The sequence below is a fragment of the Ruegeria sp. BHSA162 genome, assembly GCF_059613385.1.
In genome coordinates, this window is the sequence record NZ_JBXWSK010000020.1 from 1 (window position 1) to 49,010 (window position 49,010).

Genomic DNA, 49,010 nt, shown 5'->3' on the forward strand with positions numbered 1-49,010 from the left:
GGTGCGGGTCGATATCAAACTCGATCACGACGCCGTCAGAGGTGACGATCTGCTGATCTTCCAGATGCACGGTCATACGTGCGTTCTCGCCCTTGTGGGCATCCTCCATCAGAATGACGTGGTGGTGTTCTTCGACGACGATGGGCAGGATGCCGTTCTTGAAGCAGTTGTTGAAGAAGATGTCGGCGAAGCTGGTCGAGATGACCACCTTGATACCGAAATCCTTGATCGCCCAGGGCGCGTGTTCCCGAGATGAGCCGCACCCGAAGTTGTCGCCGGCCACCAGAATCTCGGCGTTGCGATAAGCGGGTTTGTTCAGGACGAATTCTTCGTTCTCGCGTCCGTCATCGTGATAGCGCATCTCGTCGAACAGGACGACGCCGAGGCCGGACCGTTTGATCGTTTTCAGATGCACCTTGGGAATGATCATATCGGTATCGATATTGATCAGGGGCATGGGGGCTGCCACACCGTGGACTTTTTCAAACTTTTCCATGTTCACACTCCTGCGGGAGAGGTCAGGCCCCATGCCCCGCGTTTCAAGCTTGTTGAGCTTCTGTTGTTTCGTCTTTGGGCGCGTTCTTGACGAAGAACGCCATGAAGACCAATCCGAACCCGTTGAACAGCATCTCGATGCCCAGCAGGATGCCCAGCAACTGGAACAGCACCGCCGGTTCCGAGCTTGCATAAGACCAGATGATGCCTGCCAGGATGATCGACAAGATGCCCGAGATCAGGGTTGGCCAGAAAAATGACGTGCCTCGCATCTGAAACGAGAGAATGATCCGTGCGATCCCGCCTGCCATGAACAAGATAAGCACCACTGTTGCCAGCGTCAGAGTGCCTGCCAGCGGATGGTCCAGAAACGACCAGCCCAGGAACAGCATGACCGCACCCATGATGAAGGCCAGGATCTTGTTTCCGGTTCCTTCGACGGTGAAACCGCCGACAACCTGCAGAACACCGGACACCAGCAAAAGGACGCCGGTGACCACGGTCACTGCCACGGATGCCACAACCGGTGCGCCCAGCACGAATATGCCGAACACGATCGATAGAAGCCCCATCAGGAGCCATTTGACCCATTCACTCATTTCAGTCTCTCCCTCAAATATCTAGATATGAGGGGACCTTACATCAATTCACGCACATCTGTCAGCTTTCCCGTGATTGCCGCAGCGGCAGCCATCGCGGGGCTCAGCAGATGGGTGCGTCCGCCGCGGCCCTGACGACCCTCGAAATTGCGGTTCGAGGTGGCGGCGCAACGCTCGCCCGGGGTCAGCTGGTCGGGGTTCATCGCCAGGCACATCGAACAACCCGCAAGGCGCCATTCGAACCCGGCCTGCTTGAAGATCTCGGCAATGCCTTCCTCTTCGGCCTGCGCGCGCACGAGGCCCGAGCCGGGCACGACCATGGCGCGGATGCCGTCCTTGATCTTTTTGCCCTTCAGGATCTCGGCAGCGGCGCGCAGATCCTCGATCCGGCCGTTGGTGCAGGAGCCGATGAAGACCGTGTCGATCTCGATGTCGCTCAGCTTCTGCCCCGGCTTCAGGCCCATGTATTCGATCGAACGGCGCGCGGCCTCGACCTTGCCGCCCTCGAAATCCTCGGGGTTGGGCACGGTCGCGGTGATCGGCAGAACGTCTTCGGGGCTGGTGCCCCAGGTAACCACGGGGGCGATTTCTTCGCCGCGGATGGTGACGACCTTGTCCCAATGGGCGTCGTCATCGGAATAGAGCGTCTTCCACCAGGCCAGGGCGGCCTCCCACTGCGCGCCCTTGGGAGCGTGCGGGCGGCCCTTGACGTATTCGAACGTCTTTTCGTCCGGCGCGATCAGGCCGGCGCGGGCGCCGCCCTCGATGGCCATGTTGCAGACGGTCATGCGGCCTTCCATCGACAGGTCGCGGATCGCTTCGCCGCAATATTCGATCACATAGCCGGTGCCGCCGGCGGTGCCAGTTTCGCCGATCACGGCCAGAGTGATGTCCTTGGCGGTCACGCCCGGCTGCAGTTTGCCGGTGATCTCGACCTTCATGTTCTTGGACTTTTTCTGGATCAGAGTCTGGGTGGCCAGAACATGCTCGACCTCGGAGGTGCCGATGCCGTGGGCCAGCGCGCCGAACGCGCCGTGGGTGGCGGTGTGGCTGTCGCCGCAGACCACGGTCATGCCCGGCAGGGTCCAGCCCTGTTCGGGGCCGACGATGTGGACGATGCCCTGACGGATATCATTCACCGGGTAGTAGTGAATGCCGAATTCGCGGGCGTTCTTGTCCAGTGCTTCGACCTGGATGCGCGATTCGGGGTTCTCGATTCCGTTCACGCGGTCGGGCGTGGTGGGCACGTTGTGGTCCGGCACGGCGATGGTCTTTTCCGGCGCGCGCACCTTGCGGCCCGCCATGCGCAGGCCTTCGAAGGCCTGCGGGCTGGTCACTTCGTGCACCAGGTGGCGGTCGATATAAAGCAGGCAGGTGCCATCGTCGGCTTCGTGCACGACATGGGCATCCCAGATCTTGTCGTAGAGTGTTTTGGGGGACATCGGTCCTCTCCCGTCTGTATTGAGAAATGCTGGCGAGTGGCTGGGCGCCGATTATAGGCGGGCCAGAACCGTGCGGGCGGCCCCGAAGAACCGTTCACGCAGGCGCGCGCGGTCTTGCAGGTTGGGAGCAGGGGCCTGATGGAATCTCATGCGATCCAGATATATCGCGCCCCCTCGTCAATCAAGGCTCAATCCGCGTCCCACGACAGGTCGGTGGGCCTTGCAAGCCGCCACATTGCTGTTCAATCTGGCGGCAGGAGACGCGCATGGACAATGATTTGATCCCAAGTTCGATTTCAGAACTGTTCGACAACATGGCCGAGGCCTTTCTGTTGCAGCTTGGGAACCTGGTCGAGTTGATCGTGACTCCGGGGTGGCGGCAGTATCAGATCGCCATCATCCTGGGGCTGGTGGCGCTGTCCTTCCTTTTGACTCTGCTGACAAAAGGCCGGTGGGAAGCCTGGGCGCGGGCGCGCAGTGGATGGCCCAAATGGCGGTTGCGGGTTCTGGTTCAGCTGATGCAGCGGTTGACGCTGGTCTACTTTGTCGTTCTGGCCTGGGGCGTCTATCTGGTGATGCAGCAGGTCACCTGGCCATCGCGCAGTTACATCATCGGTGTTCTGGCAACGCTGGCAACCGCGTGGCTTGCGATCGCGCTGATTTCGCGACTGGTCCGCAACCGGACGATTCGGCGCATCTTCCGCTGGTCGATGTGGATCTACGCCACGCTGGTCGCGCTGAGTCTGACCGATGACGTCGCCGAGTTCCTGGACGGCGTGGCGATTTCGATCGGCAGCCTTCACATCTCGGTATTGGGGATTCTCAAGGCCATTCTGCTGATCGGCACGTTGTTGGTGCTTGCGCGGCTCGGCACCCGGGCGGCGGAACGCGGGCTGAAAAGCAATGACGACATCTCGCCCTCGATGCAGGTGTTGCTGGCCAAGGGGATCCAGGTGGCGCTGTACGGGCTGGTCTTTCTGGTCGGGATCCGGACGCTGGGATTCGACCTGACCGGGATCGCGCTGTTGTCCGGTGCGGTTGGCGTGGGCATCGGCTTCGGCCTGCAGAAGGTCGTGTCGAACCTGATCTCGGGGATCATCATCCTGATGGACCGGTCGATCAAGCCGGGCGACGTGATCTCGCTGGGCGACACGTTCGGTTGGATCAACGCGCTGGGCGCCCGCTACGTCTCGGTCGTTACCCGCGACGGGCGCGAGTACCTGATCCCGAACGAGGATCTGATTACCGGGCAGGTGGTGAACTGGTCCCATTCCGACGAGTTCGTCCGCCTCGATCTGACCTTCGGCACCAGCTACGGCGACGACCCGCACAAGGTGCGCGAGTCCGCCGTGCGAACGGTGAAATCAGTCAAACGCGTTCTGAGCGGCGGCAAGCACGAACCGGTCTGCCACATCACCGGGTTCGGCGACAGCAGCGTCGATTACGTGCTGCGGTTCTGGATCCGCGATCCGACGGCCGGCCTGACCAACATTCGCGGCAATGTCTATCTGGCGCTGTGGGATGCATTCCAGGCCGAGGGCATCTCGATCCCCTTCCCGCAGCGCGAAGTGCGCCTGCTGGGGCAGGGTGCCACCGACACCGCTGTGCCACATCTGGACACGGATTGATCAACCCCGTGCCATCAACGGTTGCCGTTCATTGAAATGTTGCAATTGCCTTGCTACCTTAATAGTACCCCGGCGCCGGGGTTACACGGCGCTTTAGCAAGGAGGACCATGTCCTGTCTCTACACACACAGGCGGGTTTGCCCGCCGATGAAGGGGCCGCTGTGATGGCCCGCTCTCAGTCAATCAGCGACAAGCTGCTTGAACGCATCCTTTCCTCACTTTCCGATGACAAGGCCGAAGATGTTGTGCAGATCAACCTGCAGGGCAAGTCTTCGGTGGCCGACTACATGGTCATCGCTTCGGGCCGGTCGACGCGTCAGGTGTCGGCGATGGCGGAAAAGCTGACGGATCGCATCAAGCAGGAATTCGGTTTCACCTCGAAGGTCGAAGGCAAGGATGCCGGCGACTGGGTGCTGATCGATACGGGCGATGTGATCGTCCATATCTTCCGCCCCGAAGTGCGCGAATTCTACCAGCTGGAAAAGATGTGGCTGCCTCAGGGCGGCAGCGCCTCGGCGAACTGAGGCGCCATCCCGGCCCGTATTGAAGGGCCGGCGGCGAGAGCGACATGCGTATCAGCATTTGTGCGGTCGGGCGATTGCGTGCCGGACCGGAGAAGACCCTGCTTGACGACTATCTGACCCGTTTCGACCGGACCGGCCGCGGCCTGGGCTTGGGGCCTGCGCGCGTGATCGAGGTCGAAGACAAGAAAAACGCCGGTATGGGCGCCGAGGCCGCGTTGCTGCGCAAGGCGCTGCCCGCTGGCGCGGTGATCTGCACATTGGACGAGCGGGGAAAGGTGATGTCTTCCCCCGATTTCGCGCGGAAGCTGGCCGGGTGGCGTGACATGGGCCGGCAGGATCTGGCCTTTGTCATCGGCGGCGCCGACGGTATCGACCCGGCGCTGCGGGCCGAGGCCGATTTTTCGATTTCTTTCGGCGCCATGGTCTGGCCGCATATGCTTGTCCGGGTGATGCTGTCGGAACAACTCTATCGTGCCGCGACGATCCTGTCGGGCGGCCCGTATCATCGGGCCTGACCACTGTGGCCCGTCTACTGATCGTCTATCATTCGCGCACCGGCGGCAGCCGGCAGATGGCCGATGCGGCCGCACAGGCGGCCAGCGCCGAGGCCGAGGTCAGCCTGAAACCCGCCGAGCAGGCGGGACCCGACGATTTGCTGGCGGCCGACGGATACATCTTTTGCGCGCCCGAGAACCTCGCGGCGCTGTCAGGCGTCATAAAGGACTTTTTCGACCGCTGCTACTATCCGGTTCTGGGCCGGATCGAGGGGCGGCCCTATGCGCAGATGATCTGCGCCGGGTCCGACGGTCAGAACGCGGCGCGGCAACTGGCGCGCATCGCCACCGGTTGGCGCCTGAAAGAGGTGCAGCCGCCCCGCATCGTCTGCACTCACGCCCAGACGCCCGAGGCGATACTGGCGGAAAAGACCATCCCCGAGGATGAACTGGACAAATGCCGCGAGATCGGCGCGGCACTGGGTGCCGGGCTGTCGCTTGGCGTGTTCTGACGATCAGTCCAGCGTCACAAGCGTGGTGTCTGCGTTCCAGCCGTCGACACTGCAACGGGCCTGGACCTGGACCTGGTTCGCGCCTTCGGGGATCGCGACCCCGCCCAGCGACCGGGTAAAGGGCTGCTCGGTCTCGTGCGGGTGGTGCAGCACCCGCATCCCCAGCTCGGTCCCGTCCATCGCCAGAACGCGCCAGCCATCAGCATAGTGGTCCCACCCGGTATCGGGATGGCGGATGGTCACGTCGAATCGCCAGGTTTCGCCCGTGCGCGTCGCGGTGACATTTTCGACCGTCGGCGGGTCGGCGAGGGCCGGGGCTGCCAGAAACAGGCAGGGGATCAGGTGTCGCATTGCGCCAGTCTAGGATCTGATCGGGCGGGGCGCGATCACGTCTGCGTGTCCGGCGGCAGGCTCAGCAGGATCGCGCGGGAATGCGAGGCAAACTCGCGCCGATAAAGAACCCCCAATGTCAGAAGCGTGCCGATGATCAAAGTGATCGGGCCCAGGATCCAGGCCAGCGAGGCCAGCGCGAAATAGGTGGCGCGCAGGGCACGGTTGAAGCTGCGCGCGGCGGTCACGCAGATCTCGGCCGCCTGCGCCGCGCGGGGATAGGCCTGCGGATCCTCGGGCTCGTTGGGCACCGCCGCCATCAGCACCGCGCAGTAGCCGAACAGCCGGTGCGCCCAAACGTATTTCAGAAAGGCATTCGACAGAAACAACAGCACGATCAGGATCTTGACCTCCCACACCATGGCCGGTGCGCTGCCGATGGCCAGATCCTTGGCGACGCCCGACAGCCGCTCGGTATTGCCCAGAAGGGCCAGCCCGCCCCCGATGGCGATCATCGTGGTCGAGGCAAAAAACGTACTGCCCTGACGCATCGTGCCCACGACCTGGGCGTCGAACATGCGGGGCTGACGGGTCACCATTTCGCGCATCCAGCAGCGGCGGAATTCGTCCATCATCACCGCGACCGAGCGCTTGCCGGGCGCGGGGTTCTCGATCCGCCATCCGATCCATTGCCAGGCGATCAGCAACAGCAGGACGGCGGCGTAGTCCAGGGGCGAAAACAGCAGGGCGCGTTCGGTCAATGTCATGGCGCGACAGTACGTCCGACGAAGGCAACTTGCCAGATGCAGAAATTGGTAATATTATTTTACCAAACTGGAGGATCCGCCATGGACATGCCACAGCCCAACCCCGACGTTTTGGCCCGCAAGGCCAGCGTTCTTGCCCGTCTGCGGCAGGTTCTTCCCGAAGATGCCGTCATTGCCGATCCGTCCGAAACCCGCGCCTATGAGTGCGACGCCCTGACCGCCTACAAATGCGCGCCGATGATCGCGGTTCTGCCGTCTTCGACGCAGGAGGTCTCGGACATTCTGCGAATCTGCCACGACGAAGGCGTGCCGGTCGTGCCGCGCGGGGCCGGGACCTCGCTGGCTGGTGGGGCGCTGCCCACCGCCGATTGCGTGATCCTGGGCGTGGCCCGCATGAACGAGGTGCTCGAGGTTGACTATGACAACCGCTTCATCCGTGTGCAGACCGGCCGCACCAATTTGAGCGTCACCGGCGCGGTCGAAGAGCAGGATTTCTTCTATGCGCCCGATCCGTCGTCGCAGCTGGCCTGCGCCATCGCGGGCAATATCGCGATGAACTCGGGCGGCGCGCATTGCCTGAAATACGGCGTGACCACCAACAACCTGCTGGGCGTGACGATGGTGCTGATGGATGGCCGCGTGGTCGAGATCGGCGGCGCGCATCTGGATTCCGGCGGGCTGGACCTGTTGGGCGTGGTCTGCGGCTCGGAAGGGCAGCTGGGGGTCGTCACCGAGGCGACGCTGCGCATCCTGCGCAAGCCCGAGGGCGCGCGCCCGGTCCTGATGGGTTTTGATGACAATGCGGTGGCGGGCGAATGCGTCTCGGACATCATCAAATCCGGCATCCTGCCCGTGGCGATCGAGTTCATGGACCGGCTGTGCATCGAGGCCTGCGAGAATTTTGCCCATGCCGGCTATCCGAATTGCGAGGCGCTGCTGATTGTCGAGGTCGAAGGCTCGGACGCCGAGATCGACAGCCAGTTGGCCAAGATCGTCGAGATCGCCAAACGACACAACCCGGTCGAGCTGCGCGAAAGCCAGTCGGCCGAGGAAAGCGCCCGCATCTGGCTGGGCCGGAAATCGGCCTTTGGCGCGATGGGGCAGATCAACGACTATATGTGTCTGGACGGCACGATTCCGGTGTCGGCCCTGCCGGACGTGCTGCGCCGCATCGGTGAATTGAGCAAGGAATTCGGCCTGCCCGTGGGCAACGTGTTCCACGCCGGCGACGGCAACATGCACCCGCTGATCCTGTTCGATGCGAACAAGCCCGGCGATCTGGAAAAGTGCGAGGCCTTCGGGGCCGAGATCCTGAAACTGTGCGTCGATGCCGGCGGCTGCCTGACCGGCGAGCATGGGGTGGGCATCGAAAAACGCGACCTGATGCATCATCAATACGCGCCTCAGGACCTTGAGGCGCAGATGGCCGTCAAGGACGTGTTCGACCCGAAATGGCTGCTGAACCCCGCCAAGGTGTTCCCGCTGGACGCCAGTGCGGCCCGGCGCGTCGTGCCGATGGCGGCGGAATGACTCCCAAGACAGAACGGACCCCGCAATGAGACCTGAATCAGAGTCTGAACTGGCCGAAATCGTGGCCGGCCTGAATGAACCGGTACGCGTTGTCGGTGGCGGCACGCGCGGTGTGACCGGCCCCGACCGGATGCTGAGCACCGAGGGGCTGCGCGGGATCACCCTGTACGAGCCGGGGGCGTTGACGCTTGTGGCGCAGGCCGGAACCCCGCTGGCTGAGATCGAGGCCGCTTTGGAGGCCGAAGGTCAGCAGCTGGCGTTCGAGCCGATGGACCATCGCGCCCTGCTGGGATCCTCGGGCGCGCCCACGATCGGCGGTGTCGTGGCGGCCAACGTCTCGGGGCCGCGCCGGATTCAGGCCGGGGCCTGCCGTGATTTCCTGCTGGGCGTGCGCTTTGTCGACGGGCAGGGGCAGATCATCAAGAATGGCGGGCGGGTGATGAAGAACGTCACCGGCTATGATCTGGTCAAGCTGATGGCCGGGTCCTGGGGCACGCTGGGCGTGCTGACCGAGGTGTCGCTAAAAGTGCTGCCCAAACCCGAGGCCAGCGCGACGCTGGCCGTACCCGCCAAGGACGCCGCGACTGCGGTTCGCATCCTGTCCGAGGCCCTGAAATCACCCTTTGAGGTCACCGGCGCAGCCTATGATCCGCAGCAGCAGCGCGCCTTGATCCGGATCGAGGGGTTTGCTGAATCGGTCTCGTATCGCACCGGGCGTCTGCAGGAGTTGCTTGCCCAGTTCGGCGCAGTTGATCCGGTCGAGCCATCGGACGCCCTGTGGCAGGCGATCCGCGATGCGGCCGATTTAGCCGACACGCCCGGCGAAGTCTGGCGGATTTCGGTCAAACCCGGCGACGCGCCCGAAATCGCCGCGCGGGCCGAGGCTGATCGGACCCTGTTCGACTGGGGCGGCGGGTTGATCTGGGCGCTGGTGCCCGCAGGCACCGACCTGCACGCGCGCATCGGCGCGTTTTCCGGCCACGCCACGCTGGTGCGGGCCGGGGCCGATACCCTTGCCCGGCTGGGCCGGTTCCAGCCGGAACCGCAGGGAATTGCGTCTCTGACACAGGGGATTCGACAGAAATTCGACCCGCGCGGCGTGTTCAACCCCGGGCTGATGGGATAGGGCGATGCAGACCACATTCACCGAAGACCAGTTGAAAGACCCCGGCACCCGCCGCGCAAACGAGATTTTGCGCAACTGCGTGCATTGCGGGTTCTGCACCGCCACCTGCCCGACCTACCAGGTGTTGGGCGACGAATTGGACAGCCCCCGTGGGCGCATCTACCTGATCAAGGACATGCTGGAAAACGAGCGTGTGCCGGATGAAAAGACCGTCAAGCATATCGACCGCTGCCTGTCCTGCCTGGCCTGCATGACGACCTGCCCGTCGGGCGTGCATTACATGCATCTGGTCGATCACGCCCGCGAATATATCGAAAACCGCTACAAGCGCCCCTTCTCGGACCGGGCGCTGCGGTGGGTTCTGGCACGGATCCTGCCCTATCCGATGCGGTTCCGCTGGGCGCTGATCGGGGCCAAGCTGGGGCGGCCGTTCCGCTTTCTGATGCCCGACGCGCGCCTGCGGGCGATGCTGGACATGGCTCCGAAACACATCCCGCCGGTCAGCCGCAATGACGACCCCCAAAGCTTTGCGCCCAAGGGGCAGGCGATCAAACGCGTGGCCCTGATGACGGGCTGTGCGCAAAAGGCGCTGAACACCGACATCAACGATGCCACGATCCGCCTGCTGACCCGGCTGGGCTGCGAGGTCGTTGTGGCCGAGGGCGCCGGCTGCTGCGGGGCGTTGACCCATCACATGGGCAAAACCCGCGAAAGCCATGCCACCGCCGCCGCCAATATCCGCGCCTGGACCCGCGAGATGGACGGCAAGGGGCTGGATGCAATCGTCATCAACACCTCGGGCTGCGGCACCACGATCAAGGATTACGGGCACATGTTCCGCGACGATCCGCTGGCCGAGGACGCGGCGCGGGTGTCGGGCATTGCCATGGATGTCAGCGAGATCCTGATGCAGCTGGACTTGCCGCAGGGTGACGACAAGGGGTTGACGGTTGCCTATCACGCGGCCTGCTCGCTGCAACACGGGCAGCAGATCAAGACCTATCCCAAGGACCTGCTGAAAAAGGCGGGGTTCACCGTGGTCGAACCCGCCGACAGCCACCTGTGCTGTGGCAGCGCGGGCACCTACAACCTGATGCAGCCCGAGATCTCGGCCAAGCTGAAACAGCGCAAGGTGCGCACGTTGGAGGCCAAGAACCCCGATTTTATCGCGGCCGGGAACATCGGCTGCATGATGCAGATCGGGTCGGGTACCCAACTGCCCATCGTGCATACGGTCGAGCTGTTGGATTGGGCCACGGGCGGGCCTCGGCCCCCTGCGCTGGATCGGGCCGGACAGCCTGCGGATGCGGTGCCGATCCTGCGGTGATCGGGCCTGATGCGCCGACGCATCAGTCTGGTGCGGATTAGGCGCGGTCCGGCTCTGCCCTATTTTCGCCAAACGCCACGCGTAAGTAGATTGGCCGATACCTCATGCCGGAGAACCGCGTGCGTACATGGATCAGGGCGATAGCGTTATGTGTTCTGCCATTGGCAGCCACGGCGCAGGATACTGGGCTGCAAAGCCTTGAAACCTCGGATTCCGGGCGCGAATGGATGGCGGTTGGACGGCTGAACATCGACGGCACCGGCTTCTGCACTGGTGCGTTGATCTCACCCACGCTTGTTCTGACCGCAGCGCATTGTCTGTTCGACCAAGCGACCCGCCAACGAATTGATCCGGGCCAAATCGAGTTTCTGGCGGGGTGGCGACACGGCCGCGCATCGGCCTATCGCACAGCGCGCCAGGCGGTCATTCATCCGGAGTACGAGTATGACCGCGCCGCATCCGTCAGTCGTGTGCGCCACGACGTCGCGCTGATCGAGTTGTGGCAGCCGATCCGAAATACGACCGTGATCCCGTTTGAAACCGGCTACAGGCCGACGCGAGGCGAGGATGTCGGAGTGGTTTCGTACGCCCACAACCGCGCAGAAGCCCCTTCGCTGCAACAGGTCTGCTCGGTCATGGCGCAGCAATCGGGGGTGCTGGTCATGTCCTGTGACGTGGATTTGGGTGCGTCCGGCGCGCCGATCTTCTCGTTCTCAGGGGATCACCCCCGGATCGTATCGGTCGTGTCCGCAAAGGCCGAATTGGAAGGCCGGCGGGTATCGTTGGGAACAGCGCTGGAAGAGTCGCTGGAGGTGCTGCGTACCGAGCTGTCCGCAGGGAATGGATTTGGCGCTTCCGGCAATACGCTCGAGCCTGGAAAGAACGTCGGCGCAAGGTTTGTCCGGCCATGACCTGCCGTATCGTGACATTGGCCCTGATTTTGGCCGGGATTGCTGCGTCGGCGGTGGCCCAGGACAGTGGCAAGCGCCGGCTGACCGATCGGGACGACCTGTATGGTTGGGAGGCGATCGGGCGGTTGGACATCGGAGACCGCTCGTTCTGCACCGGCACGCTGATCGCGCAGGATCTTGTCCTGACCGCAGCCCATTGTGCGACGGACAAGGCCACCGGTCGGACCTACGCACCCGGCGAAGTCACCTTTCGCGCAGGTCTGAGCGATGGACATGCGCTTGCCGAAGGCACGGTCGTGCAGATCGCCGTCCTTCCCGACTATGACCCCCGGGTTGGCCTGTCACCCGAGATGGTCCGGGTCGATGTCGCCCTGATGCGACTGGATCAACCGATCCCGTATACCGTCGCCAACCCATTTGCATTGCACAGTGGCCGGGTCGCCGGGGATGAGATCAGCATCGCTTCGTACGGGCGCGGCCGATCCGAGGCAATCACGCGCCAGCGGTCCTGCCGGATTCTCGAGCGGCGCCAAGGTCTGATTACCTTCAATTGCGATGTCACGTTCGGATCCTCCGGTTCAGCCATTCTGGCCCGCAACGGGCCGCGTTGGCAGATCCTTTCTGTGGTATCTGCGGTTGGTACCGACGGCCGTCGCAAGGTCGGGTTCGGCATGGAACTTGAGGGGGTCGTCTCGGACCTCAAGGCCATCATGCGGCGGGATGCGCCGCAGCCAAAGGCCAAGATTCGGCGGCTGCAGGTCGGCTCGGGCAAGTCCAGCTCGGGCGCGAAATTCATCAGCTCCGGCGGGTCTTGAACTCAGCCAGTTTCTTTCCCATCTCATGTGTGTCGGGCAGCCAAACCGGGGTCCGACGATCACCAACGCCCGTCCAATCGGAGGGCAAAACTCGTAAATCGCTCTGAACATGAGGATAACGAACATGCGTAGCTTTGATTTTGCACCACTGCACCGCGCAACCGTCGGCTTTGACCAGATTGCCGACATCATGGATCGGGTTATGACCAGCGAAGTGTCACAACCCAGCTATCCCCCGTACAACATCGAAAAAACCGATGCCGATGCGTATCGTATTTCGATCGCAGTCGCCGGCTTTGCCGAAGATGACCTGACGATCGAAGTCAAGGAAAACGCGCTGGTCGTGGCCGGCAAGAAAGCCACCGAAGACACCAAGCCCACCTATCTGCATCGCGGCATCGCCACCCGCGCCTTCGAGCGTCGTTTTGCTCTGGCCGACCACGTCCGCGTGACCGGCGCCAGCCTGGAAAACGGCATGCTGCACATCGACCTGAAGCGCGAGGTGCCCGAAGCGCTGAAACCGCGCCGGATCGAGATCACCTCGACCAAGGCGATCGAACAGGACGTGGTTGACGCCAAGCCCGTGAACTGAGGCCAAGACTGCCCAAGCGGCGATGATAGTCTCCTCCCTCGGTTGTCGCACAACCCCGCGTTCCTCCGGACGCGGGGTTTTTCATGACGGTTGCAAAGAAAAAGGGCGCCCAGAGGCGCCCTTGTCTCATGGTCCGTCCGATCAGACCGCCATGCAGATGTATTTCATCTCGAGATAGTCTTCCATGCCGTGGTGGCTGCCTTCACGGCCAAGGCCGGATTGCTTGACACCACCAAACGGGCCCAGTTCCGAGCTGATGATGCCGGTGTTGATGCCGACGATGCCGTATTCCAGCGCCTCGGCCACCTTGTACACGCGGCTCAAATCCTTGGCGTAGAAATACGAGGCGAGGCCGAAGATCGTGTCATTGGCCATGGCGATGACCTCGTTCTCGTCCTCGAACTTGAACAGAGGCGCCAGCGGGCCAAAGGTCTCTTCCTGCGCGACCTTCATGTCCTGGGTCACGTCGGTGATGATCGTCGGCTGGAAGAAGGTGCCGCCCAGATCGTGCGGCAGGCCACCGGTCAGGATCGCGCCGCCATTGGCCGTGGCATCGGCGATATGTTCCTGCACCTTGGCCACCGCCTCGTCGCTGATCAGCGGGCCGGTCGTTGTGCCATCGGACAGGCCGTCGCCGATTTTCAATGCCTCGACCGCGGCCTTGAGCTTGGCGGCAAAGGCGTCATAGACACCGGCCTGCACATAGATGCGGTTGGCACAGACGCAGGTCTGGCCGTTGTTGCGGAATTTGCACAGCATCGCGCCTTCGACGGCGGCATCCAGATCGGCGTCGTCGAACACGATGAACGGCGCGTTGCCGCCCAGCTCCATCGAGCATTTCATGACCTGGTCCGCGGCCTGACGCAGCAAGATCCGGCCCACCTCGGTCGAGCCGGTAAAGGTCAGCTTGCGCACGCCGGGGTTCTCGCAGAACTCCTTGCCGATCTCGCTGGCCTGTGACGAAGGCACCACGTTGAACACGCCCGCCGGAACGCCGGCCTGTTCGGCCAGCAGCGCCAGCACCAGCGCCGACAGGGGCGTTTCGGTGGCCGGGCGCGCGACAAAGGCGCAGCCAGCGGCCAGTGCCGGGCCTGCCTTGCGCGTGATCATCGCGTTGGGGAAGTTCCACGGCGTGATCGAGGCCGCCACCCCGATCGGCTGTTTCAGCACCATGATCCGCTTGTCGCGCTGATGGCCGGGGATGGTCTCGCCATAGACCCGCTTGGCCTCTTCGCCGAAGAATTCGATGAAGGACGCGCCATAGGCGATCTCGCCCACCGCCTCGGCCAGGGGCTTGCCTTGCTCGGCGGTCAGGATCTTGCCCAGATCCTCGGCGTTTTCCATCATCAGGTCGAACCACCGGCGCAGGATCGCGGCGCGCTCCTTGCCGGTCAGCTTGGCCCATTCCTTCTGTGCGGCCTCGGCCTGCGCGATGGCACCGGCCACCTGGGCGCGGCTGACATCCGCGACCTCGGCGATCACGTCGCCGCGGGCCGGATTGGTGACGGCAAAGGTGCCGTTGTCACCATCGACCCATTGCCCGCCGATATAGGCCTTGGTGACCAGAAGGTCGGGGTTCTTCAAAAGCGATTTCAGGTCGGTCGTGGTATCCAGCATGGGTCGGCCTCCGGGCAGGGAAAGAATTTGCGCGTACCCAATCAGGTGGCGCAGAACATGTCTAGGGCCACCCGGGGGCGTCAATCAATCCAGATTTGATCAAAAAATAGATCGGCGTGCGATGCAAGGGCCGGAAAGCATCAAAAGCCAGCCAGCTGTTGGTTTTGACGCCTATCTTTTTCGATAGGGTTTTGCCAAAGTTCCGGTGATTTGAGAGACCCAGGGGGATGTAAATCGTTATAACATTTCCTATCTTGTTGGGTAGATAAGAAAAACAAGGATTGGACAGATGTCGAACCAGCAATTCGAAGCATTGATCGAGGAAACCCAGGCCAAGGTGCGTGAAAGCCAGTCGCAGATCGAAGGGCTGACCTCGCGGATCGAGGCCGCACGCGCCAAGATCGGAACGGCCGAAGCGGATATCGACATCGAAAATGCCACGCTTGAAGACGTGCACGCCCATACCGAGGTGATGAACGCAAACATCGCCGAACTGATCATGGGGCTGGACGACGTCACCAGCGCGTTTTCCAAGGATTTCGACGAGATGCGCTCGAAGACCGGGTGGGAATCGTTCGTGGGCATCTTCTCGAAGGGTAAATCCGAGTCCATGCGCCAAGAACGGATGCGCTCAGCCAATATCGACGACAAGCTGCAGGACCTGATCGCCAAATCCGACGTGATCGTGAAGCTGCTGGAAGGACAACTGGCCGTGCTTGAAGAGCAGCGCGTGAAGGTGGAGAACAACCTGACCGTCACGCTGGATGACCGTGAGGCCACCGTGGCCGAATTGGAGGCTCTGCGTACCGAGATTCAAGGTATGGACCCGGCGATCATCACGCTGGAAAACAAGATCAGTGTCGAGCAGGACGCCGCCGCGCGCACCAAGCTCGAAACCGAACTGGCCGAGCTGAACAAGCAGTACAACGCGAAGGTTCAGGAAGAGCAGGTCAAGCTGGCCAAGTCCCAGACGCTGGAGCGCTATATCGAAAAGGGCAAGACCTGGGTCGATTCACTGCAGAACCAGGCGGCGACGCAGATGGTGCTGATCAACAAGCTGCAGACAGACACGCAACAGCGCGTGGTTCTGTATGACGCCCTGACCAAATCGCTGAAAACCGCGCAGCAGCAGGACGTGGCCCACCGCATCAACGAGATCGGCGTGCAGACCGATCAAGAGGCGCAAACCGCCATGGCCGCCATCGGCACAGCGACCAACCAGAAAATGGCCGACATGCTTGAGGCGCATGAGGACCACATGGTCTTTGCCCGCGACGTGCTGGAGAAAAAGGCCAAGGCGGACGAGCGCTTTGCCCGCAGGTTTGCCTCGATTGTCGAGAAGCATGATAAGAATTTGTATGGGGGGTGAGGACGCGATCCGTTCGCCGCTAAAGATGCTAAGTTCAGCAGTGGGCGTTGCGCTCTTCGGGGCGCTTCTCATCCTGTTCGGGTACCTGACCCAATTGATTCCAGCATACCTTGGTCCCGATCTGAGGTTGATGATGTTCTTCGTACCATTGGTCTTCGCGCTCGGCTCATTTGGAGTTTCAGCCGTGTTCGCAGTCTGGGGCGCACTTTGGTTGGCATTCGAGGTATTCCTTCTATTGGTCGATAAGCTAAATGAGTAACCCAACCCAAGACCATGTCGGCCTGACCGATACCTTTGCCTCGCGCCGCTATTTCCGCAAATTCGAGGTGATCACCGTCCACCTCCTGCGCGTGGCCGCGACGATGGAGGCCGAGGGCGCGATCAGCAAGCAAGAGGTGCGGATCGTGTCGCGCTACCTTTCGGGGCTGCTCTACACCTTCCGCGCGCTCAGCATGAAATACCTGCTGGTCGGGCGTGATACGGGGCGGTTCTTTGGTAGTCTCGCCATGGACAAGCGTGACAGCGGATTTCCGGTGGCGGCCGAACTGCTGACCATGGCCAATGACGCGCAGCAGGCGCAGGTACATCTGGCGAATATGCCCTCGGAAGAGGACCTGAAAACCGAGATGGTGCGGACGATCATTGGCGACCGGGAAATCCCCACCAAGCTGCAGTTCGCACTGTCCCAAAGGCTCTATTACGAGGAATTGTTGAAAGGTCAGCTGTTCTGGGCTCGCAATGACCCGGAATGCCATTGGATCGAGACCGAGGGCGAGCGGCGGAAATTCCTGATTCATTGGGCGGTCTATGACAGCCAGATCAACCTGCCGGTCATCTACCTGATGCAGTTGGAGGACAGCGGCAAAACGGCCCTGCCCAAGGACCAGCGTCGCTGGCCCGAAGTGCAGGCGCATCTGATGGCGCAGTCGCTGGGTGGCTTGAAACTGGTGACCATCGCCAAGGGGTTCGATCAGGATTTCGACGACCTGCACCCCAAACATCTGCGCCGCATTCATGTGGGTCCGATGTATTCCTCGGCCTATACCGAGCAATCCGGCCCCCTGCGGCAGGTGTTGGAGGACGCGCAAGCCCCCGAGGGGCAGGATTGGGCTCTGGCCTGGACCACCGAAGAGCTGCACAGCGAAGAGGTCATCGAAGAACGCGCCGGATGGTTCTCGACCGTCGAGCGCGAGGTCTTTGCGTTGGACCCCTTCGGCGGACAGGGGGCCGAGACCGGGGCCACACGCACCCAGCGCTCGATCATTCTTCCCCAGCGTCCGTTCCAGGTTCTGGCCGAACGCAATCCGCCAGGCTTTGCGGATGTGCGCAAGTTTGTGGTCAGCAAGTCCGGGCAGGTGTTGCGATATTGATAATAAAAAGGCGATTTTGAAATGAGTTTGACGTCAGACCAGATGGAATTGCGCGAAGACGATATTCGCAAGCACTATCCTGCCGCCACCGCGTTGCTGAACGGGTTCGAGCATGCGCCGCGCATAGCCAAACCCGCCGAGGCCGCCGTCGAACGGTCACCGGGTGTGTCGACGGGACGGCGGTTCCGGTCGACCACGCCGGGGTTGGTAACCCGCCGCACTGCGCGGGCCGATGGGGTGCATCTGGTCGAACGGATAGAGGCCGCGGATGACGGCGACGCGCTGGTGTCCCCGCAGCAGGCGACCACACAGCAGGCGATCCGCCGGGCGATTGCCATCGCTTTGGCGGTGGCCGAAACCTATGCGGACCAGACCCCGCTGGCCGATCTGAAACGCGCCAATCTGGCCGGAGATCTTGCCGCCGCGCGCAAGACCGAATTCTCGGATCTGCTGACCGCCGAAGCGTTGATCACCTTGCACACCTTCGGCAATGCGTTGGCCTATTTGATGTCCTCGCATCTGGGTGAGACCACGGTCGAAATCGGTGAAATCGATGAGGTCCTGACAGACAACGGCCAACTCGCCCTGCACGGTGCCCTTTGGGAGCTGGATCAGGTTCTGGCCAAGCACGCGCCCGATGATGCCCATCTGATCGCGGCCACCAGTGCCTATGCAGAGCAACTGATGGAAAAAGCTGCTCTGCGCGCGCAAACGGCTGGCCATCTGGCCCCGTTCCAGAACGCCGCCTGGCATATCGAGGCCGACGATCTGACGATCCGGGGATTTGAGCCCGCGTCGAAGGCCAAATCCACCACGCTCACCATGACGTTCAAGAAACCGAACGAGGTGGTGGGCAACCATATCGCCAAATATCAGGCCATGAAGCTGGCCAAAATGCTGATGGCTTATGATTTTGACCGTCGCCTGAACCCGTTCGCGGAGCTTGGCGGGTTTATCTTTACCTTCATGGGCGACGGCAAACCGGGCACCGGCAAGACCACTCTGATCCAGATGATGGCCGGGCTGATCAATGATTATTGCCAGAATGCAGGCTATCCGTTCCGCTATCAGAACCTGAGCACCGACAATATCGACAGCTATCAGGGCAAATCCGGCCAGAACGCCAAGGCGTTCATCAACACGATCATCGACCCCTCGGTCATCGGTTTTGGCACGATCGACGATATCGATCAGCTGGCCGGCAAACGCGGCGACCGGCAGTCGTCAGCCGGTCAGCTGGAAATCACCGCCGTGCTGATGGAGAGCTTTGCCGGCGCCAACACCGTGGTGCGCGGCAACTGCACCTTTGGCATGTTCTCGAACTACCCCGAGAATGTCGATGACGCCCTGCGGCAGCGGGCGGGTGCGCGGTTCTTGGTGGACGGACCGCAAACGCGCGAGGATTACATCGACATTCTGCACCTGCTGATGGGCCGCAACCACGACATACCCTTAGGCGAACACGAAGCCTATGCCGCGCAGGAAATCAAGAAGGCCGTCGCCGCCAGTTTCGAAAGCCACTCGCGCCCGCATGAGGACGCTTTGCTGCAGGTCTATGACCGGGTTTCTGGTGAGATCGGCCAGATGGACACGATCGCCAAGCTGGGCACCTACCTCAAGGCGATCCAGCAGGCGGATGAGCGGTTTACAGGCCGCGCGATCAAGAACATCACCGACGCAGTCAAGGTCCGCGCGATGGATTTCGAACTGCCCGACGAATGGATGGAAAACCCCGACCTGTTCCTGTTCCGCGACTACGACACCAAGAAAGCCATGATCGAGGACCTGCGCCAGCCGATCACGGTGGAAATGGTGATCCAGGAAATCAACCGCTACGCCGACAGCGAATTCCGCTATGCCGACAAGAGCGATGAGGTCGCTATCGAAAACGCCGTCCGTGAGATGGGCCGGATGGAAGAGGCCAAGCGGCGGTATCTGGAGGGGAAGGGGTGAAGAAGGGAGTTGCGAGCTCGGCATCGAATGCCGGGAACACGATAGAGAAGAACGGATTGACATGTTTTGTCTGAGATTACATCAGGCACAAGGATATTTCTTGCCCGCTGAAACATCTTTTCAGCTCAATTTTCTGAGAAAACCAGTCGTTCCCCGGAGTGCCAGTTTCATTGCAAGCACCTTGCAGCAAATCAAAAAAGTACTGCCTAATCTATCTCAAGCTCAACAAATTCGAGCTCAAGACCTTGGATTGGATTTTGCGGCCGACGATTGGTCTGCACTATTGAAGCAAAGCGATATATGGGATGAAGAGCAATGATCCGCCTCATCGAAAAAGGCCTGATGTTCGGCAACCTTGTCCACATCTCCAGCCCGGCTCTGGTCGAGCGATACAACCGCGCGCTGCAGCATCTGGCGGGCAAGACCACGGCGCTGACGGATTTCCATGTCGATATCTCGGGCTATTCGCCGGAGGTGGGGATTGAGCTGGAGGATGAGCTTTACCTCAACCCCAACGGGGTCAACCGGCAGTTCATTCTGCTGACGACCGAACAGAAACGCGCGCCGCTGCTGAACGTCAAATTCTCGACCTCGCGCGATATCCTACGCGAATTCATCGAGATGAACGAGGCGCAGTTGTTCGCCCTGACCGCCACCGATGCGGTGGCCGGAGAGCTGGTGAACTCGGTCTTCAAACTCACGACGCCGCGCGACCTGCTGAACCTGCGCAATATTGAAATCGAGGCCGACACCGTGGGCGGCACCCTGCGCAAAGCCGAGCAGCTGGCAGGCATGGTCGAGCGGTTCAAGACCGAGGAAGACGCCTGGTTCGATGATGTGCTGATCGCGAAAATGATCGAAACCGCTAAGGAAACCGGCGACGTCACCCGCAACCCTGTCCGGCTGCGCCACACGGTGTTTGAACAGCGCAACTTCTGGACGGCGCATTTCGGCGGCATGTATCTGTTCCCGGATCTGGATCACCCGGCGGCGATCTGCATGGGTGAAAGGCCAGAGGATTTGCCGATCAAATATGTCTTTGATCCGTCGCAGCGAAACCAGATTGCCAAATTTCTGAATTACAACGATCTGGTCGAGCCGATCGTCAAGGCCCGCGGCGTGGATGCCGCCGCGATCCTGCAACAGAAGATGGACTTTCTGACCGTTGACGCCGCCGCGGATGCGGGCATTGATCTGACCGGGCTGGACCGCAGCGACATGCGGCGTTTGGCGCGCAATCACGCGGATCGCTTGCCCGAAGCCTATCATGGCCTCGCGCAATTGTTGCGCTGGGCGACAGATGGCGGGCCTTGGCCGCGTATCACCTCGGATCATCCGGCCTATTTCTATTCGCTGCGCGCCGCCAATACCCCGAACCGCGATCTTGTGAATATGCTGCTGGCCGAACTTGCCCCGCTGGACCCGCGCCAGATGTTCATTTGCCACAAGGAACTGTTCTACCGCACGTATGGTGGCTGGCCGGAGCCGAAAAAGGCCTATGTGGCCGAGTTTCTTGCCCGTGAATATCAAGTGGACAAGGCCGGGGCCCGCGCCGCACTGTTCGGGCATGAACCCGACATGAGCGGCGAAGACCGGGTCAGCGAGGCGGTGATCGCACGGGTCGGCCCTTGGGGCGCGGTAAGGAAAGAGTAATATGTTCGGAGCATTGCGCCTGTTTCTCGGTCTGCTCGTCGTTCAGACGATTGCCTATTTCGCCTTGTCTCTTTACTCGCGTCGCGTCCGGCGACAAAAGCTTGAGACGTGGTGGGAGGAGAAGGGCAAGACTGGCAACAAGGAAGCCTTTGTCGAACGCGGATTGCACGTCTATGACAATTCGTTCCGTCGCAAACTGATCCTGGGTGTTTATATCGTGCCTTGGGTGGCGATCGCCGCGCTGATCTATGTCGTGAACTACATGTGAGGTTTTGGGAATGGTCTACATCAAATGGGCGTTCATCCTGTTTTTCTGGATCACGCTGGGTGCGATCCTGCAATACTCGCTGCCGCAGCACGACATTGTCCGCATCGTAAACACCTACGAAGAGCGGCAGGATCTGACGGATTGGACCCGCATTTTCTGGTCTGAGCCTGATGATCAGTCGACCAGCCTTTCGAACCGCGATGTGCAGTTCATCCAAGCCGTGCGGGCGAACGGCAAGCCGATCGTCTATCGGAACGAAGATACCAGCTGGGGCTGGCCACCCTATTTTAAGTTCGATACCGCCAACCTTTACACCGAAGCCAACGACGCGATCTCGGACAAGGATGATCCGGATTGGGTTGTCGTGACCCACTACGGCTGGCGCAACGAGTTTCTGTCGATCTTCCCGAATGCCATCTTCATCAAACATGTCGAAGGACCGGACGTTCGCATCATTCCCTGGTTCAACATCATTTTCCTGACCGTGTTTCTTGCCATCGTCTGGGCGCTTTGGGTGCGTTGGCGCAGGTTCCGCGAAGCCCGCATCGACCCCATGCTTGAAAGCGTCGAGGATGGTCTCTACGCCGCTGGGGATGCGATCGACGAACGAAGATCCAGTTTCCGGCGCTGGCTGGACAGTTGGAAGTCAAAATAGACCAGAACCGGAAACCAGTTTGATCATCGGCTACCCGGCTAGGCGTCTTTCTATCTGACGACAAACTCGGCATGAAGGGCCCCAGCGGCTTTGATAGTTTTGAGGATGTCGATCATATCCCGCGGGGATACGCCCAACGCGTTCAGGCCGGCAACCACCTGCGACAGCGTCGTTGCTTCGGGGATTTCTGCCAACCCGGTGCCGGGGTCCTCCTCAATCCCTGCGATGGTTCGCGGCACAACAACGGTCTCCCCTCTGGCAAAGGGGTTGGGCTGAACGGCGATCGGAGATTCCTCTACCCGAAGTGTCAGGTTGCCTTGAGAAACCGCGACACGTGAGATTCGGACCTCCTGCCCCATGACGATTGTGCCGGAGCGCTGATCTACAACCACCCGCGCTTTGGTTTCAGGTTCAATCAGGATGTTTTCGATCCGGCCGATCGCATGCGCCGTGGAAGGGGCCCGCGTTTCCGGGATGCTCAATTCCACCGTGCCCGAGTCGCGCATGACCGCAACGGCGCGATTGAACTCGCGGTTGATGGCCGCTTCGATCCGACCGGCGGTCGTAAAGTCCGGCTCGCGCAGGGCCAACCGCAATTGGGAAAGACCTGACAATTCAAAGTCGATCTCCTGCTCGACCCGGGCCCCAGCGGGGATGACACCGGATGTCGGGACTCCTTGAACAACCGATGCAGCGTCGCCCTCGGCGACTGCACCACCTGCCAGAACGGTGCCCTGCGCAACTGCATAGATCTGCCCATCCGCGGCGTTCAACGGTGTCATGACGAGCGTGCCGCCCAGCAGGCTTTTGGAATCTCCGATCGCCGAAACGGTCACATCGATCTGCCCGCCCACCCGCGCAAAGGGCGGAAGGGTGGCGGTGACAAGAACGGCGGCGACGTTCTTGGGGCGAAAGTCCTCGCCAGTGACGTTTACACCCAACCGTTCCAGTATGTTCGACATGATTTCTTCGGTGAACGGAGAATTGCGCAGCCCGTCACCGGTTCCGTTCAGTCCAACGACAAGGCCATATCCCACGAGGTCATTGCCGCGCACACCGTCAAAATTCACTAGATCCTTGAGCCGGACAGCCCCGGAAACCGCCACCGAAGGCAGCATGATCAGAAGGAAGGCCAGAAGTCTCATCTCAGGAAATTCACCAATGATAGGGTCGAGTTGCGGACAGTGACCGAATAGAGGCTTTCGAGCTGGAACTGCACGGTCTGCAGGTGTGCCGCAGATTCGTAGGGATCGGCGGCGACAAGTTCGTTGCGCGCGTATTCAAAACTGGTCCTGGCCGCCGCATTTCGTGTTTCGGCCTGTTCGATGCGGGCTTGCACCGCTCCGATCTGAGCGCGCATCGTCACGACGTCATCTTTGGTGTTGGCCAGAGCCACGCCCAGATCGGTAAACAAGGCAGTCTGCAGGTCTGGTGGCCATCCCAGCGCGCCCTCCGTCGCCAAGGCCGCAAGCGCGACATCGCGCAATCCATCCCGAAGTTTCGGATCATTGGCCGTGAACGGCATGTTCACCCGCTCGGTCTCCGAAATCTGCATTGGTGCGAGGGTCGTGTTGGACCCGTTGTACATGACTGCCTCGAATCCGGCAGGGTCATTGAACCAATCGTCGGCCGCCTGGCGAATATCGGTCAGGGTTGTCAGCCCTGCCAATTCGGTTCGCAGAGCAGCCAGTAGCGTGTCCGTCGACTTCAACGGAGAGGTGTCCGTGGCGGTTCCCGCGAACAAGCTGCGGCCACCGACCCGCGTGTTCAGTGAAGAAATCATCGTGTCCAGTTCGTTGCGCGCCTGAGCCGAGGCCTGAGCATGCGAAGTCGCTTGGTTGGACGTCCCAAACGCGAGCAGAGAAGCCGAAACCTCGCCGATCGAGGTCTCAAATGTCTCGAGGCTGATCTGAGTGGCATCAGCAAACAGGTTTGCCTCGGCGGTCGCCGTAGAGAAGGCGTCCAGCTGTGCAATTTTTCGATCCAGGTCCAGCAGATGCGAGTAATCGCCACTGAGACGCCCAGAAATGTCAGCGGTTTGACCCGTAGACATTTCATAGGACAGGGTTTCGATCTGCGTTTTGATCTCGGTGCTGCGCGCACGCAAGGTCAGACCGCGGGCCAGATCACCAATCGAGTTCAAGGTCATGGTTACATCCTCAGCAGCAAGTCCATCAATTCGTCGACAACGGTGACGATCCGCGCATTGGCGGCATAGGCCTGTTCAATCTGCATCATGCGCTGCAATTCGGTGTCACTGTCCACGCCTTGCTCGGCCACTAACTGTTCCATTTGGAGTTGCGCGTTGGATGCGTAGCTTTGGCGTGATTGAGCGGTATGGGCAGCTGTGCCAGCTTTGGACAAAAGCGACACCGACACTTCACTGGCCCGCAGGGCCCCTGTGCCGAAAGCCGGGGCAGGGCGCGGCGTGGTCAATACGGCGCCAAAAGCCTGCAGCTGGGTTGCCTCACCGGGGTCGTTCGGTCCAACGGCCCCCAACCCCGCGCGCAGTTTCCAACTGTCGCCGCCGGCATCTGGATCGACAATCGGGTTGAGCTCAAGACGGGACGCGAGCCCCGCCGGCGCCGTGGCATCGAAACGGGCGCCGGCATCGGTGAACAAGCCTGGATCAGTCGGCATCGCGGTCGGATCCAGGCCGGCAGTTTCGAACCGTTCGATCAGATCGCGCGCGACTGCGTCCAGGTCCGCATGCGCGTCGATGGCCAACACGTCGCGAATGTCAAACTGGGCTGCCAGAGCGCCGCCGCGGATCTGTGCGGAATCACCGGATGTGCGGACTGGCCGTCCATTGAGTTCGAGCCCGGACAGCAGTCCGTTTCCTACGGTCATGTGCGGTTTGGTATCACCGGTGACCGAGAACGCTAACTCTGAGGCTGATCCTTCTAGAAGTATCAGCCCACCGTCGGAGTACAGCGAGACGCGGTTGTTGTCGCGCGCCACGACATTGACCGGAACCAGCTGGTTGACTTGGTCAATGAGAACCTGGCGTTGATCCAGCAACCCATTGATATCGCCGCCCGCGTTCTCAACAGCCGGGATCTTGGCATTCAACGCTTCGATATCTTTCAGGTTTGTATTCAGTGTTTCGACATACGTCCCGATTGTTCGGTCCGCGTCAGAACGCATCTTGCTGAGGCCGTCGGACGCCTTATTCAAATCGGCAACCAGATCCCCAGCTGCGCGCGCCGCCAGATCCAGACGCTCGACCGAGCCGGGATTGCTTGCGGCCGTGATCAAGCTGTTCTCGAATGCGCTCAAAGATACCGCGATCGATCTGCCGTCATCGGGGGTACCGACCAATGCTTCGAATTGCGAGTAAAACTCCGAGATTGCCGAGGCCGCCGCGTTATCCGCCGTTGCCGCGCGCAGGTTCGCCATCAGAACAGGATCTTGATGGCGGGTGATTCCCACGACCCTGACGCCGTTGCCGGAAATAGAGTTGGTGGTCAGCTCCAACGTCCGCTTGGCGTAGCCGGGCGTCAGCGCATTGGCTATGTTGCCCGAGACGACGGCGGCGCCGCGGCTTGCCGCGCCCAGCCCACCCAGCGCGTTATTCAGGGCCGTTGACATGCTCATGAGGCCGTTCCTTTCCGCTTTGCAGGTTCAGATCAGCGCTTGATGTTGGTTGTTTCCTGCAACATCTCGTCGACTGTCTGGATTACCTTTGCGCTTGACGAATAGGCGCGCTGGGTTTGGATCATCGACGTCAGTTCAGTCGCAACGTCGGTCGTCGACTCTTCGCGCGCGAAGGAAATCAATTCGCCCGTCGGACCTTCGCCGGCATCCCACAGGAAATAAGTTCCACTGTCGCGAGACGGCGCATATGTCTGGCTGTCGAGTGCGGTCAGCCCATTCGGGTTGGGGACGTCCGCCAGCGGTATCTGGTACATCCGACGGGTGACGCCCGTGTCATACAGCGCGTAGACGTATCCGTTTTCATCGACCTGAACGCTGGACATGGTCCCGACTGCGGATCCGTCCCGGGTGATCGAAACCGGCGCAAACGTGTCGGACAGTTGAGTGATTCCATCGCTGTCACCGATCAGACCGATATTGACCTCCATCGGGCCGCCGGCGACGTTGACGACAAAGCTGCCGGTGGTCGGATCATAGGTGCCACCGGACACGGTGGTCACACTTGCAAGGGTACCGCCTGCGGTTCTGCTGTCCGTAAATGTCAGCGTATATTCACCGATCACGGCACCGCCCGAAGCGGAGTCGCGCAAGATCATCGTCCATTCGTTGCTGGACCCGGCGGCCGGTACCGTCGGGACAAGCTCGATATCGACATTCTCGGGTTTGCCCAAATTGTCGAAATATTCGACGGACAAGGGCTGCGTGTCACCAGGTGCGCCGGCATCGGTGGCCGTGGCGGGCAGGTTCATGCGCAGGTTCATTGCGGTGGTCGGCGAGCCGGACAATTGATTGACGCTGAGTTGAACCGGCTGCAACGCTGCGGGTGTGTCGCGCGAAACGTTGGGAATGGACCCATCGGCGTTGGCGGGCCAGCCCAGCAGCACAAGTCCGGACTCGGTAACCAGATACCCTTCCGCATTGGTTCGGAAGGATCCGGTGGTGGTCAGAAGCATTTCGTTTGAATCGGTTCCAATCTGGGAACTTGGGCGAACCGGCAGCATGCCCCGGCCGCGCACGGCCAGGTCGGTTGAGTTGTTGGTGGTAACCAGCGAGCCACGCTGATCGATCAGTCGCTGGCTGGTGGTCCGGACGCCGCCCGCCGAATAGCTTCCGCCCTGGCCCGACGTCACCATCGAATGAAAATCCGTCTCAACCCGCTTGTAACCGTAGGTCGAAGAGTTGGCGATATTGTCCGATATGGTCGCCAACCTGTTCGCGTTGGCCTTCAAGCTGGCCACACCGGCATTCAGCGAAGAGGAAATTGTCATCGGCACGCCCTTCTGTTGCGTCAATCGTTCCCGCAACAGCTAACGCGCTGGGCCTTAACAGCGCGCTAACAAGTAAAATGCCAGATATCCTCCGATCTCAGGGATTGCGTAGAAACACGATCTCGATCCGGTTGTTGCGGGCCGCCATCGGGTTTTTTACCGCCAGCTTGCGATCGGCATGACCCGTGACCCGTTCAAGCCGTTTGGCGCCGACCCCCTTGTCCTGAAGCATCTGCCGTACCACCTGCGCGCGCGAAGTCGACAGATCCCACGACGGATTTCGGGCCAGAACCACCGGAGAGGAATGCACGTGACCCTCGACCGAGATGGAATTCATCACCATGTCCGATGAACGTGCAACCAGCAGTACCAGTGCACGCATCATCTGCGTTGGAGAATCGGAACCTCTCTCGAACAACGGCTCATCTTCGGTATCGAACAGCTCGACGATCAGACCCTCGTCCGTCACCCGAGTGACAATATGCTTCAAGGCCTTTTTGGACACCATGCTTTCGCCTGACCGCCCCAGCAGCCGCGCCTCGAGCGACGAGAAGTCTTCGAACGCGCCGCGCCCGCCGCCATCGGCATCCACACCGGTCGAACCCCGCGCGCGCTTGGCCTCGGTCGGGTTCTTGTTCGTCGCTCCCGAGCCGTCCATCACCATGGTTTTCTCCGAGAACATATTGTCGCCCCCAAAGGCCCCGTCGCCCCCGCCGGAAACGGGATTGATCGGAATTGTCGGAGAGAAGTAGTCCGCCAAACCCTTGCGTTGCTTTTCTGTCGTTGCGTTCAGCAGCCACATCAACATGAAGAACGCCATCATGGCCGTCACAAAGTCCGCGTACGCGACCTTCCAGGCGCCGCCGTGATGGCCATCGCCACCCGAAACGCGCTTCTTCTTGATGATGATCGGCGCCGCATTTGATTGCGCACCCATCTAAACCACCCTTTTTCACCCACTCATTGGATTAGCAGGGCGAGGATTAAAGGCGGCTTAATATCTAAAACTGTTCAGACCTTTGCCGATCCCTCATTGGACCATTCCGGCGCTGGCCCGGCGCAGGATGACCGAAAGGCGGTTGAAACTGTTCTGGATTCCGTCCGGATCGAGTTTGCCGAAAAAGCCGTCAAGCTCGTCATGGATGCGAACCGCCTGATCCAGGAGCGGGTCCGTGCCCGGCGTGTACAGACCCGCCTTGATCATCACTTCGGACTGCTCATAGCTTCCGACCAGCCGGCGGGCTTCGGCGATCAGCTTGTTTTCCTCGGGTGTCGCCGCAGCCGGTAAAGAGCGCGAAACCGACCGGCTGAGCGCGATGGCTGGAAAGCGCCCTCGCTCGGCGATCTCGCGGCTCAACACGATATGCCCGTCAAGAACGCCGCGCAGGATGTCGGCCACCGGTTCATCCATGTCCGAACCCGCGACCAGAACGCTGAACACGGCGGTGATGTCGCCCTGATCGGCGGTTCCCGGGCCGGCGCGTTCACAAAGGCCGGCGATCATCGGTGTGACCGAAGGCGGAAAACCCCGCAGGGCCGGGGCCTCACCCATGGCTACGGCGATCTCGCGATGCGCCTCGGCGAACCGGGTGACCGAGTCGCAGAGGAACAGAACGCTCAGACCCTGATCCCGCAGAAACTCGGCCGCTGCCATCGCAGACCAGGCGCAGCGCCGCCGGGCCAGTGCTGATTGGTCGGACGTGGCCGCAACCACGATCGAGCGCCTCAGACCTTCGGCGCCCAACGCGGTCTCGACGAATTCATTCACTTCGCGCCCGCGTTCGCCCACCAGCGCGACGACCACTGCATCGGCTTGCATGGATCTGGCCAGCGTTGCCAGCAGACTTGATTTTCCCACACCCGACCCCGCAAAAAGGCCGACACGCTGCCCCTGGACGATCGGAAGCAGGGTGTTCAAAATTGCCAACCCGGTGGCCATACGGTCTCCCAGCGGTTTGCGGTCGACGGCCCGGGGGGGCGCGGACATCACGTTGCGGGCCTGCGTCCCGGGCAGAAGCGGTTTGCCGTCCAGTGGTTTGCCAAACGGATCGACCACGCGACCAAGCCAATGCAAGCCGGGTGCAAAAACCGGAGTCGGCTCAAGATGGACCCGGTCCCCCAAGCGTACGCCGTCAGGGGCTGTGCCAGGCAGCATGTGAACAGCCCCGGCCTCGACCTGCAGCACTTCGCCGGCCAACGGCTGGTCGTCGCGTCGCTGCAAAATCAGATGTCCGCCGATGCGCGCGTGTTCCGCCAGCCCTTCGACCTCGATCACCCCACCGGAAACACCCGCGACCAGACCCATGTGCCGCACCGGAGAAAGCCGTTCGAACTGGTACTTCAGAATCGAGGGATCGAGGTCGGACATGGCGTCGGCTCCAATTGGTTTCTGAAAACGGTTTCTAAAGGAATCGGGGTTAAGCCTTGATTGAAATTGATCGAGGGAGAAGCCCCGATGTTCTCGGACCTGAACGTTTTTAAAGTTGCGTACGCCCTGGCAACCCACGCCGGACAACGGCAGGCCGTCATCTCGCGCAACATGGCCAATGCGGATACGCCCGGCTACCTGGCTCGCGATATTGAGCCTTTCGCGGAAGCCTTTGAAAAATCCAGTGCCACCAGCGCAATGAGCGCGACCCGCGAAGGTCATTTGAACGGCGTCGGGCCGGGGGGGATGACTTGGGCCGAACATATGCGCGGCGGCGCCGTCGATCCCAATGGCAATGGTGTTTCGCTTGAAGAAGAAATGCTGAATGCGGTCGAGGTCAAGCGACAGCATGACCGCGCGCTGGCCATCTACAAGTCCTCGATCGGGATCCTGCGTACCAGTCTGGGCAAGGCGTGAGGAGGCCGTCATGAGCGATTTCTCCAAGTCCCTTGCCGTCACCGCCAGCGCGCTGCGGGCGGAGGCTGCGCGCCTGCGCCATGTTTCGGAAAACATCTCGAACGCGGATACTCCGGGTTACCGGCGCAAATCGGTTCCTTTCGAGACGGTGCAGAAGGACGGCACTGATCTGGTTCAGGCCGGTCGGGTCAGGCTGGACCGGCGGGCGTTGCCCCGGATCTATGATCCCAGTCACCCGATGGCGGACGCCAGCGGATACTACGCAGGGTCCAATGTCGATCTTATGGTCGAGATCGCCGACGCGCGTGAAGCGCAACGCAGTTACGAAGCAAACCTCAAGATGTTCGACCAGACCCGACAGATGTCGGCCAGCCTCATGGAATTGTTGAGAAAATAAAGGAAAGCCAGAATGGATATCCGATCGATCACCGCGGCTCAGAGCTATGCGCATGCCCGCCCGGCCACCCAAGCGGATCCGGGAACAAGTGGCGCGGCACAAGGGCTGCGCGCAACTTTTCAGGACTTTGCGGAAACCCTGAAACACAGCGAAGAGGTCGCCAATGCGGCCATGATTGGTCAGGCCGACCCACATGCCCTCGTGCAGGCACTGGCTCAGACCGAACTTGCGGTCGAAACAGCGGTTGTGGTGCGCAATAAGGTCGTTGAGGCCTACCAGGAAATTCTCCGGATGCCGGTCTGAACGATGCTCAGCGAAGGTCTGTTCTATGACGTCGTACGTCAGGCCCTTTGGATTGCCGTGATCACGTCAGTTCCGATTCTGACGGTCGCGCTGGTCACCGGTTTGGCCGTGGGCCTGTTCCAGGCCTTGACATCCATCCAGGAGATGACCCTGACCTTCGTTCCCAAGTTGGTGGCCATCGTCATCGTGTTCTGGGTCTCGATGGGCTTCATGACGCAGACGCTGGTCACATTCTTCACCTCGACACTGGTTCCGCTGATTGCAGGAGGTCGCTGATGGATACAGCCTACGTCACCCTGTCCCGTCAAACCGGGCTGATGAACGAAATGCGTCTGGTCGCGAACAATATCGCCAATGCGCACACGACGGGTTACCGCCAGCAGGGTTTGGTGTTTTCCGAGTTTGTGAGGGACCTTCCCGGCAGCCCCTCTCTGTCCATGAGCCGTGCTCAGGCGCGCAACACGTCTTTTGCGCAGGGCGTGTTGACGGAAACCGGTGGGCAATTCGATTTTGCAATCGAAGGCAGTGGGTTTTTCTTGGTTGAAACTCCGTCCGGCAACCGTCTGACCCGGGCGGGCAGCTTTTTACCGGACGCCAATGGCGATCTGGTGACGATGGATGGGCACCGCGTGCTGGACAGCAACGGGGCCCCGGTCTTCATCCCACCGGACGCAGCAACCATTGATGTGGGCGGCGACGGGACGCTCAGCGCGAATGGACAGGCTTTGGGGCAGATCGGGGTGGTTCAGCCCGCGGAAGGCACCGAGTTGGTGCGGGAAGGCAGCACCCTGTTCAAACCGGAAGGCGAGGTCGAGCCGGTCGAGCAACCAGTGGTTCTCAACCGCTTTCTGGAGGGTTCGAACGTCAACGCCATCGGCCAAGTGGGCCGGCTGATCGAAATCCAGCGTGCCTACGAACTGGGGCAGAGTTTTCTGGACGCCGAAGATGAAAGGGTCCGCGGCGCCTTGAAGACCTTGATGCGCTGATCTGAAACTGCAGGAGAAACCGAAATGCGAGCCCTGAAAATTGCCGCGACTGGAATGGCGGCGCAACAAATGCGGGTTGAGACGATCTCGAACAACCTGGCGAACATGTCGACCACGGGCTACAACGCCCGGCGGGCTGAATTTGCGGATCTGCACTACCAGCAGATGGCTCGCGCCGGCACGGTGAACGCCGCGGACGGTACTGTCCTGCCGACGGGAATACAGCTTGGTCTGGGTGTTCGTCCCGCGGCCGTGACCGTCGAGTTGGCCCAAGGCGCGTTGTCCGCGACGGGCAGTGACCTGGACATCGCGATCGAAGGGCGCGGATATCTCGAGGTGGTTCTGCCAAACGGCCAGTCGGCCTATACCCGTGACGGCAGTCTGAAGCGATCGGCCGAAGGCCTCATCGTCACGTCGGACGGGTTTGCGGTCGCCCCCGAAATAACCATCCCGGACGACGCGCGGTCGATTTCCATCAACGCGTCCGGCGAGGTCTACGCCTATTTTGACGACACCGCGGAAGGGCAACTGCTGGGGGAATTCACGCTGGCCAGCTTTTCCAATGCCAAGGGCCTCGAGGCCATCGGCAGCAACCTGTTCAAGGAAACCGAGGCTTCGGGCGCTCCGATCGTGGGCACCCCAGGCGAGGACGGGCTCGGGATGCTGCGTCAAGGCTATTTGGAAGACAGCTCGGTCGATGCGGTACGCGAGGTGACTGAACTGATCGAGGCACAGCGCGGCTACGAAATGAATGCCAAGGTGATTTCGGCCGTCGACCAGATGATGGGCGCGACGACACAGGTACGCTGATGCGGGTCGTGGCCTTCATATCCCTGTGGCTTCTTCCGGTTGCCGCCTTCGCTGACATAGTCGTGCCAACCAGAACGATCCGGGCCAAGGAGATCATTGAATCCGCTGATCTTCAGGTGAAATCCGGTGAGGCACCCGGCGCGGTAAGTGATCCTGCAGACCTGATCGGGCAGGAAGCCAAGACCGCTCTGTATCCCGGTCGGCCAATTCTGAAGGCAAGTGTCGGCCCTCCCGCCCTGGTCGATCGGAACGATCTGGTGACGCTGGTCTTCGTGAAAGGCGGACTGTCCATCGCGGTCGAAGGGCGCGCGCTGGGCCGCGGAGCCGCCGGTGATCGCATCCGAGTCATGAACCTGTCGTCACGAACGACGGTAACCGGAAAAATCCGTTCCGACGGCCAAATCGAGGTATTTTGATCATGAAACTGTCCAGATCCCTGTTGCTGGCCATCCTGTCCCTTTCCGCCTGCGGGCGTTTGGACCATCTGGGCAAACCGCCCAGCCTGTCGCCAACTACGGAAACTCCGGAACACGTGGCGATGTTGTGGCCGGGTTTGCCGTTGCACACTCAATCTCAGCGCGCCGTGGACGGCGCGTCTCTGTGGAGTGGGGGTCAGCAGTCTCTGCTGGGTGATCAGCGCGCCATCAAGAAGGGCGATATTCTGACTGTCGTGATCGAGCTTGATGAAAAGGCCGAAATCTCGAACGATACAAACCGGTCGCGCGGCAGCTCGGAAGATCTCAAGGTTCCCGGCCTCTTGGGGTTGCCCCAGCGCGCAGCGAAACACCTGCCAGATGGTGCGTCACTGGACGAGGCGGTTTCGATCGATTCCGCGTCAGTCAGCAAGGGCAAGGGGTCGGTGAAACGCAAGGAAAAGCTGACACTGCGCGTCGCCGCAACGGTGATCGATGTCCTGCCGAACGGCGTCCTGTCGATTTCCGGAACACAGGAACTGAGGGTGAATTTCGAACTTCGCGAGCTGCTGGTGTCTGGCTATGTGCGTCCGCAGGACATCTCGCGCCAGAACGAGATTACCTATGACAAGATTGCGTCTGCACGGGTGTCCTATGGCGGCCGCGGCCAGATCACGGATGTTCAGCAGCCACGATACGGGCAACAGGTGCTGGACGCGCTGTTGCCGTTCTAAGGTGTTCAAATGATGAAGGAACTGCTCCCCGTTCTCTTTTTGATTGCAGGTCTCGGGGCCGGCGCTGCGGCTGGGCTATTTTTGACACCGGGACCAGCGGAAACCGTGGCCGATGCCAAAGCACCGGAGCCTCACGCCGAGGAGACCGCCAAGGCAGACAAGGCGAACAAAACCTCCGGCCATAGTGAGACATCGGGCAAGGCTGGTCCCTATGAGTATCTCAAGTTGACCAAACAGTTCGTCGTTCCGGTCGTCGAAGAAAACGAAATCTCTGCTCTGGTGACCATGTCGCTGAGCCTGGAAACCCGGCCGGGCATCTCGGAGGAGTTCTACAAAATCGAACCGAAACTGCGGGGCGGGTTTCTTCAAGTGCTGTTTGATCACGCGAATATTGGTGGGTTCGACGGCGAATTCACGCAATCGGACAATCTTGAGGTGCTGCGAAGGTCTCTGTTGGAGGTTGCCCGAAAGGACCTTGGCGATGACGTGTCCCGTGTTTTGATCATGAGCGTGAGCCGCCAGGACACCTGACGCCAAAGGTCGGGCTTCAGCTTTCGGTTTACTGGTTCATCAGTTTCCTGGCGCGTGCAATGCGCAGCGCGGTTTCTTGATCGCGCTGCAACGACTCAACCGCCTGTTTGCGGCCGAATGCTCGGCGAAGGTCCTCCATCATTGCCAGTTTCCGGGATCTGACGCGCGCCAATTCAGTGTTGAGGTTACGCCGGGTACTGGACTCCCACCCGTGCCACAAGACGTCCGCGCCAGCGATCTGGTACCCAGGGGTTTGCGCGGCGTCCGACGCCGTTTGGGCGACCTGCGCGTTCAGTGCGCTGATCTGTGCCTGAATGCGGCTTTCGGCCTCAAGTATCGGTTTCAGTTTCTGAAACTCTCTTTCGAAAGAAGCCGCCGTGACCGCCGCTAGATCCCTTAGCATCGCGCGTGTCATCCGACCGCTCCTTTCGCGCGTTTTCGCATGGCTTCGGCAAATCGGATGGCCGCAGCGACCGGGCGATAAAGGTCTTCCGTTATCTCCTTTCCGATCTCGACGGTCGCATGCAGGGCTCGCGCCGTCGGCGGATCCGAATGAATCGGAACTCCTGACTCCATCGCCGTTCGGCGGATCGTCGCGGCAACTACGTCAACGCCCTTTGCGACGCAGACGGGTGCGGTCCCACGGGCCCGGGTCCATTTCAATGCGACCGCAAAATGGGTGGGGTTGACGATGACCACGTCGGCCTTTGGAACCTCGGCCATCATCTGGTTGGTCGCAATCTCTTGCGCGCGCTGGCGTCTTTGCTGTTTGACATGCGGATCGCCTTCCGAGTCCTTCGTCTCGTCCTGCAGTTCTTTGCGCGACATTCGATTTTTACGCATGTGCTCGGAATACTGCCACAGGTAGTCGATGACCCCGATGGTCAGCGTGACGGCGACGACGATGAACAGGAACCGAAACAGTAGGTTCATCATCGGCGGGATGGAGGCTCGTGCGGGGCTGGCTGCAGCCGTCAGGATGTCCGCCAGGTTGGATTTCAAAAACACGGCAAGGCAGATGCTGTAGATCACCAGCTTGATGAAGCTTTTGAGGAACTCAAAAAGTCCGGCACGACCGAACTTGTTCTTGGCATTGGATGGGATTGAAATGCGGGACATCTTCGGCGTCAGTTTGCTTGGGGCAAACACCAGGGCGCGCTGCGCTAGGAGGTTCAGCAACACAAACGCCGCTGGAACCGCCAACAGAATGCCCGCGGAAACGGCAACCTTTTTCATCAACCCGCCGACCGGTGCAACCGCGCTGCCAGACGTCAACAACAGTGACAGTTCCGGAGCCTGATCAATCAGAACCATCAGGGATGATCCCAAGTGTTCGGTCGAAAACTGCCCGACCGCCAAAAGAGCGATTGTCAGGCCGGAATAGGCGGCAACGGCGGACAGGTCATTTGATTTGACGACCTCACCCTTTTCCCGAGCCTTCTGCAGTTTCTGCGGTGTCGCTTCGAAGGACTTGTCAATGTCGTCGTCCGAGCCGCTCAATCCGGTGCTCCGATCGGATCAAGCAAGTACTGGAACAGGACGTCAGACCAGACCGCAAGGATGATCGGCGTTCCCGCGAACAAAAGGAACAATCCGGCAAAGGTGATTGCCGGCGCGCCCACAAAGGCGACCATCAGTTGAGGCATGGCCCGGTTGATGACACCCAGAGCCAAGTTGTAGATCAATGATGCAATGACAAACGGCATGGCCAGCCCAAAGGCCAATGCAAAGCTGCGCGATACCTGCGACACCCCCCAACGTGACAGATCGGTCGCCATCGGGGCGGCACCCACCGGGAATAGTGAATAGCTGTCGATCAGGAATTGGGCCGCCCGGATGTGAACGCCCATCAGTGTGGCAAGGGCCAACCCGGACAGGGTCAAGAAATGACCCATCGCCGGGGCCGGGTCCGCAGCGGCACCACCCAGGATCTGCGACAACGACGTGGCTTGCGCGGCCATCGACCCGGCGGTTTGAAGGGCGAGTACCAGTAGCCGAAGTCCGATCCCCAGGGTCAGGCCGATCAGGATTTCGGTCAGTATCAATTGAACCAGCGGCATCAGGCCACTGTCGGGCTCGGCAATGGAAACCGACGGCGCGACGACCAGCGTGAATGCCATTGCGACCCCCAGCTTTACGCGGGTTGGAATGCTGCGCTCCCCGAAAGCTGGTAGCAGGGAAACCAGCGCTGAAACCCTGAGAAAAACCACAAATGAGGACCACAGGACGCCCCCCAGCTGAGCCAGCAAGTCCGGCGGCAGCCCAATCACGCCGGCACCGTTCCGACCAGAGCCGGCCGCGCTTCGAGCCCAATTTCCTCGAACGACAGGACTGGATTCGAGATTCCCCGCGCGTGCATGATGGTACGCAGCAACCTGCGCCGCCGCGTCGAGGTTACCAACGCCGGGAACACACCCTGATCCGCGCTGCGTGTTATCGTCGTGACGACGCCATCGGCCAGTTTGTTGAACAGATTGGGGGGCAGCGCCACATCCAATCCAGCATTCGGAGTGTCGATCTGGTAGGTGGAGAACGTCTCCTCCCATTCCGGCGCCAACTGGATCAGGGGAATCGAGCCGTCGCCACGCTTCAGGTCCGCCACCAGCTGGAAGCCCAGTCGCTGGCGCACGATCTCACAGATCGCCTCAGGCTGCGTCGTGGTCATCCGCGCTTCGGCGACGCTCTCCAGGATCAGCGCGATGTTGCGGATCGAAACCCGTTCTTCGAGCAGCAGCCTCAAAACCGCGTGCAAGGTGTCGATCGGAACCTTGTCGGGGATCAGCTCATCCAGCAGCTTTCGGTTTGCCTCGGCCCGGACCGGGTCGCTGAGGCGGGTCATCTCGGACAGGAGCCGACGCAGGGATTTCAGGGTCAGCAGGCGCGGGAAGTTCTGCTTGATGATTTCCAGCAGATGGGTGGCCAGAATCTCGGGCGGGGTTACGATGGTTGCGCCGCTCAGCGCGGCGGCCTCTTGATCCTTGGGCAGGATCCATCGGGCGGGCGCGCCGTAGACGGGTTCGGTGACGTCATTGCCTTCCGGCAACAGATCCAGCCCGTCCTGCACCAGCGCCAGGATCAGGTCGGGGTGAAGCACCCCCCGGGCCTGTTCGACGCCCTGAACACGAATGACGTAAGTGCCCGTCGGCAAGTCGGCCCGGTCTGTCAGCCGGATCTCCGGCAGGATCAATCCAAAGCTCGACGCGACGTAGGTCCGCATGTTGGTGATCCGAGCGTCCAATCCGGTGCCGGGGTTCAACACCATGCTGACCAGATCCGGGGCAAATTCGAGGTGAACGTCGTCGAGGTCAAGGACGTCTCCGATGCCTTGTGTTGCCTTGGGCTCGGCGTCCGAAGCCGGCATACGTGCCGACTCTGTGGCAGCTGATTGTTTTTTGTGAACAACAAATGCCGCATAGCCCAGGATCACGCCGCCGAGAATGAACGGCAGAAAAGGCAGCCCGGGCACCAGCGCAAACAGCACCATCAGGATCGCAACGGTTGCCAGCGCAGCCGGATGACGCCCCAGTTGCGAGAACAAGGCAGTATCGGTTGCACCCTGCGTACCACCGCGGGCCAGCAACAGGGCGGATGCGATAGAGATGATGACCGCCGGTATCTGCGTGACCAACCCGTCACCAACGGTCAGGATCGCATAGGTTTCAAACGCCGAGGCGACCGGCATACTGTGCACGATCACCCCCATGATCAACCCCATCACCAGGTTGAGCAGGGTAATCAGCAGCCCGGCAATTGCATCGCCCTTGACGAATTTGGATGCCCCGTCCAGCGACCCGAAAAAGGTGGTTTCCCGTTGCTCAAGCTCGCGCCGTTCCTTGGCTTGCTGATGGTCGATGGCGCCGGCAGACATGTCGCTGTCGATGGCAAGCTGTTTGCCCGGCATACCGTCAAGGGCAAAGCGGGCCCCGACCTCGGCCATGCGCGCCGCACCTTTGGTAATCACCATGAAATTCACGATCAGCAGCACGCCGAACACCACGAGGCCCAGGAAGATGCTGCCGCTCATGACGAATTGGGCAAAGCCCTCGATGACGTCACCGGCGGCGTTGGGCCCGGTATGACCCTGCCCGATGATCAGCTTTGTCGACGACACGTTGAGCGACAGGCGCAGCATCAGCGAAGCCAGCAGGATCGTTGGAAAGGACGAGAAATCCAACGGTCGCTCGATGAACAGGGTCAGGGTGAAAATCAGGATGGCCAGCGCGAACGAGGCCGCAAGGCCAATGTCCAGCACCCAGGATGGCATTGGCAGGATCATCATGACGATCACCGTCATCAAGGCCAACGCCAGTAGAACGGTGGGTGAAAACAGGGATCGGGCGTCAAGCTTTGGCACGCGTCACTCCTGATCGAACGCGATGAACGCAGCAGCAGCGGCGGAGGAGGGAACCAATGAGCCCAAGCGGCCCGTCCCGGTTCGGCCACGACCGGGCGGGATCAAAGGCGCGGCCGCCCGGGAAAAAGGATCGCGGCCCGGGGGTCCCGGTTGCGCCAGCCGCACGCCGTCGAGATTGGCGAGGATGGTTTCAAATCGGTCCGTATACGCCTGTGCAAGGCCGGGCGTACGCGAGTGATAGGCGCCAACCGCATGCCCCCACGAACCCTGTTCAGTAAAAAGCGACTTCAGGAACTGCGCCGCGTAGGCAGCGTTCAGATCCGGATCAAACATAGCGTCTATGGACCGGAAGGCTTTGCCATGCCAGCGGTAGTTGATCTGGAAACAGCCAATATCAAAACTGCGCGCACCCGCTTTGAACACGTCGAAGACAAAGGCCTTGGCCTCGGTCTCGGTGGCGAACCAGTACCCTTTGCCCTCGACATTGACGGTCCAGGGCCAGGGTGTCAGGCGGCCCCTCATGCTGCGCCCGGTCTCGGTTCGAGTGACGGCCAACAGGATATCCTGCGGCACACCTTCGGCCATAGCCGCCCGGCGCGCGGCCCGGTCGCAGACATCAGTCGCGTGGCCATCCGACCATGCCAGGGCGGCAGGCGCGGCGGCGGTTAGCCAAACGGCGATCGAGATGAAAAACTTGAGCTCTGGCATTCTGCCGGTCCGGGGATTCTTGTGTCCGGGCCAAGCTAGCCAGTTTTGGGTTTACAGAGGGTTATCGGGACCTCAGCCCCGATCGATGCGGCGGCCGAACACAACGCTGGTGTTGGTCCGCAGCACTCCCGGGATCGCCGCTAGCTCATCAACCAGAATGTCCAGATCCTCGATCCGCGGCGCTTCGGCGGACAGCAACAGATCGAATTCTCCATTGATCGACAGGCACAGCTTGACCTCTGGATAGGCTTCGAGCCGCTTGATAATGCGGGCGGTTTCTTTCTGCTGTACCTCCAGCAGGACAACGACCTGGACCTTGGGCGTGTCCTCGGCCTGGCGCAGGATCACCGAATATCCGGCGATCACACCGTTTCTCTCCATCCGGCTGATACGTTCATGCACCGTAGTCCGGGCCACCCCGAGCGTTGCCGCGATATGGGTGGTCGAGGCGCGCGCGTTGTGTTGCAGCGCGGTAATGATGCGGCGATCAAGCTGGTCCATCGATGCTCCGTGTTCCGAAGGGATGGTTCGGGTGTATGCCAGTTTGGCGCCTGCGCTCAAGGCTGATGCGGGTATCGGGGGTGAAGGTCGTCGATGATGATCGGGTGGGCGTGCTCTGCCGATCCGGACAGGTGCGGATGGTCGACCGGCAGGTCCGGATGCTGGTGGATGACCGCGCCCGGCTCGGCGCGAGGCCATGCCAACAGAGCTCCGACCAGACCGCACAGTGACAGAACGGTCAACAAAGCCATGGCCACTGTCGCACCGAACGCTGTCATGACCCATCCGGCCAGCGGGTAGAGAACCAACCAGCAGGCATGCGACAGGGTGAATTGGGCGGCGAAGACGGCCGGGCGGTCTTCGGCGTGGGCCGACCGGGTCAGCAGGCGCCCCGACGGGGTCAGGGTTGCCGAGTATCCGAAGCCGACCAGTGCCCAGATTGCGGACAGCCCGGCAAGGCTCATGGGTACGGCTGCAGACAGGATCGCAGCAAACGCCATGGCCGCGGTGGCAATTGTCGCACCCGCCAGCATCACTTTGCGGTCCTCGAACCGCCGCAAAACCGCCGGCAAGGCAAATGCCGCCAGCATGGACCCGCTGCCGAATCCGGCCAGCGCGATGGCCACGGCACTATCGGACAACCCCAGGCTTGCACGCACGATGACGACGGTATTGACCAGGACCATCGCGCTGAGCGCTGCGGCGCTCCAGCTCAAAGCCAGCAACCCCCGAAGGCGTGGTGTGGCCAGATAGATCCGCAGACCACGGGTTGTGCGGTCGAAGATCCCGCGCGGCCGGACGGGCGTGGGTGAGGGAAGGGCAACCGACATGACCAACAAGGCCGAGGCGACAAAGCCGAGACTTGTTCCCAGAAACAGGCTGTCGAAGCTGACGAAGATCAGCAGGAACGCAGCCAGCATCGGGCTCACCAGACTTTCCAGATCATAGGCCAGGCGCGACAGCGACAGCGCCTTGGTATAGTCCTGCTGGTCGGTCAAAACGTCTGGTATCGTGGCTTGGAACGCCGGGGTGAACCCGGCTGAGGCAGATTGCAGAACGAAGATCAGAACGTAGACCTGCCAGATGTCGGTCACGAACGGCAGGCACAGCGCCACTGCGGCGCGGACGAGGTCCAGCGTCACAAGCAGTTTTCGCCGGTTCAGCCGTTCCGCAAAGGCCGCCGCCACCGGCGCGACCGAAACATAGGCAACCATCTTTATCGTCAGTGCCGTACCCAGAACCAGGGCCGCAGAGCTTCCGGCCAGATCGTAGGCCAGAAGCCCCAGGGCCACCGTGGCAAGACCGGTGCCCGTCAAGGCCACGATTTGCGCAGCAAGCAGGTGACGATAGACCCGGTTTTGCAGAACGCTCAGCATCACAGGTACTTGGTGATGGCCTTGAAGGCGTCGACCGAGTCGGCGTCGCCCGAAGCAAGGCAATGGTCGACATGATCATGGATCAGTGCCCGCTTGGCATTCGTGATCGCCTTTTCCACGGCGAAAAGCTGTTGAGCGATGTCCGGACAGGGCTCCTGGTCGTCCAGCATTGCGATGACCTTGGCCAGATGCCCATGTGCGCGTTTCAGGCGCGCGATGATCTGCGGGTGAGTTGAATGCTTGTGAGGGTTCATGCATTAACCCTATCCCCCCCATGGGGATACATCAAGCCTGCCGGAGATCAATCGCGGCATCGGTCCGGATGGCGTTGAGTTTGCAGGCCAAACACCCTATTTCGGGGACGATACCGAACGAAGGAAACACGTGTGGCGAACCATCTGTACAAGAACGACCTGCCCGATGGGCTGGATCTGGGCCCGATCGTGGCCATTGATTGTGAGACCATGGGTCTCAACCCGCACCGGGATCGCCTGTGCGTGATTCAGATGTCCGGGGGTGACGGCGATTGCCATATCGTGCAGGTCGAAAAGGGCCAAACCTCGGCGCCGAACCTGAGTGCCATGCTGGAAAACCCGGATGTGCTGAAGCTGTTTCATTTCGGGCGGTTCGACATTGCCGCGATGTATCATGCCTTCGGGGCGTTGGCCGCTCCGGTGTATTGCACCAAGATCGCCAGCCGCCTTGTGCGCACCTATACCGATCGTCATGGTCTCAAGAACCTGTGTCAGGAGTTGCTGGGCGTCGATATCTCGAAACAGCAACAGATGAGCGACTGGGGTGCCGAGACCCTGACCGAGGCCCAACTGGATTATGCGGCCTCCGACGTCCTGTATCTGCACCGTCTGCGTGATGCCTTGAACGCGCGGCTGGCGCGTGAAGGGCGCACCGAGATGGCGCAGGCCTGTTTTGACTTCCTGCCGATGCGTGCCAGACTGGATCTGGCCGGATGGCCTGAAACGGATATTTTTGCGCACTCATGACAGACAATGAATCCTTTCTGAAGGTTGCCCGTCAGGTAATCACCGACGAAGCCCGGGCTTTGGATGTTTTGGCCGACAGCCTTGACGACCGGTTTGCCGAAGCCGTTCAGCTGATCCTGCAGGCCACAGGGCGGATCATCATCAGCGGCATCGGCAAGTCGGGACACATCGGCCACAAGATCGCCGCAACCCTGGCCAGCACCGGCACGCCGGCCTATTTCGTCCATCCGGCCGAGGCCAGCCACGGCGATCTGGGGATGGTGTCGAAAGGAGACGTGGTTCTGGCGATCTCCAATTCGGGCGAGGCGCCGGAACTGGCCAATCTTCTGGCCTTTACCCGGCGGTTCGGCATCCCTTTGATCGGCCTGTCCAGCAAGCCCGAAAGCTCGTTGATGAAACAGGCGGACGTGCATTTGCTGATCCCCTCTCTGGGCGAGGCCTGCGGCTATGGGATGGTGCCGTCGATTTCGACCACGCTGACGCTGGCCATGGGTGATGCGCTGGCGATTGCGCTGATGAAATATCGCGACTTCAAACCAGAGGATTTCCGCGCCTTTCATCCGGGCGGCAAACTGGGCGCGCAGCTGAGCGCAGTACGCGATCTGATGCACAGTGGCGATGCGGTGCCGCTGGTTTCTGCCGATACACCGATGAGCGACGCGTTGATCGAGATCAGCCAGAAAGGCTTTGGCGTGGTCGGGGTGACGGACGCGGACGGCAAGCTTGCTGGCATCATCACCGACGGCGACCTGCGGCGCCACATGGAGGGGCTGCTGGACAATACGGCCGCTCAGGTCATGACCCGCAATCCGACCACGATCGCACCAGATTCGCTGGCCGAAGAAGCCGTGGCGATCATGAACGCGCGCAAGATCACCTCGTTGTTCGTCGTCGACCCCGAACAACCGGGATTGGCGCAGGGCCTTCTGCATATTCACGATTGCCTGCGCGTCGGGCTGGGCTGACAGGGGGCGCAGGTGGACCGCTATTCCCGAATGGTGCAGTTCCTGAAGGTTCTGTTGCCGCTGGCGGCGATTCTGCTGCTGTCCACGGTATTCCTGCTGTCGCGCAGCATCGAAACAAACGTCTCGGGTCCGTTCACCCAGCAGGATATCGACGAACGGCTTGAGGGGCAGCTTGTGACCCGCCCGAACTATCGGGGGACCACCCGCAAGGGCGAAGATGTCCAGGTCGAGGCGGTGCGGGCCAGCCAGGGAACTGCCGACAGCGATCCAAGAGCAACCGAATTCCGTGGCCGGTTCGGCCTGCTGAACGGTGGGGTGATCACACTGGACTCCAACTCGGGGTCGATCCGACCGGACAAGGCGACGGCCACCTTCACGGGGGACGTGGTGATCACCACCACGGACGGTATCCGGGTGACGACAGACCTGTTGAATACTTCATTGGACGAGATCCGGGGCGATACGCCAGGTCAGGTGCAGGGAACAGGACCAATCGGCAATTTCTCGGCCGGGCGGATGACATTCGGCGCTGAAAAAGACGGTGGACCGGTCCATATTCTTTTTACAGATGGCGTTAAGCTGTTATATGAGCCGAAAAAAGCCGAAAGATAGACTGTGTTTGATTTTCGTTTCGTCCTCGTTTGTTTCGCCCTGGCCGTGGGTTCGGTACCAGCGTCCGCGCAAGAAGCGCAGGTGGCCTTTGGGTCGGTGAAAGCCGATCCCAGTCTGCCGGTCGAAGTGACATCCGAGACGCTGAACGTCAATCAAGAGGACGGTTCGGCCGAGTTTCTTGGCAACGTCATTGTCGTGCAGGGCGAAATGCGCCTGTCCGCCGGTCGCGTGTTGGTGATCTACAACCAGGATCGGTCGGGGATCGAACGCATGGAGGCATCGGAAAACGTCGTGCTTGTCAGCCCGCCGGATGCCGCCGAAGGGGACTGGGCGGAATACACCATCGACTCGGGTGTGATCGTGATGAAGGGCAACGTTCTGCTGACGCAGGGGCCCAGCACGATCAGCGGCGACCAGATGATTGCGAACCTGACAAGCGGAACCGCGACCATGTCGGGGCGGGTCAAGACGATCCTTCAGCAGGGCGGCAATTGATGGCGGGCCCGCAACTGTCCGTTGCCGAAGGGTCTCAGGGTCTGAAGATTCAGAAACTGCGCAAATCTTATCGCAAAAAGACCGTGATCCGGGACGTGTCGATGACACTGGATCGGTCCGAGGTCGTGGCGTTGCTAGGGCCGAACGGCTCGGGCAAGACGACCACGTTCTATTCCGTTGCCGGGCTGGTGTTCCCTGAGGCCGGAACGGTCACGTTGGACGGTCAGAATGTAACCACGCTGCCGATGTATCGCCGGGCGCGCATGGGCATTGGGTATCTGCCGCAGGAAATGTCGATCTTTCGCGGCTTGAGTGTCGAGGACAATATCTCGGCCGTGCTCGACATTGCGGTTAAGCATGTGCACCGCCGCAAGGAACGTCTGGAAGAGCTGCTCTCGGATTTTTCGATCGAGCATTTGCGACGGGCGCCTGCCCTTGCATTGTCGGGCGGTGAGCGCCGTCGCGTCGAGATAGCCCGCTGTCTGGCCGCCGACCCCAAGTACCTGCTGCTGGACGAGCCATTTGCCGGCGTCGACCCGATCAGCGTGGGCGATATCCGGCATCTGGTGGCGGATCTGAAAAAGCGTGGAATCGGCGTACTGATCACCGACCACAACGTGCGGGAAACGCTGGAAATTGTGGACCGCGCCTATATCCTGCACGACGGCCAGGTGCTGATGTCCGGATCGCCCGACGAGGTGGTGGAAAACGAAAATGTCCGCCGCGTGTATTTGGGTGAAAACTTCAAGATTTCATAGGCTTAGCTGTGATTGCGCCAGGCGCATGACAGAATTCGCGTATATACACTCCTGTTTTGATTGACTCTTCTGCCGCCTCTTGGCTCAATTGGGACATGGCATTTTCGCGGTTCCAGACTGGATCTCGATCTCCCTTCTCCGAAGGGCCCTACCGAGGACAACCGCGAAACATGTCTCTACCCCCCACCCGATAAAAACAAGCATGTCACCTGACGTGACGTCATAATGGGTGTGAATTGTGAAGGAGATCACATGCGTTACCAAATCAGCGGCAAACAGATCGACATTGGTGCAGCCTTGCAGACACACGTGCAGGACGCATTGGGCGAGGTCGTGAGCAAATATGCTCAGCGACCGACGGATGCCAACGTCGTCTTTTCCCGTTCAGCGCATGAGTATGTGTGCGAAACCACCATACATATGTCCACGGGCCTGACAGCCCAGGCCAAGGCACATGCAACCGAAATCTATGCAGCATTCGAGGCGTGCTGCGAAAAGATGGAGAAACAGCTGCGTCGCTACAAGCGTCGCCTCAAGGACCACCATCGTGAACGGGCTCAGCCGGTTGAACTCTTCGGAGCGTCATCTTATATCCTCGCCTCGAACGAATCGGACGTGGCCGACGAACCCGACTCATTGCAGCCCATCATCGTGGCTGAGATGGAAACCAAGATCCCATCGTTGAGTGTCGGCGAAGCTGTCATGCAAATGGAATTGGCCGGCGCCCCGGTGCTGGTGTTCAGGAATGAAAACAAGGACGGATTGAACGTCGTGTATCGCCGGGATGACGGCAATATCGGCTGGATCGATCCGTAACAGGCAAGAATTGGGCGGGGCCCCCGGATTCTGGGGGCGTCGCCGTGGAGCAAAACATGGATTTGTCGAGCATACTGAAGCCCGAAGCGGTGCGCGTGCTATCTGCAGCGTCCAGCAAAAAACGGTTGTTTCAGGAAATCGGTGACGTCGCTGCGGGCGCACTCGGACTTGATCCGCAGACCATCGTAGACTGCCTGCTGGAGCGGGAAAGCCTTGGGCCGACCGGCGTTGGCCATGGTGTTGCCCTGCCACACGCCCGTTTGTCCGAGATCGACTCGGTTGCCGGCGTGTTCGTCATGCTGGAAAAGCCCATCGACTTCGGATCGGTCGACCGTCAGCCCGTGGATCTGGCCTTTGCGCTGTTCGCCCCGGAAGACGCCGGTGTCGAGCACCTCAAGGCCTTGGCGCTGGTATCGCGCACGCTGCGCGACGGCGCGGTCTGCTCGAAGCTTCGGGCCAACCCGGATCCGGTCAAGCTGTATGCGATCCTGACCACAGCCCAGTCCATGCAAGCTGCCTGAGACCTGTTAGAAAGAAAAAAGCCCCCGGTTTTCGGGGGCTTTTTTCGTCTGGGGCCATGCTTAACCGCCGGTTCCCATCTCGAGCGTCCACCAGATCTTCCCGCCGTTTTCCTGGTGCCATGCAAACCCCATCTGGGTTGCTTGCGGGTCCATGATCACCGATCGCGGACCCGGTTCCTGCATCCACGCGGCCAGGGTTTCGGTTTCGGTCTCGTAGGTCTCGGAAATCGCTTCACCCAGGAAACGCCCCGCATAACCGGCACGGGCCACCCGGTCGAGCGGCGAAGACCCATCAGAGCCGAAATGCCAGGGCCGGTTCTGCCGCGACATGTCCTTGGCGTGCGTCGCCGCCGCTGCGTTCAACTGCGCGTTCAACTGCACCGACTGCAGTCCCGACGCCTGCCGCAGGGCGTTTACGGAATCAAGCATGCGGAACTGCAGTTTTTCGGGATTTCCCCGGATCTTGTAGGCTTTGGGCAGCGGGCGCCCATCCGCACCAAGGGTTGAAGTGCCGCTCACGTCGGTACATGCCGCCAGCGCGACAAGGCAAATCAAGAGCAGGGAAAATATGCGCGTCATGATGAGTCCGGTTTGCTTGTTTCCAATTGGCAATACCCTGCCAGCGGCCCATGAGCAAAGGCTCAAATGCACGAACCCGCATGATTCTGCCGGTTTGATTTGCGACTGAAGCATTCTGGCAATAACATAGAGCGGATTCTTGCACATCTTTCGCAGAGGACCTGTCACCATGGTCAAGAAACGCGTTTTCTCTTCGTCCCGCCGCGGATTCCTCGCAGGCGCATCGTCTTTGCTCGCCAGCCCGGCGATCGCCCAATACATCCCGGGCGACCCACTGCGCCCTGCACCCGAGCCTGAACCGGCCGTTCGCCGCAACGTGTCGGGGTTCAAGGCGCAGCAGTGGCAGCCCTACTTCTCGAACACCCGGAACGGGGCGATTCTGGTCGACACCGTTTCCCGCGCTTTGCACTACTGGTCGGAAGACCAAACCGTCTACAAGCTGTACCCGTCGTCGGTTCCGCTGACCGAAGAACTGACCCGCCGCGGTCGCACAAGTGTCATCCGCAAGGTCGAAGGGCCCAGCTGGTCGCCGACGCCGTCGATGAAGAAAAGAAACCCGGAATGGCCGGATTACATCCCTCCGGGGCCCGATAACCCGCTGGGAACGCACGCGTTGTATCTCAGCTGGAAGTATTACCGGATCCACGGAACCCACGATACGCGGAAAATCGGCCGCCGGTCGTCGAACGGGTGCATCGGGTTGTTCAATGAGAACATCGCAGAGCTGTACGCCATGGCGAAGGTCGGGACGCAAGTGTTGCTAATTTGACGACATTTTCGCGCGCCAACCCGCTTGCACTGCAAGTTGCAATTGCATTCGTTCTGCTTTGCTGATTAGAAAAAACCACGAGGTAAGTCTTAGGTGTGTGGTTCCGCAATTGGGATCGCGCAAACTCTGGAGGTTAATATGAAGAAACTTGTACTCGCTGCTGCACTGACCGCTGCTGCTTCGACCGCATATGCTGGCAACCTGGAAGAGCCGGTTGTTGAGGCACCTGTTGTCGTCGAAGAAACCCAGGGCTCGTCGCAGGGCATCATCCTGCCGCTGATCCTGCTGGTCGTTGTTGCCGCAGCTGTTGCCGCAGGCTAAGTCCAACGGACTACGAAAAAAAAGAAAGGCGGTGGATTTCCACCGCCTTTTTTCGTGCTTGTTTTCGGGCCGGTTCAGTCCAGCCAGCCTTTGAGGTTGTCCTCGACAACCTTGCCCAAGGCCGCGATATGCGCGTCCTCGTCGTTGAGGCAGGGAATGTAGGTAAAGCTTTCGCCGCCGGCGTGCTCAAAGCTTTCGCGGATCTCTTCGTTGATCTCTTCCAGCGTTTCAATGCAGTCCGACGAAAATGCCGGGGCGATGACGGCGATATTCTTTTTGCCCTGCCGAGCCAGTTCCGCGACGTGGTCGACGGTGTAGGGCTTCAGCCATTCCTCGGGTCCGAATCGTGACTGGAAGGTGGTCACCAGTTGATCATCCGCCCAGCCCAGCCGTTCTTTCAGCAGGCGTGACGTCTTGGCGCACTGGCAGTGGTACGGGTCGCCCTGCATGAGGTACCGCTCCGGCATGCCGTGATAGGAACACACCAGAACGTCCGGCTTGGTCTCCATCGCGGCATAGGCCGTCTCGACCGACTGCGCGAGGGCGTCGATATAGGCCGGCTCGTCGAAATAGGCGGGCACCGTGCGGCTGGCGGGCTGCCAGGCCTCGTCCATCAGTGCGCGAAAGAACTGGTCGTTCGCGGTGGCCGTCGTGGCGCCCGCATATTGCGGATAGAGCGGGAAGAACAGGATGCGGTCGCAGCCCTCGGCCACCATCTGGCGGACCTTCGACTTGGTCGAGGGGTTTCCGTAACGCATGCAGAAATCCACCATGACCTTGTCGCCATACCGGTCCTGCATCGCCGCACGCATCTTGCCGGTCTGGTCCTTGGTGATGGTCATCAGCGGGCTTTCGCCCTTGTCGTGGTTCCAGATCGACTTGTACGCAGCGCCTGAGCTGAAGGGACGTTTGGTCAGGATGATGGCCTGCAGGATCGGCTGCCATTTCCAGGCCGGATAGTCGATCACCCGCCGGTCGGACAGGAACTCGTTCAGATAGCGGCGCATCGGCCAATAGCTGTAGTCGTCCGGGGTGCCGAGATTGGCCAGAAGAACGCCGACGCGGCCCATCTTCACTTTTGGGTGGTCTGCCGGAGCGTGTTCCGGGCGGGTGGCATCGAACATGGTGAGCTTCCTGAATTCTGGTTTAGAGGCTGAAATAATCGGTTCGGTCAGCGGGTCAATCGGACAGTTTGCCTTCTTTCGTGCCAAGGGCGTCGGCCAGTCTCATCTGGGCCGAGCCAGGGCGCAACGGCTTGGGCTGGCTGGCATCCGGCGCCCAGCCCGTCAGGCAGATCAGCTCGAACGTGGCAC

General features: G+C 60.9%; 58 protein-coding genes and 1 pseudogene. 35 read left to right on the top strand and 24 right to left on the bottom strand.

What is annotated here, in order from left to right; genetic code table 11:
• The 4 genes from leuD to AC2FM5_RS08175 form a co-directional block, all read right to left on the bottom strand.
• The coding region (gene leuD, locus AC2FM5_RS08160; RefSeq protein WP_496734958.1) for a 3-isopropylmalate dehydratase small subunit at window positions 1-496 on the bottom strand (496 nt) is incomplete at its 3' end.
• A gap of 43 nt (window positions 497-539) precedes the next feature.
• Window positions 540-1,094, bottom strand: a complete 555-nt coding sequence (locus tag AC2FM5_RS08165) for an HdeD family acid-resistance protein (RefSeq protein WP_170343176.1) — start codon at window positions 1,092-1,094, stop codon at window positions 540-542.
• A gap of 38 nt (window positions 1,095-1,132) precedes the next feature.
• A complete protein-coding gene (gene leuC / locus AC2FM5_RS08170) occupies window positions 1,133-2,536 on the bottom strand; it encodes a 3-isopropylmalate dehydratase large subunit (RefSeq protein WP_170373252.1) in 1,404 nt (467 codons plus the stop codon).
• Window positions 2,537-2,587: 51 nt separating this feature from the next.
• Window positions 2,588-2,686 carry an isopropylmalate isomerase gene (locus tag AC2FM5_RS08175; RefSeq protein ID WP_141138497.1) on the bottom strand — a complete coding sequence of 33 codons (99 nt, stop codon included), beginning with the start codon at window positions 2,684-2,686 and terminating at the stop codon, window positions 2,588-2,590.
• A gap of 116 nt (window positions 2,687-2,802) precedes the next feature.
• On the opposite strand from AC2FM5_RS08175, the gene AC2FM5_RS08180 reads away from it, so the two are divergent.
• From AC2FM5_RS08180 to AC2FM5_RS08195, 4 genes are all read left to right on the top strand, one after another.
• The gene (locus tag AC2FM5_RS08180; protein WP_170445201.1) at window positions 2,803-4,164 is read left to right on the top strand and encodes a mechanosensitive ion channel family protein; all 1,362 of its coding nucleotides are present in this window, start codon (window positions 2,803-2,805) and stop codon (window positions 4,162-4,164) included.
• 164 nt (window positions 4,165-4,328) lie between these two features.
• Entirely contained in the window at window positions 4,329-4,688 is a 360-nt protein-coding gene (gene rsfS / locus AC2FM5_RS08185; protein WP_093963679.1) for a ribosome silencing factor, read from the top strand.
• A gap of 44 nt (window positions 4,689-4,732) precedes the next feature.
• Entirely contained in the window at window positions 4,733-5,203 is a 471-nt protein-coding gene (rlmH, locus tag AC2FM5_RS08190) for a 23S rRNA (pseudouridine(1915)-N(3))-methyltransferase RlmH (RefSeq protein ID WP_170359847.1), read from the top strand.
• A 5-nt stretch (window positions 5,204-5,208) separates the two neighbouring features.
• Window positions 5,209-5,694, top strand: coding sequence for a flavodoxin family protein (locus tag AC2FM5_RS08195; RefSeq protein ID WP_170445207.1), 486 nt, complete (start codon window positions 5,209-5,211; stop codon window positions 5,692-5,694).
• 3 nt (window positions 5,695-5,697) lie between these two features.
• Here the strand turns inward: AC2FM5_RS08195 and AC2FM5_RS08200 are convergent, their stop codons facing one another.
• Window positions 5,698-6,045, bottom strand: coding sequence for a hypothetical protein (locus AC2FM5_RS08200; protein WP_149775950.1), 348 nt, complete (start codon window positions 6,043-6,045; stop codon window positions 5,698-5,700).
• Between the two features lie 35 nt (window positions 6,046-6,080).
• Window positions 6,081-6,791 carry a DUF599 domain-containing protein gene (locus AC2FM5_RS08205; RefSeq protein ID WP_170421054.1) on the bottom strand — a complete coding sequence of 237 codons (711 nt, stop codon included), beginning with the start codon at window positions 6,789-6,791 and terminating at the stop codon, window positions 6,081-6,083.
• Window positions 6,792-6,872: 81 nt separating this feature from the next.
• Here AC2FM5_RS08205 and AC2FM5_RS08210 point away from each other — a divergent pair, with 81 nt between their 5' ends.
• The 6 genes from AC2FM5_RS08210 (at window position 6,873) to AC2FM5_RS08235 (ending at window position 13,092) form a co-directional block, all read left to right on the top strand.
• Window positions 6,873-8,321: an FAD-linked oxidase C-terminal domain-containing protein gene (locus tag AC2FM5_RS08210; RefSeq protein ID WP_496734964.1), complete on the top strand. Its 1,449-nt coding sequence runs from the start codon at window positions 6,873-6,875 to the stop codon at window positions 8,319-8,321.
• A gap of 25 nt (window positions 8,322-8,346) precedes the next feature.
• Complete coding sequence (locus AC2FM5_RS08215; protein WP_496734965.1) at window positions 8,347-9,447, top strand: FAD-binding protein; 1,101 nt, start codon at window positions 8,347-8,349, stop codon at window positions 9,445-9,447.
• 4 nt (window positions 9,448-9,451) lie between these two features.
• The gene (gene glcF, locus AC2FM5_RS08220; protein ID WP_496734966.1) at window positions 9,452-10,774 is read left to right on the top strand and encodes a glycolate oxidase subunit GlcF; all 1,323 of its coding nucleotides are present in this window, start codon (window positions 9,452-9,454) and stop codon (window positions 10,772-10,774) included.
• Window positions 10,775-10,893: 119 nt separating this feature from the next.
• Window positions 10,894-11,685 carry a trypsin-like serine peptidase gene (locus AC2FM5_RS08225; protein ID WP_260063911.1) on the top strand — a complete coding sequence of 264 codons (792 nt, stop codon included), beginning with the start codon at window positions 10,894-10,896 and terminating at the stop codon, window positions 11,683-11,685.
• Entirely contained in the window at window positions 11,682-12,500 is an 819-nt protein-coding gene (locus AC2FM5_RS08230) for a trypsin-like serine peptidase (RefSeq protein ID WP_170448693.1), read from the top strand. The genes AC2FM5_RS08225 and AC2FM5_RS08230 overlap by 4 nt, the downstream gene beginning before the upstream one ends.
• Window positions 12,501-12,624: 124 nt before the next feature.
• Window positions 12,625-13,092 carry an Hsp20 family protein gene (locus AC2FM5_RS08235; protein WP_496734969.1) on the top strand — a complete coding sequence of 156 codons (468 nt, stop codon included), beginning with the start codon at window positions 12,625-12,627 and terminating at the stop codon, window positions 13,090-13,092.
• Between the two features lie 141 nt (window positions 13,093-13,233).
• Here the strand turns inward: AC2FM5_RS08235 and AC2FM5_RS08240 are convergent, their stop codons facing one another.
• Window positions 13,234-14,709, bottom strand: a complete 1,476-nt coding sequence (locus AC2FM5_RS08240) for an NAD-dependent succinate-semialdehyde dehydrogenase (protein WP_170438602.1) — start codon at window positions 14,707-14,709, stop codon at window positions 13,234-13,236.
• Window positions 14,710-14,998: 289 nt separating this feature from the next.
• Here AC2FM5_RS08240 and AC2FM5_RS08245 point away from each other — a divergent pair, with 289 nt between their 5' ends.
• The 7 genes from AC2FM5_RS08245 (at window position 14,999) to AC2FM5_RS08275 (ending at window position 21,977) form a co-directional block, all read left to right on the top strand.
• A complete protein-coding gene (locus AC2FM5_RS08245; protein ID WP_170359858.1) occupies window positions 14,999-16,078 on the top strand; it encodes a coiled-coil domain-containing protein in 1,080 nt (359 codons plus the stop codon).
• Window positions 16,079-16,329: 251 nt separating this feature from the next.
• Window positions 16,330-17,448, top strand: coding sequence for a hypothetical protein (locus AC2FM5_RS08250; RefSeq protein WP_496734972.1), 1,119 nt, complete (start codon window positions 16,330-16,332; stop codon window positions 17,446-17,448).
• 21 nt (window positions 17,449-17,469) lie between these two features.
• Complete coding sequence (locus tag AC2FM5_RS08255) at window positions 17,470-19,401, top strand: AAA family ATPase (RefSeq protein ID WP_496734974.1); 1,932 nt, start codon at window positions 17,470-17,472, stop codon at window positions 19,399-19,401.
• Window positions 19,402-19,501: 100 nt separating this feature from the next.
• Window positions 19,502-19,720, top strand: coding sequence for a hypothetical protein (locus tag AC2FM5_RS08260; protein WP_170445238.1), 219 nt, complete (start codon window positions 19,502-19,504; stop codon window positions 19,718-19,720).
• On the top strand, window positions 19,717-21,054 hold the full coding sequence (locus AC2FM5_RS08265) for a DUF6638 family protein (protein ID WP_222458059.1): 1,338 nt from the start codon (window positions 19,717-19,719) through the stop codon (window positions 21,052-21,054). Before AC2FM5_RS08260 ends, AC2FM5_RS08265 begins: the two co-directional genes overlap by 4 nt.
• Window position 21,055: 1 nt before the next feature.
• Window positions 21,056-21,322 carry a hypothetical protein gene (locus AC2FM5_RS08270; protein ID WP_496734977.1) on the top strand — a complete coding sequence of 89 codons (267 nt, stop codon included), beginning with the start codon at window positions 21,056-21,058 and terminating at the stop codon, window positions 21,320-21,322.
• 10 nt (window positions 21,323-21,332) lie between these two features.
• Window positions 21,333-21,977: a DUF1523 family protein gene (locus AC2FM5_RS08275; RefSeq protein ID WP_170452084.1), complete on the top strand. Its 645-nt coding sequence runs from the start codon at window positions 21,333-21,335 to the stop codon at window positions 21,975-21,977.
• A gap of 50 nt (window positions 21,978-22,027) precedes the next feature.
• On the opposite strand, the gene AC2FM5_RS08280 is transcribed toward AC2FM5_RS08275, so the two are convergent.
• The 6 genes from AC2FM5_RS08280 to AC2FM5_RS08305 all read right to left on the bottom strand — a co-directional run bounded on the left by AC2FM5_RS08280 (window position 22,028) and on the right by AC2FM5_RS08305 (window position 29,270).
• Complete coding sequence (locus tag AC2FM5_RS08280; RefSeq protein WP_170359870.1) at window positions 22,028-23,122, bottom strand: flagellar basal body P-ring protein FlgI; 1,095 nt, start codon at window positions 23,120-23,122, stop codon at window positions 22,028-22,030.
• Window positions 23,119-24,126: a flagellin gene (locus AC2FM5_RS08285; RefSeq protein WP_496734980.1), complete on the bottom strand. Its 1,008-nt coding sequence runs from the start codon at window positions 24,124-24,126 to the stop codon at window positions 23,119-23,121. The genes AC2FM5_RS08280 and AC2FM5_RS08285 overlap by 4 nt, the downstream gene beginning before the upstream one ends.
• Before the next feature lie 2 nt (window positions 24,127-24,128).
• On the bottom strand, window positions 24,129-25,574 hold the full coding sequence (gene flgK, locus AC2FM5_RS08290; RefSeq protein WP_496734982.1) for a flagellar hook-associated protein FlgK: 1,446 nt from the start codon (window positions 25,572-25,574) through the stop codon (window positions 24,129-24,131).
• Between the two features lie 32 nt (window positions 25,575-25,606).
• The gene (locus AC2FM5_RS08295) at window positions 25,607-26,902 is read right to left on the bottom strand and encodes a flagellar hook protein FlgE (RefSeq protein ID WP_170343156.1); all 1,296 of its coding nucleotides are present in this window, start codon (window positions 26,900-26,902) and stop codon (window positions 25,607-25,609) included.
• Between the two features lie 97 nt (window positions 26,903-26,999).
• Window positions 27,000-27,839: a flagellar motor protein MotB gene (locus AC2FM5_RS08300; RefSeq protein WP_170359876.1), complete on the bottom strand. Its 840-nt coding sequence runs from the start codon at window positions 27,837-27,839 to the stop codon at window positions 27,000-27,002.
• A gap of 93 nt (window positions 27,840-27,932) precedes the next feature.
• Window positions 27,933-29,270, bottom strand: a complete 1,338-nt coding sequence (locus tag AC2FM5_RS08305) for a FliI/YscN family ATPase (protein WP_496734985.1) — start codon at window positions 29,268-29,270, stop codon at window positions 27,933-27,935.
• Window positions 29,271-29,357: 87 nt separating this feature from the next.
• Between AC2FM5_RS08305 and AC2FM5_RS08310 the strand changes: the two genes are divergently transcribed.
• From AC2FM5_RS08310 to AC2FM5_RS08350, 9 genes are read left to right on the top strand one after another with little or no spacing between them, the layout of a single operon-like run.
• Window positions 29,358-29,747, top strand: coding sequence for a FlgB family protein (locus AC2FM5_RS08310; RefSeq protein WP_170391727.1), 390 nt, complete (start codon window positions 29,358-29,360; stop codon window positions 29,745-29,747).
• A gap of 10 nt (window positions 29,748-29,757) precedes the next feature.
• Entirely contained in the window at window positions 29,758-30,144 is a 387-nt protein-coding gene (flgC, locus tag AC2FM5_RS08315; protein WP_170367525.1) for a flagellar basal body rod protein FlgC, read from the top strand.
• Window positions 30,145-30,156: 12 nt separating this feature from the next.
• Window positions 30,157-30,447, top strand: coding sequence for a flagellar hook-basal body complex protein FliE (fliE, locus tag AC2FM5_RS08320; protein WP_170359884.1), 291 nt, complete (start codon window positions 30,157-30,159; stop codon window positions 30,445-30,447).
• Window positions 30,448-30,450: 3 nt separating this feature from the next.
• Window positions 30,451-30,723, top strand: coding sequence for a flagellar biosynthetic protein FliQ (locus AC2FM5_RS08325; protein WP_093963653.1), 273 nt, complete (start codon window positions 30,451-30,453; stop codon window positions 30,721-30,723).
• Entirely contained in the window at window positions 30,723-31,433 is a 711-nt protein-coding gene (locus AC2FM5_RS08330) for a flagellar hook-basal body complex protein (protein ID WP_496734988.1), read from the top strand. The genes AC2FM5_RS08325 and AC2FM5_RS08330 overlap by 1 nt, the downstream gene beginning before the upstream one ends.
• A 24-nt stretch (window positions 31,434-31,457) precedes the next feature.
• Window positions 31,458-32,243 carry a flagellar basal-body rod protein FlgG gene (gene flgG / locus AC2FM5_RS08335; RefSeq protein WP_480728538.1) on the top strand — a complete coding sequence of 262 codons (786 nt, stop codon included), beginning with the start codon at window positions 31,458-31,460 and terminating at the stop codon, window positions 32,241-32,243.
• The gene (flgA, locus tag AC2FM5_RS08340; protein WP_496734991.1) at window positions 32,243-32,659 is read left to right on the top strand and encodes a flagellar basal body P-ring formation chaperone FlgA; all 417 of its coding nucleotides are present in this window, start codon (window positions 32,243-32,245) and stop codon (window positions 32,657-32,659) included. The genes flgG and flgA overlap by 1 nt, the downstream gene beginning before the upstream one ends.
• Before the next feature lie 2 nt (window positions 32,660-32,661).
• Window positions 32,662-33,390 carry a flagellar basal body L-ring protein FlgH gene (gene flgH, locus AC2FM5_RS08345; RefSeq protein ID WP_170367527.1) on the top strand — a complete coding sequence of 243 codons (729 nt, stop codon included), beginning with the start codon at window positions 32,662-32,664 and terminating at the stop codon, window positions 33,388-33,390.
• 9 nt (window positions 33,391-33,399) lie between these two features.
• The gene (locus tag AC2FM5_RS08350; RefSeq protein WP_496734993.1) at window positions 33,400-33,921 is read left to right on the top strand and encodes a flagellar basal body-associated protein FliL; all 522 of its coding nucleotides are present in this window, start codon (window positions 33,400-33,402) and stop codon (window positions 33,919-33,921) included.
• Between the two features lie 28 nt (window positions 33,922-33,949).
• On the opposite strand, the gene AC2FM5_RS08355 is transcribed toward AC2FM5_RS08350, so the two are convergent.
• The 8 genes from AC2FM5_RS08355 to AC2FM5_RS08390 form a co-directional block, all read right to left on the bottom strand.
• Window positions 33,950-34,336, bottom strand: a complete 387-nt coding sequence (locus tag AC2FM5_RS08355) for a hypothetical protein (protein WP_496734995.1) — start codon at window positions 34,334-34,336, stop codon at window positions 33,950-33,952.
• Window positions 34,333-35,421: a flagellar type III secretion system protein FlhB gene (flhB, locus tag AC2FM5_RS08360; protein WP_496734997.1), complete on the bottom strand. Its 1,089-nt coding sequence runs from the start codon at window positions 35,419-35,421 to the stop codon at window positions 34,333-34,335. The genes AC2FM5_RS08355 and flhB overlap by 4 nt, the downstream gene beginning before the upstream one ends.
• Window positions 35,418-36,191 (bottom strand): flagellar biosynthetic protein FliR, encoded by a 774-nt coding sequence (locus tag AC2FM5_RS08365; RefSeq protein ID WP_496734999.1) that lies wholly within the window; start codon window positions 36,189-36,191, stop codon window positions 35,418-35,420. Before AC2FM5_RS08365 ends, flhB begins: the two co-directional genes overlap by 4 nt.
• On the bottom strand, window positions 36,188-38,215 hold the full coding sequence (gene flhA / locus AC2FM5_RS08370) for a flagellar biosynthesis protein FlhA (RefSeq protein WP_496735009.1): 2,028 nt from the start codon (window positions 38,213-38,215) through the stop codon (window positions 36,188-36,190). Before flhA ends, AC2FM5_RS08365 begins: the two co-directional genes overlap by 4 nt.
• A 63-nt stretch (window positions 38,216-38,278) precedes the next feature.
• Window positions 38,279-38,983: a lytic transglycosylase domain-containing protein gene (locus AC2FM5_RS08375; protein ID WP_170372457.1), complete on the bottom strand. Its 705-nt coding sequence runs from the start codon at window positions 38,981-38,983 to the stop codon at window positions 38,279-38,281.
• A 72-nt stretch (window positions 38,984-39,055) separates the two neighbouring features.
• Window positions 39,056-39,484, bottom strand: a complete 429-nt coding sequence (locus tag AC2FM5_RS08380; RefSeq protein ID WP_170583013.1) for an Lrp/AsnC family transcriptional regulator — start codon at window positions 39,482-39,484, stop codon at window positions 39,056-39,058.
• 56 nt (window positions 39,485-39,540) lie between these two features.
• A complete protein-coding gene (locus AC2FM5_RS08385) occupies window positions 39,541-40,860 on the bottom strand; it encodes an MFS transporter (protein WP_170530139.1) in 1,320 nt (439 codons plus the stop codon).
• Window positions 40,860-41,114 carry a metal-sensing transcriptional repressor gene (locus tag AC2FM5_RS08390; protein ID WP_496735003.1) on the bottom strand — a complete coding sequence of 85 codons (255 nt, stop codon included), beginning with the start codon at window positions 41,112-41,114 and terminating at the stop codon, window positions 40,860-40,862. Before AC2FM5_RS08390 ends, AC2FM5_RS08385 begins: the two co-directional genes overlap by 1 nt.
• 132 nt (window positions 41,115-41,246) lie before the next feature.
• On the opposite strand from AC2FM5_RS08390, the gene AC2FM5_RS08395 reads away from it, so the two are divergent.
• The 7 genes from AC2FM5_RS08395 to ptsN all read left to right on the top strand — a co-directional run bounded on the left by AC2FM5_RS08395 (window position 41,247) and on the right by ptsN (window position 46,028).
• A complete protein-coding gene (locus tag AC2FM5_RS08395; protein WP_170343143.1) occupies window positions 41,247-41,861 on the top strand; it encodes a ribonuclease D in 615 nt (204 codons plus the stop codon).
• Window positions 41,858-42,826, top strand: coding sequence for a KpsF/GutQ family sugar-phosphate isomerase (locus AC2FM5_RS08400; RefSeq protein WP_170342439.1), 969 nt, complete (start codon window positions 41,858-41,860; stop codon window positions 42,824-42,826). The genes AC2FM5_RS08395 and AC2FM5_RS08400 overlap by 4 nt, the downstream gene beginning before the upstream one ends.
• 12 nt (window positions 42,827-42,838) lie before the next feature.
• Window positions 42,839-43,438: an LPS export ABC transporter periplasmic protein LptC gene (gene lptC, locus AC2FM5_RS08405; protein WP_170359908.1), complete on the top strand. Its 600-nt coding sequence runs from the start codon at window positions 42,839-42,841 to the stop codon at window positions 43,436-43,438.
• Window positions 43,439-43,477: 39 nt separating this feature from the next.
• Window positions 43,478-43,933 carry an LptA/OstA family protein gene (locus tag AC2FM5_RS08410; RefSeq protein WP_170342617.1) on the top strand — a complete coding sequence of 152 codons (456 nt, stop codon included), beginning with the start codon at window positions 43,478-43,480 and terminating at the stop codon, window positions 43,931-43,933.
• Window positions 43,933-44,691 (top strand): LPS export ABC transporter ATP-binding protein, encoded by a 759-nt coding sequence (gene lptB / locus AC2FM5_RS08415; protein ID WP_093963638.1) that lies wholly within the window; start codon window positions 43,933-43,935, stop codon window positions 44,689-44,691. The genes AC2FM5_RS08410 and lptB overlap by 1 nt, the downstream gene beginning before the upstream one ends.
• Before the next feature lie 252 nt (window positions 44,692-44,943).
• The gene (gene hpf / locus AC2FM5_RS08420) at window positions 44,944-45,507 is read left to right on the top strand and encodes a ribosome hibernation-promoting factor, HPF/YfiA family (RefSeq protein WP_170342438.1); all 564 of its coding nucleotides are present in this window, start codon (window positions 44,944-44,946) and stop codon (window positions 45,505-45,507) included.
• A gap of 56 nt (window positions 45,508-45,563) precedes the next feature.
• Complete coding sequence (ptsN, locus tag AC2FM5_RS08425) at window positions 45,564-46,028, top strand: PTS IIA-like nitrogen regulatory protein PtsN (protein WP_170343139.1); 465 nt, start codon at window positions 45,564-45,566, stop codon at window positions 46,026-46,028.
• Window positions 46,029-46,088: 60 nt separating this feature from the next.
• Here the strand turns inward: ptsN and dalA are convergent, their stop codons facing one another.
• Window positions 46,089-46,607: a divisome-associated lipoprotein DalA gene (dalA, locus tag AC2FM5_RS08430; protein WP_093963636.1), complete on the bottom strand. Its 519-nt coding sequence runs from the start codon at window positions 46,605-46,607 to the stop codon at window positions 46,089-46,091.
• A gap of 169 nt (window positions 46,608-46,776) precedes the next feature.
• Between dalA and AC2FM5_RS08435 the strand changes: the two genes are divergently transcribed.
• Entirely contained in the window at window positions 46,777-47,376 is a 600-nt protein-coding gene (locus AC2FM5_RS08435; RefSeq protein WP_170365582.1) for a L,D-transpeptidase, read from the top strand.
• A gap of 138 nt (window positions 47,377-47,514) precedes the next feature.
• Window positions 47,515-47,697 carry a hypothetical protein gene (locus AC2FM5_RS08440; protein WP_005979327.1) on the top strand — a complete coding sequence of 61 codons (183 nt, stop codon included), beginning with the start codon at window positions 47,515-47,517 and terminating at the stop codon, window positions 47,695-47,697.
• A 74-nt stretch (window positions 47,698-47,771) separates the two neighbouring features.
• Here AC2FM5_RS08440 and hemH read toward each other — a convergent pair whose 3' ends face one another.
• Both hemH and AC2FM5_RS08450 read right to left on the bottom strand, forming a co-directional pair.
• Window positions 47,772-48,821 (bottom strand): ferrochelatase, encoded by a 1,050-nt coding sequence (gene hemH, locus AC2FM5_RS08445; protein WP_170343137.1) that lies wholly within the window; start codon window positions 48,819-48,821, stop codon window positions 47,772-47,774.
• 55 nt (window positions 48,822-48,876) lie between these two features.
• A pseudogene (locus AC2FM5_RS08450) lies at window positions 48,877-49,010 on the bottom strand (SAM-dependent methyltransferase); the annotation flags it as partial.

What these genes read in the sequence shown, in the direction of transcription:
- AC2FM5_RS08280 (WP_170359870.1), bottom strand. Translation starts at nt 23,122, where the DNA reads ATGAGACTTCTGGCCTTCCTTCTGATCATGCTGCCTTCGGTGGCGGTT.
- AC2FM5_RS08270 (WP_496734977.1), top strand. Translation starts at nt 21,056, where the DNA reads ATGTTCGGAGCATTGCGCCTGTTTCTCGGTCTGCTCGTCGTTCAGACG.
- dalA (WP_093963636.1), bottom strand. Translation starts at nt 46,607, where the DNA reads ATGACGCGCATATTTTCCCTGCTCTTGATTTGCCTTGTCGCGCTGGCG.
- AC2FM5_RS08330 (WP_496734988.1), top strand. Translation starts at nt 30,723, where the DNA reads ATGGATACAGCCTACGTCACCCTGTCCCGTCAAACCGGGCTGATGAAC.
- AC2FM5_RS08265 (WP_222458059.1), top strand. Translation starts at nt 19,717, where the DNA reads ATGATCCGCCTCATCGAAAAAGGCCTGATGTTCGGCAACCTTGTCCAC.
- AC2FM5_RS08255 (WP_496734974.1), top strand. Translation starts at nt 17,470, where the DNA reads ATGAGTTTGACGTCAGACCAGATGGAATTGCGCGAAGACGATATTCGC.
- AC2FM5_RS08305 (WP_496734985.1), bottom strand. Translation starts at nt 29,270, where the DNA reads ATGTCCGACCTCGATCCCTCGATTCTGAAGTACCAGTTCGAACGGCTT.
- AC2FM5_RS08250 (WP_496734972.1), top strand. Translation starts at nt 16,330, where the DNA reads ATGAGTAACCCAACCCAAGACCATGTCGGCCTGACCGATACCTTTGCC.
- ptsN (WP_170343139.1), top strand. Translation starts at nt 45,564, where the DNA reads ATGGATTTGTCGAGCATACTGAAGCCCGAAGCGGTGCGCGTGCTATCT.
- AC2FM5_RS08165 (WP_170343176.1), bottom strand. Translation starts at nt 1,094, where the DNA reads ATGAGTGAATGGGTCAAATGGCTCCTGATGGGGCTTCTATCGATCGTG.
- lptB (WP_093963638.1), top strand. Translation starts at nt 43,933, where the DNA reads ATGGCGGGCCCGCAACTGTCCGTTGCCGAAGGGTCTCAGGGTCTGAAG.
- AC2FM5_RS08380 (WP_170583013.1), bottom strand. Translation starts at nt 39,484, where the DNA reads ATGGACCAGCTTGATCGCCGCATCATTACCGCGCTGCAACACAACGCG.
- flgA (WP_496734991.1), top strand. Translation starts at nt 32,243, where the DNA reads ATGCGGGTCGTGGCCTTCATATCCCTGTGGCTTCTTCCGGTTGCCGCC.
- glcF (WP_496734966.1), top strand. Translation starts at nt 9,452, where the DNA reads ATGCAGACCACATTCACCGAAGACCAGTTGAAAGACCCCGGCACCCGC.
- AC2FM5_RS08175 (WP_141138497.1), bottom strand. Translation starts at nt 2,686, where the DNA reads ATGAGATTCCATCAGGCCCCTGCTCCCAACCTGCAAGACCGCGCGCGC.
- hemH (WP_170343137.1), bottom strand. Translation starts at nt 48,821, where the DNA reads ATGTTCGATGCCACCCGCCCGGAACACGCTCCGGCAGACCACCCAAAA.
- AC2FM5_RS08385 (WP_170530139.1), bottom strand. Translation starts at nt 40,860, where the DNA reads ATGCTGAGCGTTCTGCAAAACCGGGTCTATCGTCACCTGCTTGCTGCG.
- AC2FM5_RS08375 (WP_170372457.1), bottom strand. Translation starts at nt 38,983, where the DNA reads ATGCCAGAGCTCAAGTTTTTCATCTCGATCGCCGTTTGGCTAACCGCC.
- AC2FM5_RS08235 (WP_496734969.1), top strand. Translation starts at nt 12,625, where the DNA reads ATGCGTAGCTTTGATTTTGCACCACTGCACCGCGCAACCGTCGGCTTT.
- AC2FM5_RS08325 (WP_093963653.1), top strand. Translation starts at nt 30,451, where the DNA reads ATGCTCAGCGAAGGTCTGTTCTATGACGTCGTACGTCAGGCCCTTTGG.
- flgH (WP_170367527.1), top strand. Translation starts at nt 32,662, where the DNA reads ATGAAACTGTCCAGATCCCTGTTGCTGGCCATCCTGTCCCTTTCCGCC.
- AC2FM5_RS08350 (WP_496734993.1), top strand. Translation starts at nt 33,400, where the DNA reads ATGATGAAGGAACTGCTCCCCGTTCTCTTTTTGATTGCAGGTCTCGGG.
- AC2FM5_RS08275 (WP_170452084.1), top strand. Translation starts at nt 21,333, where the DNA reads ATGGTCTACATCAAATGGGCGTTCATCCTGTTTTTCTGGATCACGCTG.
- AC2FM5_RS08180 (WP_170445201.1), top strand. Translation starts at nt 2,803, where the DNA reads ATGGACAATGATTTGATCCCAAGTTCGATTTCAGAACTGTTCGACAAC.
- flgG (WP_480728538.1), top strand. Translation starts at nt 31,458, where the DNA reads ATGCGAGCCCTGAAAATTGCCGCGACTGGAATGGCGGCGCAACAAATG.
- AC2FM5_RS08215 (WP_496734965.1), top strand. Translation starts at nt 8,347, where the DNA reads ATGAGACCTGAATCAGAGTCTGAACTGGCCGAAATCGTGGCCGGCCTG.
- AC2FM5_RS08300 (WP_170359876.1), bottom strand. Translation starts at nt 27,839, where the DNA reads ATGGGTGCGCAATCAAATGCGGCGCCGATCATCATCAAGAAGAAGCGC.
- AC2FM5_RS08400 (WP_170342439.1), top strand. Translation starts at nt 41,858, where the DNA reads ATGACAGACAATGAATCCTTTCTGAAGGTTGCCCGTCAGGTAATCACC.
- fliE (WP_170359884.1), top strand. Translation starts at nt 30,157, where the DNA reads ATGGATATCCGATCGATCACCGCGGCTCAGAGCTATGCGCATGCCCGC.
- flgK (WP_496734982.1), bottom strand. Translation starts at nt 25,574, where the DNA reads ATGAGCATGTCAACGGCCCTGAATAACGCGCTGGGTGGGCTGGGCGCG.
- rsfS (WP_093963679.1), top strand. Translation starts at nt 4,329, where the DNA reads ATGGCCCGCTCTCAGTCAATCAGCGACAAGCTGCTTGAACGCATCCTT.
- AC2FM5_RS08355 (WP_496734995.1), bottom strand. Translation starts at nt 34,336, where the DNA reads ATGACACGCGCGATGCTAAGGGATCTAGCGGCGGTCACGGCGGCTTCT.
- AC2FM5_RS08205 (WP_170421054.1), bottom strand. Translation starts at nt 6,791, where the DNA reads ATGACATTGACCGAACGCGCCCTGCTGTTTTCGCCCCTGGACTACGCC.
- AC2FM5_RS08230 (WP_170448693.1), top strand. Translation starts at nt 11,682, where the DNA reads ATGACCTGCCGTATCGTGACATTGGCCCTGATTTTGGCCGGGATTGCT.
- AC2FM5_RS08435 (WP_170365582.1), top strand. Translation starts at nt 46,777, where the DNA reads ATGGTCAAGAAACGCGTTTTCTCTTCGTCCCGCCGCGGATTCCTCGCA.
- rlmH (WP_170359847.1), top strand. Translation starts at nt 4,733, where the DNA reads ATGCGTATCAGCATTTGTGCGGTCGGGCGATTGCGTGCCGGACCGGAG.
- AC2FM5_RS08210 (WP_496734964.1), top strand. Translation starts at nt 6,873, where the DNA reads ATGGACATGCCACAGCCCAACCCCGACGTTTTGGCCCGCAAGGCCAGC.
- flgC (WP_170367525.1), top strand. Translation starts at nt 29,758, where the DNA reads ATGAGCGATTTCTCCAAGTCCCTTGCCGTCACCGCCAGCGCGCTGCGG.
- AC2FM5_RS08200 (WP_149775950.1), bottom strand. Translation starts at nt 6,045, where the DNA reads ATGCGACACCTGATCCCCTGCCTGTTTCTGGCAGCCCCGGCCCTCGCC.
- hpf (WP_170342438.1), top strand. Translation starts at nt 44,944, where the DNA reads ATGCGTTACCAAATCAGCGGCAAACAGATCGACATTGGTGCAGCCTTG.
- AC2FM5_RS08285 (WP_496734980.1), bottom strand. Translation starts at nt 24,126, where the DNA reads ATGACCTTGAACTCGATTGGTGATCTGGCCCGCGGTCTGACCTTGCGT.
- AC2FM5_RS08390 (WP_496735003.1), bottom strand. Translation starts at nt 41,114, where the DNA reads ATGAACCCTCACAAGCATTCAACTCACCCGCAGATCATCGCGCGCCTG.
- leuC (WP_170373252.1), bottom strand. Translation starts at nt 2,536, where the DNA reads ATGTCCCCCAAAACACTCTACGACAAGATCTGGGATGCCCATGTCGTG.
- AC2FM5_RS08240 (WP_170438602.1), bottom strand. Translation starts at nt 14,709, where the DNA reads ATGCTGGATACCACGACCGACCTGAAATCGCTTTTGAAGAACCCCGAC.
- AC2FM5_RS08295 (WP_170343156.1), bottom strand. Translation starts at nt 26,902, where the DNA reads ATGACAATTTCCTCTTCGCTGAATGCCGGTGTGGCCAGCTTGAAGGCC.
- AC2FM5_RS08310 (WP_170391727.1), top strand. Translation starts at nt 29,358, where the DNA reads ATGTTCTCGGACCTGAACGTTTTTAAAGTTGCGTACGCCCTGGCAACC.
- AC2FM5_RS08440 (WP_005979327.1), top strand. Translation starts at nt 47,515, where the DNA reads ATGAAGAAACTTGTACTCGCTGCTGCACTGACCGCTGCTGCTTCGACC.
- AC2FM5_RS08245 (WP_170359858.1), top strand. Translation starts at nt 14,999, where the DNA reads ATGTCGAACCAGCAATTCGAAGCATTGATCGAGGAAACCCAGGCCAAG.
- flhA (WP_496735009.1), bottom strand. Translation starts at nt 38,215, where the DNA reads ATGACGGTGATCGTCATGATGATCCTGCCAATGCCATCCTGGGTGCTG.